The following is a 57671-nucleotide window of genomic DNA, read 5'->3' as shown; positions in this document are numbered from 1 at the left end:
AAAACGATTGAAAATATGATTCATGAAATGTTTACAGGAAAGAAGGCCAAATTAGTGCCTCTGAATATGGATGCACTGCAGCGCGGCATTGCCTGCGTTGAAAGGTAGCCTATACAGCGTCAGAATCTATATGGTTGCGCAACTCCTTTTGCTGAACCTCTGGTGAAAACAGACCGCCGTGTTGACAGTACGACACGGCGGTCTGTTTTTTGTATCTCACGTATTATTTTTTGCTTTCGGATCAAGTACGGGACAGCATATTTTGGTAGATAACGTGCAGGTCATGGGACCGCAGGGCAACGGGATTATTAGACAGGCGCTGCAGATTGACGAATGCGCAAAGGAGCTCCAGCTCGTCTGCAGATTGCAGCTGTGGAACGGTCATATCCAGTTTTTTCAGCAGCGTCCTCAAAAAGAGAATCGCGGCCTCTGGAGACGGCTGACCTAAATGCCTGGCGATTTTTTGAAAGCCGGTAATCGTATAGTCTGCGCCGCGGGGATCTGTGACCTGATCCATGTGGGTCAGCATATATTTCCATAATGCAGGCAAGCACAGTCCTACGGCGTGCCCATGCGCGATACCGTATAAACTGGTCATTTTATAGCTCATGGCATGTGCTGCTGTTGTTGTTGTCATATCGATAGCCTTGCCAGCCAAATGTGCTGCTTTTAGCATTGCCGCGTTGCCGCCGGCAGTATTTTTCAGATATGCCGGATAGGCGGCAAACCATTTTTGGAGGGCAGCAGCAGCAAAGTTACGGCTTTCTTCTGTTGCGTGAACAGACCAAAAGGATTCGATGGCATGCCCCAGGGCATCCAGCATAGTTGCCTTGCGCTGGTATGCCGGCAGCCCTGTAAGCAATTCCGGATCCATCACGACATAGTCCGGTGTCAAACTGGTGTCGGCTATGGAATATTTTTTTCCCTGATAATAAATGACCGCAAAATGTGTTGCTTCACTGCCGGTACCGGCAGTCGTTGGAATCGCCAAATGGGGAATAGCATTAGGAATGATGCTTTGCTTGATATACGGAAGGTCTGTTTTCATGTTATAAAAGGCCTTAATGCTTTTGGCCACATCTATAGGACTGCCGCCGCCGATGGAAATCAACATGTCACAGTGCCGGTCTTGGAAAAGCTGCAGACCGTTGAGCACAGATTCGTATCGGGGATTTGGCTCATAGTCGTGAAACGGGACAGCAGACAGGGCGCTGGTGTGCAGCAGCTGGTCGTAGGCCGGATTTTTCATAAAAGAATGACCGCATATGACCAAAGGCTGCCGGCATCCCGCGTGTGCCGCTGTCTGCAGAATTGCACTGCAGATATCTGTTGTAGCTGTCACGATACATACTCCTTTCCGAAAAACGCAGTAGATTATGTATTGTATTGGATCGGAATGGTCATTTTCATTTCCGACAGGATTTCCTTCATTGCCTGCCAGAATGCTTTAATATCTTCCGGATAAATGGCACCCAGCGAGCAGAGACGGAAGGTATGAAAGTCGGATACCTTGCCGGGATAAATCGTAAAGCCCTTAGCGTACAGCGAGTCATGCATTGTTTCAAAGGTGAAGTTTGGATCGTCCGGGTAGAGAAGCGCCAGTACCAGATGAGATTGAAATTCCTTGTTGATCAGCGGCTTAAAGCCGAATTTTTCCGCTCCCTGCACCAGTTCTTTCCATATTGCCTGATGGCGTTTCCACTTTGCCTGTTCTCCCTCGGCGAAATATTCTTTGATGCCCTGCAATGCGGCGTAAATAGTTTGCACTGGCGGGGTGAAATGCATTTCTCCCTTATCTCGGATAAAGCTGTACTGCATGTACAGATTCGTGTAATAGGAACGAGTGGGATAATTTTTGGATTCCTCCAGCATCTTTGTATTACCGATTACAAAAGAAAGGCCGGTCATTGCCATGATGCCTTTTTGGGCAGAGGCCATGATAAAGTCCAAATTGTCTGTTTCCAAGTTAATAGGAACCATGGCGTAAGAAGATGTTGTATCGGCAATCATGGTGCAGCCGTGGTCGTGCGCGGCCTTGCCTATTTCACGAATAGGATTGAGCACGCCGGTGCCTGTTTCGTGATGGCAGCAGTATACGACGGCAATTTCGTGGTCTGTGTCCTGGTGCAGTACTTCGGCGACCGTATCCGCATCAATTGGTTTAGTGTATGAAGATTTTAAGTCGATGTGATTGATGTGGTAATACCGGCATACATCGACGGCACGGCTGGAATATGAGCCATTATTCAGTATGAGTATTTTCTTTCCTTCCGGAACCAGGGAGTTGACGCAGGCATCTATATTCAATGTGCCGGAACCGCAGAATAAGACGGCTGTATACGTGTCCGTGCTGCCATGCGCGATTTTGACGAGGGATTCTCCCAATTCCTTCATGACAGCACCGAATTCTTTTTCACGGGGGCATATATCGGGAACAACCTGTGCGTATTTAACGGTGTCAGTCGTTGTAGCCGGACCGGGGTTCAATAATACGTTTCTTTTGATTTTTGGTAATACAGTACAATCCAACATGAAAATTCCTCCTTAAATAATGACCGGGTTATATAATTGTGGATGCCTTTTGGCCTTGATCTATGCCGGCCGGTGCGGCATCTTTTGTATTTCCAGCTGCGGCGACCGATAAGACCGCCATGGCAGCGCAGACTATAGTAATGGCGGCAAACAGCATGGACCAGCTGCCGCTGCCGAGGAATAAACCGAAAACAATGGCTTGTATGGCAGCGCCTAAATAGGCTGTAAAATCCAGAATACCACTGGCTGTACCAGCCAGCTGACGTCCGCCGATATCAATGGCAAAAGGCCATACAAGACCGTTAATGGCATATAAGAAAAAACCTGCCGTAAATAAGAGAATATCGATGATCCACATCGTTTGAGAAAACATGAACAGCAGTACTGCCAAACCGCCGGCGACAGAACATGTTAATACGGCGGGCAGACGGTCATTTCGACAGAGCTTATCGCTCAGTGCTGGAATAACCAACGTTCCGCAGCCCATGCCTACGGATAACAGCAAATTTTCCATGAGACCGTCTTTTATATCCATCCCCATTGTGTTCGTAAAATATAAGGGAATCCAGTTCAGAAGGCCATAGCGGGCAATGCTGCTCAAGGCAATAATCAGCAGCCATACGTCAAATTTCCATTCCTTTATAAGGTAGATATACGGATATAATTTGCTTTTTCCCCGCAGCGAGGCGTTTATTTTCAGCTCAGAAGCGGTGCTGGTCACATTGTCTGTGTATTCGGGCAGCCCGGCAGCGTGGGGTGTTTCTTTGATACCATAAGCGTATAGGACCGAGAGGATGACGGCAATCAGGGCGGGATAAAAAAAGGCGGCCCGCCAGCCAGCCTGGGGGATGACAGCAAATATGATTATGACGACACCCATGCAGACTGCTTGACCGAAGCCGGCAAAGCCGTTGGCAAAGCCGGCAGCAAAGCCCCGACGGTTGCTGGGCCACCATTTGGAGAGCAGGGACATGCCCGGAGCCCATGCCATAGATTGGAAATAACCGTTCAGGCCCCATAACAAGGCAATAACCAGCAAAGAGCTTTGAAACCCTATCAGCAGATTGGCCGCCGCGGATAAGATGACGGCACTGATAATAAATCGATTGATACCGATGATTTCTCCCAGTCGCCCGTTGATCAGATGACCGATACCGTAGGTCCAGAAAAAAACGGAGGATAATATACCGAGCTGAGTGGTGTTCCAGCCTTCTTCTGCCGCCATGAGCGGAAGCGCTGAACTCAAATTCAGCCGTCCGCAGTATAAGAAACAATATAAAATGGAAAATCCGAGCAGGACTTTCCAGGCGTATTTTTGAAACACAGTATATTGCCTTTCTGTATATCCGTACCTGTTATTTTTCATATCTCTCACCTTTCGTGTGTGGTATTTACAAAATGTTATATAAATAAAAGAATCCCTGAAAAACAAAGCAGCGCCGTTGCTGTGTCTTTTTAGGGATTCTTTTTATTATTTTACTGCATATTATTGCAATAAAAAGCTGAATATGATTTACATAATTTTTACAATTTGAATTGTATCATTCGTAAGAAAAATTGTCAATAATAAAATAAAAAAGTTTTTTTCTAAATTATAATGAAAAAAAGCAATGAAAAGTAAATAAAAATAAATTAGTGATATATATAAATATGGACATATCAAAAAAAATATTGCAATATATTGCAATATTGGATATAAGAAAGAGTAAGAAAAATATTATTTATAAGGCGCCAGTGAGGTACTGAGTTTGTTCATAAATAACAAGGCTTCTCGAGGCAGCACTATGTTTTTTAATTTGATCCAACCTACGGTCATCATGTCAACGGGAGATTTAAGTGGGATAGAACAGATATGTTGTCCGGAAATAGAAGGATGCAGCTGTCCTGTGCCGATGGTATAGGCATCGGTTGCGCTGATGATGCTGAACAACGCGGAACGGTCTGTTACATAAATGGATTGTTCTGATTTGATATCCGGGATCATAATCTCTTCTGAAAATTGACGGCTGTCCTGTCCCTGCTCGAATCGGATGTACGGATAGGTTTTGAGCTGCGCAATTGATAATTCGCCGCATTCGGCTAAAGGATGATTCTTATTGATATATACGCTGGGCGTGAAGCGGCAGAGTTCTATAAATTCAAGATCATTTTTGGTAAAGAGAGTATGCAGAAATTGTTTGGTCATGTAGGAGGTAAATAAGATGCCGATTTGGCTTTGCAGGGTAATAACATCTTGAATGACTTGGGAGGTTCGTCCTTCACGCAGTGAAATACTATATTTTTTTTCTGCCGGGATAGATTGAATATACCGTGTTAAAGCGTCAATGGTAAACATATAATGCTGCCCGGACAGGGATAATTGCAATTTGCAATGAGGGGCCACTCCTAAATTAAAATGATCACACAGCTGTCCCGTCTGACTGATAATACGGTTGGCAAAATGAAGAAATTCTAATCCGGCTGGGGTAAAGGAAATGCCGTGACGGTTTCGCTCCAACAGTGTAATATGAAATTCTTTTTCCAAATCCTTGATGGCGGTGCTCAGACTAGGCTGTGAAATTTCCAGTGTCTGTGCGGCTGCGGATATGGAATTGTGTCTCGATAATTCTACGATATATCTAAGTTGATGTAATGTCATACGAACTCTCCTCTGAATATATGCACACTCTATAGAGAATAGAGAAAATAAAGAGAAATAGTATTGAAATACATGCAGGCCGGTAAAAAAATATAAAAATAAACTTAATAATTCATGCGAAAAAATAATATTAAAATTAATAAAATATCATAATAATAAAATTTATATTTGTTATGAAATAGAAGATGTTACGGAAAGATAATAAGAAAATATTCAAATATGACTTTTTACAATGGACATATAATATAAAAAATGGGTTACTGTTTAGTACTTGTATGAGCAGGCGTACCAAAAATAAGATTGGAAAAATGCATATATTTTTATTAAAAGCACATAAAATATATAGTTAAAAACTATGGATGGAAGATGAGAAATGAATATTTTACAGTAAATAATTTCCATGATATACTCAAAACATAAAATAAAACGTTTAAGTTAATGGTTCTACCTTTATTATATCTTTAAATTGGATGATCATCAATGTACTTGTTATTTAGGTATGTATAGTAAAAATATATAATTATATATCATATATTAAGAAAAACAAGTGTTTGCATGTAAGAGAACACTTTTTTGAAAAGCATAAAATAATCCATTTATAAAAGACAAATTAACACAAAAATATTAATTTTAGCTGTGGAAGATGCTGCGGCTTACATGAAGGAGGTACAGGTTGGACATATTATAATCCAATAGTTGCAGCAGGACGGTGTGTGATGGGGAATGCAGATTTGTTCGTGAGGGGATCGTATTGCTGTAATACAGAATCATCTTGAGTAGTTTTTATGAATTTGTATTTCAATGTATTTATGATTTCAGGAGGTTAGTGAAATGAGTTCATCGGCAACGCTTGCACAGCAGGCAGGAATGACGGCGGTGGAATGGAAAACCGCTGTTCAGTTTGATAGTACGGATTGGGGCTGGATCATTATGAGTATCGGCATGGCTATCGGGGCGGGGATTGTATTCCTTCCTGTACAAGTCGGTCTGGTCGGCATTTGGGTATATTTGTTTTCTGCCATCATCGCATATCCGGCTATTTATTTTCTGCAGCGGCTATTCATTAATACACTGGCGGATGCACCGCGCTGTGACGATTATCCCAGCGTTATCAGCGGCTATCTTGGAAAAAACTGGGGTTTTTTACTGGGAATTTTGTACTTTCTCAGCATTCTTATTTGTGTCTTTATGTATTCGACGGCACTTACGAATGACAGTGCGTCCTTTTTGTATTCCTTTGGTGTGACGGATACGCTTGTTTCCGATAGTCCGTTCTATGGATTAGCTATTATATGTGTCATGGTACTGCTGGCTTCTCAAGGTGAAAAGCTGTTGTTTCGTATGTCTACGCTCATGGTTCTTACGAAACTTCTCGTCGTCATCTGTCTTGGCGGGATTATGGTACAGCATTGGAATGTTGCCAATATCGGTTTGTTTCCTGATTTGGGATTCTTGATCAAAAATACGATTGCCATGCTGCCGGTCACGTTGACATCTATTTTGTTTATTCCCAGCATTAGTCCTATGGTCATTTCTTATCGGGCGCATAATAAATCTATTTACGTGGCCCGTTATAAAGCTATGCGGGCTATGAAAATAGCCTTTGCCGTCCTTTTTATTACAATTTTCTCCTATGCCATGTCATTTAATCTGGCCATGGGACATGACCAGGCCGTAATGGCATATACGCAGAATATTTCTGCGCTGGCTATAGTGGCTCGCGGATTTGAAGGCAATGCTGTCAAAATATTCAGTCTTATTCTGAATATTTTTGCTGTCATGACTGCATTTTTCAGCGTATTTCTTGGTTTTCGGGAAGCCTGCCGGGGAATTGCTATGAATATGCTGCGCCGATTTATACCGGAAGAAAAAATTAATAAAAAGGCCGTACAGATCGGCATTCTCATTTTCGCTATTGCCGTATCCTGGGGAGCCATTATCCTCAATGCTCCCGTACTGAAATTACTGACACTTCTAGGACCTATTTTTGGTTTAATTGCCTGCCTGATTCCGGCGTATCTGGTATATAAAGTGAAGGCGCTAAATAAATACAAGGGAATTACCCTGATCCTCATTGTAGTTGCTGGTATATTGCTTATTATTTCTCCGTTTTTGGTATTTTTCTAAAAAATACAGGTACGTTAAACGATTGTCTTTGAAAATAAATCATTTCTGTCTTGACAAGATACTTGTTTCGGGGTATGATACAAAACAACAAATGAACACTGTCCATGAAAACCTTTGAAGCGGAAGTAAAAACAATGACGTGCACGTACAGAGAGCCGGGGTGATGAGAGCCGGCCGACGCAGCTTGTTAAATGGACCGCTGAGGGCGCAGCCAAAGGCTCAGGCCGAGTATTCTGCGACGTGAAGGCATACGTCAGTTGCCGGGAATATGTTGGTATTCCGTCGAGCGTAGGCGTATTGGCCTGAAACAAGGTGGCACCGCGGAGATTTGAATCCGTCCTTGACAAACTATTTGTCATGGACGGATTTTTTTTGCGGGAGGAAACTTATGAATACGATGTCCCTTGAACAAGTGAAGGCATATGCCAAAGAGTATAAAATTGTTCCGATCTGCCGCAGTATTTATGCGGATATACGGACCCCTGTCGAGGTTCTGCGGATTTTGAAACACATTAGTCCGCGCTGTTATCTTCTGGAAAGCATGGAGGATGCCAAGCGGTGGGGCCGGTATACTTTTTTAGGATATGATCCGCAGATGGAAGTGACCTGCAAGAATCATACAGTGCACTTGAAGGCCGGGACGGATGTGGCAGTCCAGACAGCCGAACCGGAGGAATTTATCCGTCAGATACTGGCAGATAATATATCTCCCAAGATTGAAAATCTGCCGCCTTTTACGGGTGGATTGGTCGGATATTTTTCGTATGATTATATCAAATATGCCGAACCGTCTTTGCGGATTGAGGCAGCTGATGACGAAAATATTCCTGATTTTGATTTGTTCCTTTTTGAAAATGTGATCGTGTTCGATAATTTGAAACAGCGAATTATGCTGATCTGCAATGTCCGTCTGGATGCGCCGGAGGAAAATTACAATAGGGCCATATTGGAAATGGATCGTATGGAACAGTTGCTCCGCGAAGGAAAAAAGACATCACCGGAACCGCTGCAACTGGAAGGCCCCTTCCACCCTTTGTTCACCAAAGAAGAATATTGTCGGATGGTGGAAAAGGGCAAGGAGTACATCCGAGAGGGCGATATTTTTCAGGTCGTTCTTTCTAACAGGATGGAGGCCACTGCCAGCGGCAGTTTATTTGATACATATCGCGTTCTGAGGACGGTAAATCCATCTCCGTACATGTTTTATTTCTCCGGTGACGATATAGAGATCGTCGGTTCGTCACCAGAAACATTGACGCGGCTGCAGGATGACACGCTGTTTACATTTCCGCTGGCAGGGACGCGCCCCCGGGGGGCCACGCCGGAAATGGATGAAACGCTGGAGCAGGAACTGCTTCATAATCCCAAGGAACTGGCAGAGCATAATATGCTGGTTGATCTGGGCCGTAACGATTTGGGACGAATCAGTGAATTTGGTTCTGTTCATGTAGAAAAATATTTGGAAGTTCTCCGATTTTCGCATGTCATGCATCTTGGTTCCACTGTAAAGAGTACCATACGATCCGGCAAAACGGCTGTCGATGCGATCGGTTCGGTTCTGCCGGCAGGGACGCTGTCCGGAGCTCCTAAGATCAGGGCCTGCCAGATCATAGACGAGCTTGAAGGTTGTAAACGGGGGATTTATGGCGGCGCTATCGGATATATTGATTTCACGGGGAATATGGATACGTGCATCGGCATACGACTAGTCTATAAAAAGGGAAAACGGATATTTGTCCGGGCCGGCGCCGGTATTGTTGCCGACAGCGTGCCTGAAAATGAATATGCAGAATGCCTGAATAAGGCTGGTGCTGTCATGACAGCAATCGCGCAGGCGGAGGGGGGAATAGATAAATGATCGTGTTGATTGATAATTATGATAGTTTTTCATATAATCTCTATCAGCTGCTGGGACAGTTTGATACACGGATTGCGGTAGTGCGAAATGATGAAAAGACTGTTGCGGAAATTGAAGCGATGGAGCCGGATCATTTGGTCATTTCACCAGGACCGGGCCGGCCGGCTGATGCGGGAATCTGTGAACAGGCGATACGCTGTTTTGCCGGAAAAATTCCTATCATGGGAGTCTGCCTCGGTCATCAGGCGATTTGCGAGGTCTATGGCTGTACGATTACGTATGCCAAACAGCTTATGCATGGTAAGCAGTCTGTGGCGGAGTTCCGTACAGACAGCCCTTTATTCAACGGTTTGCCTGAGAAAATAGATGTAGGGCGATATCATTCGCTGGCAGCGGATCCGGATACACTATCTGATGAACTGATTGTGTTGGCGGCAACGGCAGATAATGAAATCATGGCAGTCGGGCATAGGCGATATGCTGTATACGGCTTGCAGTTTCATCCGGAATCCATTTTGACTCCGGAAGGACCGATTATTATTCGGAATTTTTTGGATATGAAACAGGGTTGCTTATAGGGGGAGTAGATGATGATACAGGAAGCGACAGTAAAATTGATCCGGCATGAAAATTTAACGATGGAAGACACCATGCAGGTCATTGATGAGATTATGGGCGGGCAGACGACACCTGTGCAGACCGCAGCATTCCTGACGGCGTTGCAGGCCAAAGGTGCGACTATTACGGAAATTACGGCATGTGCCAAATCTATGCGGGACCATGCGACACCTGTTTCTGGTACGAAGGGGTTGCTGGAAATCGTCGGCACTGGCGGCGATCAATCGCAGTCTTTTAATATATCCACGACATCGAGCTTTGTCTGCGCTGCCGGCGGCTGCAAGGTTGCTAAGCACGGCAACCGGGCCGCGACGTCTAAAAGCGGCGCGGCAGATGTATTGGAAGCGTTGGGAGCTAATATCAGCCTGGATCCGGATAAATGCACGGCCCTTCTTCAAAAGGTAGGCTTTTGTTTCCTATTCGCGCAGCATTATCATAAGGCGATGAAGTATGTCGGGCCGGTACGAAAAGAACTGGGTGTACCTACGGTATTTAATTTGCTGGGACCGCTGACCAACCCTGCCCATGCGGATCATCAGGTTTTGGGAGTGTATGATGAAAGCCTGGTAGAACCGCTGGCTCATGTGCTGAGCGGCTTGGGTGTAAAACGGGGAATGGCTGTATACGGCATGGATAAAATGGATGAAATATCGGCGTCGGCGCCGACTAAGATTTGTGAGTTTGACGGTGATACATTTACAACCTATGAAATTGAGCCGGAACAGTTTCAGTTGATACGGGGATCAAAATCAGAAGTTGTCGGCGGGACACCGGCGGAAAATGCCGATATTACGCGGCAGATACTGAGCGGTAAGCCTGGTACCAAGCGGGTGGCAGTGGTATTGAATGCCGGAGCTGGCCTGTACATCGCAGGAAAAGCACCAACACTGGAGGCGGGAGTTCGCATGGCGGAACGGCTGATTGACAGCGGCGAAGCCTTGAACGTGTTAAATGCCTTTGTGGTCCAGAGCCATATCGCATAAAGGACGGTGATAGAATGATTTTGGATGATATTACAGCGGCTGTGGCCAAACGGATAGAACAAGATAAGCAGCGTATACCGCCGGAAGAAATGAAGCGAAGGGCCGCTGATGTAAAAGAAAAAAAAGACTTTCCTTTTGAACGGGCGTTGTCTCATCCGGGAATTTCCTTTATTTGTGAGGTTAAAAGAGCATCGCCGTCCAAGGGGCTGATTGCAGCGCAATTTCCGTATATGGATATTGCCCGGGAATATGAGGCGGCGGGTGCGGCAGCTATTTCTGTTTTAACGGAGCGTGATTATTTTCAAGGCAGCGGCCAATATCTGCAGCATATTGCGGCAGCGGTTGCGACACCGGTTATACGCAAGGATTTTATTCTGGATGCCTATCAAATTTATGAAGCGCGAGTCTGGGGCGCTTCGGCTATTCTTCTTATTTGCGCAATACTGGAGGACGAACGGCTGGTATCATTTTTTCATATTGCGGACTCTCTGGGGTTGTCTGTACTGGTAGAGGCGCATGATGCCGGGGAGATACAACGTGCTGTCCGATGCGGCGCCCGGGTGATCGGGGTCAATAACCGTAATCTCAAAAATTTTACCGTATCGCTGGATACAAGCTGCCGGCTGCGCCCGTTGGTTCCGAAAGAATGCCTTTTTGTCGCGGAAAGCGGCATCTGCACGGCAGCGGATGTTTCCTGCCTGCAGGATAATGGTGTCGACGCTGTACTTATTGGAGAAACGCTCATGCGCAGTCCTGACAAAAAAGCGATGCTGCATACGCTGGCTGGCGGCCGGCATGGTTAAGGTCAAGCTGTGCGGCATGAAACGAGCCTGTGATATCACATGGGCTAATGAATATATGCCGGATTATGTGGGGTTTGTATTTGCCGGGCAGAGGCGGCGTATTACGGATGAACAAGCAGTCTTCTTACGATCACGGCTGGATGCGCGGATACAGGCCGTCGGCGTGTTTGTTGATGCATCTCAGGAACGTATTGCGGCCTTGGTTCAAAACGGCGTCATACAGCTGGTACAGCTTCATGGTCATGAGGATGAAACGTATATTAAAAAGCTGCGCCGCCGCATTGCTGTTCCTATTATTCAGGCTTTTTCCGTAGCGTCCAGGCGGGACGCGGAGCGGGCGCAGCAAAGCGCCGCCGATTACATTTTGCTGGATCACGGCGCGGGCGGTACCGGCAGTTCCTTTAACTGGTCCGTACTGCGGGGCTTGCAGCGAGACTACTTTCTTGCCGGCGGTCTCAGTCCGGAAAATTCAGCGCAGGCTTTGCGATTGCGTCCGTACGCGCTGGATGTGAGCAGCGGGATTGAGAGTGAAGGCGTAAAGGACAGAGAAAAAATAAAACAATTTATGGCACAGGTGCGGCAGACTGTGCATCAGGAGGAATAGAATGAAAACAGGAAGATTTGGGCCCTTTGGCGGTCAGTACATACCGGAAACATTAATGAATGAGATACAGCGTTTGGATAAGGCGTACGCATACTATAAGAAAGATCCGGAATTTCAGGCGCAGTTAAAGGATTTGCTTGATAATTATGCTAACAGGCCGTCATTGCTGTATTATGCCGGTAAAATGACAGAAAATCTGGGCGGCGCTAAAATTTATCTGAAGCGGGAAGATTTAAATCATACAGGGGCCCATAAGATTAATAACGCGCTGGGTCAGTGCCTGCTGGCAAAAAAAATGGGCAAGACCCGGGTCATTGCCGAAACAGGGGCCGGGCAGCATGGTGTGGCTACCGCTACGGCAGCCGCATTTATGGGACTGGAATGCGAAGTATTCATGGGAGAAGTGGATACAATCCGGCAGGCACTGAACGTATACCGGATGGAATTGCTGGGGGCAAAGGTTCATGCTGTTACGTCAGGCACCCGGGTCTTGAAGGATGCTGTCAATGAAGCGATGCGGGAATGGGTAGGCCGTGTCGAAGATACGCATTATGTCATCGGATCCACTATGGGGCCTCATCCGTTTCCTATGATGGTGCGTGATTTTCAGGCCGTCATCAGTAAAGAAGCGCGTCAGCAGATTTTGGAAAAGGAAGGGAAACTGCCTAGCGTGGTTATGGCTTGCGTCGGCGGCGGTAGCAATGCTATGGGCATGTTCTATCATTTCATTGAAGATGCGAATGTCCGTCTCATCGGCTGTGAAGCAGCCGGGCGCGGTATCGACACACCGCAGCATGCAGCGACGATCGCTAAAGGTACGGTAGGGATTTTCCACGGCATGAAGTCCATCTTCTGCCAGGATGATCAGGGGCAGATCGACGAAGTATATTCTATTTCAGCCGGGCTTGACTATCCGGGTATCGGTCCGGAACATGCCTATCTGCACGACATTGGCCGCGCGGAATATATTCCGGTTAAGGATAATGAAGCTGTTGAAGCCTTTGAATATCTGGCGCGGACAGAGGGAATTATCTGCGCTATTGAAAGCGCCCATGCGGTGTATCAGGCCATGCAGATCGCTCCAAGGCTGAGCAGAGAAGAAAGCATTATTATCTGCCTATCCGGCCGCGGTGATAAGGATGTGGCGGCTATTGCAAGATATAAGGGGAGGGATTTGCATGAGTAAAATCGGCAATGCATTTAACAACGGCAAGGCCTTTATTGGTTTTTTGACGGCAGGTGATCCGTCGATTGAAAAAAGTTATGAATTTATCATGTCAATGGTACAGGCAGGCGCGGATCTGGTAGAAATCGGAATTCCCTTTTCGGATCCCATTGCAGAAGGCGTCGTTATTCAGGAGGCAAATATACGGGCTTTATCCGTCCATACGCGACTGGAGGATGTATTTCGTCTGGTAACGATGGTCCGTAAAGAATCTCAGGTGCCTTTGGTATTTCTGACCTATGTCAATCCGATTTATAATTACGGGAAGGATACGTTTTTTGCGAAATGTAAAGAAACCGGCGTAGACGGCGTGATTATCCCGGATATGCCTTTTGAAGAACGAGATGAATGCGCAGCAGAAGCTAAGATGCAGGGTATTGATATTATTTCTATGATTGCGCCTACCTCTAAAGACCGCATTCGGGAAATTGCCAGAATGGGGGAAGGATTTCTTTATATCGTATCTTCTATGGGAGTTACCGGTACGCGCAGTGAGATCAAGACGAATTTGAAGGATATAATTGATGTGGCACGGACGGAAACGCAGGTGCCTTGTGCTGTCGGGTTTGGCATCAACACGCCGGAGCAGGCTGAAAAAATAGCGGCAGTTTCAGATGGTGTCATTGTCGGCAGTGCGATTGTCAAAATCATTGCTAAATACGGAAATGATGCGGCGGCACCGATTTATGAGTATGTCTCGGCTATGAAAGGGGCAGCCATAAAGGGCGGCGCCTGATAAAAATAAGCAGCCCGGTTCAGCTGTGAGTCTGAACCGGGCTGGCACATAGAGAAAGACCGGCATGCACACGACATATGTATACCGGTCTTTTATGTTATAGGATTCATATTTATCTCGTTTTTGGTTCTGGTATCTTTAACCTCACTAAAAAAACATATACATTTGTTTTCTGCAATGGACTAATCTATCCCGAAAAACTAAAAACTATTCGAAAAGTTCGAAGTACTTGAAAATATTGATACGTTAATTCGTTATACATGTCAACGAACCTGATTGGTACGCATCCTCCTACCTTTTGTATTTAGTTGTAAATGACCAATGCGATAAAAACGAGGTTTTCGCTGCCCTTGTTTTCCAAGCTGTGGCCTTTTCCGTCCGGGGTATACGTGACATCTCCTGCCTTGACGGTTCGGATTACACCGTTATCGTCATATTCGCCCTCACCGGAAAGGATATAGTACGCTTCCGCATCGCCATGATGTACATGATAGCCCAAGGAACAGTCAGGTTCTAACGTCATTTCTGCAAAAATACGATTCTTGCTGTTCATTTGATCTTCCGTAAGAAGCGTATTCTTTACTATGTGTCCCTTACCGCCCATCATGTGTGGTACCACTTCTGTGTTCATTGGACTCACCTACTTTCTTATTTGTATTATAGCATGAAACAGTATATTTGTCATGCTTTTATATTAAATTATTATGATTTATATGCATAAAATATAAAAAAATTAATCGAATATGATCAGCGCCATAAATATCAGATTATCGTTTCCTACATTGTCGATAGAATGACCGTTGTTATGTATATAAATAGTGTCGCCCTTCATGAGCATGCGCATGACGCCGCTATCGTTATATGCGCCTGTTCCGGCCAGCACATAATAGGTTTCACTTTCCCCATAATGTTCATGATAACCCAGGGAACAGCCGGGCGGCAGCGTTACTTCGGCAAAAAGCGCAATCTTCCCGTTCATTTGTTTTTCATTGAGACATTCCTTGATCAGGGCATAGCCTTTGCCGCCCCAGGCATTATCCATTCTGGTAACCTTCATGCGTCTCGCTCCTTTTATGCAGAACAATTTGGACAATACATACTATTTTTTATAGTATAGCATAGATGAAATAATAAAAAACAATCGTAGTTGCACAATAATGGTAAAATTCTGTCCAAATAAAAAATCCTGCCCGAATATACCGTTTGAATTGCCTTGACAGTATACTCGAACAGGATTCACCTGTATATCGTATTAGGAATGGTCTTGGAGAATAGGCACAATTTTTGTGCAGTGCGGCATAATATTGATCGTATACTCCGTTTTTTCCTGTTCCTTTAATTTTTGCTGCGCCAGGTCCCAAGCTTCCTGAACCGTTGCTACGGGAATTTGACCGGTACGGCGGATATCGGCAAAGTTTTCCGGACGGGTGACGAGGATGACGGTGCAGCGATGACAGAAGCAAAATAATTTATAAGCAACAAAAAAAGGAATCGTAAATTTTGCGCGCAAGGCTTTTTCCATCTCTTCCGTGGAAGAATAGGTAAAACTTCCCATATAGGCCGGCGGTTCTTTTATATCGCGCGCTTCCATGATCGCAATGACGATGCCGCCGTCTTTGACGGCCATTTCTGCCGGGTCATAGCATTTACTGCCTTGGTAGAGACTGACGTCGTTGGGATATCCGCCGGCGCAGGCAAAGACCACGTCGGTTTTTTGTTTCATCGGGACTTCCTGGATCGTGAAAACCTCCCGGGTTCCTTCGAGCCATGCATCGTGCCAGTCCCCGCCTATCATGCGGCAGATCTCCCCATCGGCGTTGATTACGGAATGGACGAGGAAGCAGGGATTGATCATGCGGCAGGCCTCGATCATATCGTCATGGAGCGGATTGTGGTCTAAAACGGTCGCGCGGGTATGGGGATTGACACCGCCGCCGATCGTTTCAGCCAGGGCATGACAATGGTTGCGCTGAATTGTTTCATAACCGGATACGCCGGGCAGAATCAATTTTCGGCCGCCGCCGTAACCGGCAAAAAGATGGATAGTAATGCCATCTATAAGGATTACTTTATCCGCATCCACGACATGTTTATTAATTTTTAAAGGCGTGCCGAGTTTTGTTTTGCCAAGGTTGACAAGTGTCGGGTCTTGGCAGTTATGCTGATACGTTTTGATGCGTTGTAATACTTCCGCACCGCAGACGCGTTCGTCTTCTTCTGGTGTCTGTGCGCGATGTGAGCCTTGCGCAAAAACAATGCAGATATCAGAATCAGGAATGCCGGCATCGTTTAATTCGTTAATTATGTAGATGAGAAATTGGCTGGATTTATTCCACGTGCGGGTGACATCGGCTACGACCAGGCAGACCGAATCCCCCTTCTGCACCTTTTGCCGTAGCGGCTTACTGCCAATAGGATGGCGCATGCAGGTCAGCGTTGCTTGTTTTACATCTGCGGCGGGAATGTGTTTTCCCTCCATTATGTCAGAAATGTGTTCTTCCGGAAGGGAGACGCGCTGAAAAGTATCGCCAATACCAAAAGTAAATTCTTTTAAAGACATATATATCACCACTTCTTTTTTATTTGTATGAATATAAATTATAACACGCTGAACCGGTGCGGCAAGATAGCGTGAAAAACGATAATCGTTTAACGTCAGTATCGATTTTGAATAGTATATAATAGATTATGGTAATAAAAAAGCAGAAGGATTTGTTTTATATCCTCCTGCCTATATATTGCCAATGTATACGTAGCGCAGATGCCGTCGCGCTGCTGCTGCCAGTGTCTGCAGCAGGGTGACAGAGGTCGGCGGTGCTGTCATATGATATTGCGGAAAATACCGCGTAATGTGCAGCGGTATATCAGGCCGGACAGCGGCGAGCCAGGCTGACAGAGCATTCATTTCTGCCGGGGTGTCGTTGGCGCCGGGGATGATCAAAACCGTCACCTCTACATGACTTACTGCTGCCGCTAAGGTGATCGTGCGTTTTACAGGGTCTGCCGTGCCATGGCAATACTTTTGATAGAATGTATTGTAAAAAGATTTCAAATCAATATTCCAAGCGTCTATATAGTGCAGCAGCTTCTGCAGCGGTGCTTCTTCCAGATATCCGTTCGTTACCATGACGTTGTAAAGACCGGCGCAATGAATGAGCGGTGCTGTCTGGCAGATAAATTCATACCACATAGTAGGTTCATTGTAGGTATAGGCTAGGCCGAGATTGCCATTTGACTTTTGCTGAATGGCGATCTCAACGGTTTGTGCTGGCGTTATTTTCGTATAGTCCGGCCGTTTTTGAGATATTTGCCAATTTTGACAAAAAGAGCAAGATAGATTGCAGCCCCAGGAACCCAGCGACATGATCGCACGGCCTGGGTAAAATCTGCGAAGCGGCTTCTTTTCAACTGGATCCAGTGCAGCGGAAGTACATTCTCCGTAATTCAAAGCAAGGAGCGTACCATTATCGTTAAAACGGCTGTGACAAAGGCCGCTGGTTCGGTTAGCGAGTCGGCAGTGATGAGGACAAAGCCTGCAAATGACCTCATTGCCGCCGACTTTCTTGTAATATACAGCTTCCATCGCGCCGCCTATAGATAACGGGTTACTGTAAAACGGTATATATCAGGTCGCACCTGTGGTGGAATCCCCGCTTTTTCCTTAGCAATATCCAACTGCTGTTGTACGGTGTCAACACCATCCAGTGCAGGCAGCAGCAGTCCCGTACGAGCATGACTCATAACGATGACACCATATTTTTCGGGATCCAGTTGATCTGCCGAAGTCACCGATTCCGGGGCGCCAAGAATATCGACAGAAATTGACAAATCATCCAATTCGCCCAGCCTGACAGGCTGAAAACGAGGATCTCGGGTAGCCGCTGATACGGCATTATGAATAATTTCCCCGGCTATGGTTAGGTGCATTGGCAGAAAGGTGCCTATGCAGCCGCGCAGGTTCGTGCCCTGATGAATGGAAACAAAAGCTCCGGCCTGGCCGGCCAGTTCCGCTGGCAATGAATCGGGAAGAGGCATGTAGGTATGATGGTGCAGGTAATAGGAAATACTTTGCCGGGCCAGACGAACACGTATATCTGTGGTCACACTGTTTTCGGCAAGCCGTTTTTCTCCTTCGTTCAGGTACAATGCAACCCCATATCCGACACCGAAAGGACCTTCATATGAATAGACCGGCATGACAGGACGCAGATGGCGGAGAACGCCAAAGAGAAAATAAATAGATGGAAGGCCGCACATGCCTGCATCTTCAATAAGGGAGGCAGGCATCGTTTGCAGCAGATGGAGGTCCTGCTTTTTTAAAGCGGTCATGACGGTTTTATCAAAAACTTCTCCGGTAGGCGTATATCCGTTTGGAGAGTTCGGCAGAAGGCGGTGAGATAAATCGCCGGAAGCAATGACGGCAATGCGGCGATTTATTTTTAAGGCAGCCCTGATCGTAATATCACCGAGGACAGTCATACTATTGTAATCGTCAAAGCGGGGCGCCATCATAACGATGGCGCCGGTGAAGCCGGCCTGACGCAAATAATATAAAGGAATGAAAGAACCTTGATCAATTTGGACAGGATGACCGTATTTTATGCCCCAGGCTTGATCGAGGGCATGCAGCGGCACGATGTTGGCTGCCTGTGCCATTATTTCTCCAGCCAGCTCCATATCTGTATTTACCTGCATGGTTAACTCTGGATAGCCGCAATTTCCCAAGTTGCCATATAGTTTGGGCTCCGGGAAAATAGCGGCACCGTCAGGAAACACATAATTATGTGGTGATATAATAACGATTGTTTCTGGCTTTTGGTCAGTCAGCATGCGAGAAGCTGTAGTGACGGCAGTCACAGTTTTTTTTATTTTGTTCAATTCGCTGCCGCCGATTTCCGGCAGCATAATCGGCGGATGAGGAAATAATGCTACGCCGGTACACAGAGTTGCCATATGAGAGACCTCCTTTTATAATCGGATGGTAAAAAGAAACGGATAGCGAGAAAAAGAATTTATTTTATTATACCATGGCGGCTGGGGATTGAAAATGCGGAGCCGCCTGCTGCAGGCCGCTCCGCATTTTATATAACACATAATTATGAAATAAGATAGGATTTTATCAATATTCCGTATCTTCCATGAGACTGGTCTGACCAAAACGAGTTACTAAATCCTTTCGTTCCAGCTTCCATTTGGGAGACGCAAGGCTGTATGACGGATCATAGTTGGGAGATTGCATATTAAGAATCCCACAAATGAATTCATACTCCAAATCATTTGTGAAGTACTTGTCTTTATGTGCTTTGATCGTTTTATAAATCATGGGATTGCGACGCTGATACGCTTCTGATAAATAACAGAACATGGGGATACGCAGTACTTTGAAGCTGGCACTGTCCGGCTGGCGGGCAACTTCAGGGTCGCTGCCGTGGTCGGAAAAATATATCATAGCGTCCAGATTCAAATTTTCCCTGGCATAGTTATATACCTGGGACAGGAACCAGTCCGTATACAGTACTGTATTATCAAAATCAGCTTCTTGGTTGAGTTTACCGTCGTTGAATTTTTGAAATTCTGCAGGATATCGGTTGCGATATTCAATATGACTGCCCATGACGTGGAGGACTATAAAATTTTTTTCTTTTGGGTTTACTTTTTTTAAAAACTGCAGTAGAACCCCATCTAATGTGGATTCCTTCAAATCGCGGTCAACCCATTCTGAAACATCGGCTGTTTTGGCGACAAGGGTGATCGGCGTATCGGCAACGCCAACGGAACCTTGATTACTGAACCAATAGGTTTTATAGCCCGCTTTTTTTGCCATATCAATAATAGAAATAGATTGATTAAATTCCTTATTATTATAAAAATTAGCTTCTGTCAGTGCATGTTCGAGAACCGGCACGGTATACCAGACACAGGCATAGGCATTAGTAAACAACGTAAAATCAGGATTGGATTTCATAGACGTAAGCCAAGGAGTATTCGCTACGTGGTCAGGATTATAGGCGTTCATCAAAGTGCGTGTTTCTGATTCACCGATAACTACGATGACTGTATTAGGGTAATCTGCTGGATTTAATTGCACTGCCTGAAGATTAGCAAATTTGCTGTCGTGATTTTCTGCATATAGATCGGATCGTTTCATGTAGTCGTGCGTATCTAAAAATGTACGGATAGGAAAAGCTTCCGGGAAAATTTCTTCTCCCAGTGCGCCGACAGACGGAAAAATAATCAGCAGAGATAAAAGCGGCAGCATTTTTTGATATACCGCCGTTTTAGGGAGCGTGTTCTGCCTGTAATTGGCCGTATACAGCCCGATGATGATAGCTGCTAATAATAAGACGATAAAGGTGATTTTCATGAGTCCCAAGGAATGGAAATATTCCAGAGTTTCAGCCGGACCGGTTTGGAAAATAAGCAAGGCGCCGGAAGTTGTGATACTTGAATGATACAGGGCAAAATATACCCACTGGAGGGCAATAATAAAAAAAGAGCAAAATTGCAGAATCAACATGATAACAGCACTCATTCTGCGGCCTAAATATTGTTTGAGAAACATATTGATGCAAAATAATATGGCAAAAAGATACAGGCCCACATATATATCATATATATTATTTAAATACAATGTATTTTGATTCAGCAAAGAAATATAACTGAGATACGGGCCGGTAATAATCCAGCCGATACCGATCATCGCGGTCGGCAGAATCGCGGCAAGGGATAAATGACGCCAATAAATGGCCAAAGACAGAACTACGGCGCCCACGGCCGGAATCAGGCCCAGCGTCATATCTTCAATATTATCGGGCCCCATACCGAGAGACACTAGAAACTGCCACTGGATACACAGAGCGTAGATGACGGCAAAAATACACAACAGGTAAAATATAGTGTGGCCTGTTTTTTTTAAGGCAGGGGATGCAGGGGTATTCGCAGATGTAAATTGTTTCGACATTTTGGTGTCTGGAGGAAACATGGCACGGTAACCTTTCTGTAAAACGTGTAAACGTTATGTAAAGTATTTTTATATCGAGATTATTATACATCAAATACAAAAGATTACATAGAGCTAACGGATAAGTTCCTATTAAAAATGCGCATACTTAAAAATAAAAATAAAAAAAGACTTGCAAAACATGTATGGACATGGTAAAATGTTTTTTGTTCGGGGCGTTAAGCGCTTCGGCAATATGAAACGGCCTCGTGGTGTAGCGGTTTAACATGTCGCCCTGTCACGGCGAAGATCGTCGGTTCAAATCCGATCGAGGTCGCCATTTTTTTGCTCAGGTAGCTCAGTCGGTAGAGCAGGGGACTGAAAATCCCCGTGTCGGCGGTTCAATTCCGTCCCTGAGCACCAAAAAAAAATCACATGCGGTTGTGGCGGAATGGCAGACGCGCTACTTTGAGGGGGTAGTGGGTGAAAACTCGTGGGGGTTCAAGTCCCCCCGACCGCACCAAATAAAGATATATATGGTCATTCAGTATGATTGAGGAAATTATAAATCAGGTTCATCCCAAAGGATGAGCTTTTTTTTGTTGCCGGGTACGCAGGGTATTCATATTGACGGATAGGGTATTTGATGGTATCGTATATTTGATATGCTGTGTGTGTAGACATACTGTATTGGCAGAAAAAGATAAACCGCACAGTTTTTGCTGGAGCGGTTGTTTTTATGTGGGGACGGAAAAAGGTGAAGCTATTGGCAAATTTGCATTATGTCATTTTTATGAAGCATTTAATCTCTGGAGAATGTATAGATGAAACGAGTTTTTGCTTTTTAGATGATCCGGAAGAACGGGAACACATTATAGGATATGCGCCTGAAGTGAATGAGAAGAAACCCTACTGGGTCGGATTGTGTGATATTCCCGGAGGTTGTGACTTTGCCTCGGCGGACGAATTGGTTTCTGCAGAGATTTTTGACGGGCAGTCTATACGGGAGCGGTGGAAGAAAATCTTGTTTTTGAATGTCGGTGGTGTCGGTATTGATTGCTGGAAACGATGTTTTGCGTATGACAGGGAGTAAATAGTGCTGCCGGGTATTGTCCGTATCGGAATTAGAAATGCAGAGAAGGTGTTGGTGGATAGAATGGATAAAGAACATGTGTTTTTTGAGAATTATGCCGATACATGGGATCGGGACCGAAAAGAGAATCGGGAAATATTGGCGTATATGATGCGGCTGTCAGAACTTCCGCCTGGAGCACATGTATTAGATGCCGGCTGTGGGACAGGAACACTTATTCCTTATCTTCATGAGGCGGTAGGTGAGCAGGGGATGGTTGAAGCTTTTGATTATTCGCGGCAAATGCTGGACAAGGCGAGAGAAAAATTCAGTCATTTACGCGAGGTTGTTTTTACGGAAGGTAATATTTTAAAATACGATTTTCCTGATCAGTGCTATGATGCCGTTATATGTTTAAACGTATATCCGCATATGGCGGGCAGGGCAAGAGATTTTATACGAAAAATGTACGGCACGCTTAAACGGCAAGGCAGCCTGATCATTATGCATGATATGCCACGACAATGTGTGAACCGCCTCCGGGGAGACAGCGCAGAGGAACCGCCGTGTCTGCTGCCGCCGGTGGATATCTTGGAATCACAGCTTATTGGCTGCGGCTTTTCCGTTGCGATTGCAATGGATACGGCACAATTTTATTTTATAAAGGTAATTAAAGATCAAGAACTGCCATATGCGCAATATGTGGATGAAGATACGGAGCTGCCGGCAGTGTCTCAGATACATACCGGCGGGCATGTACCTCACCGGCACAATCATACACAGACGAAAATGGTGATGAACCGGCTGGCTCGCATCAGCGGCCATCTGGAGGCAATTAAGCGAATGGTTGACGAAGGCCGGGATTGCAGCGAGGTGCTTATGCAGCTGGCTGCCGTCGATTCAGCTATTGTCAGTGTCAGTAAGGTCGTTTTAAAGGATCATATAGATCATTGTATTGTGGATGCGGTACGGGAGAATAATGTGGAAGCTATTGAAAATCTGAAAAAATCCATTAGTACTTTTATAAAATAAACATATTCAATACGTGCATCACATGCGGTGAATATGATATAATCAAACTATTAAAGTCTATGTACTTGAAGGGGGTGATACTATGCAGTTTCGCGTTTTAGTAGGAGATATAACAAAATGGAAAGCGGATGCTATTGTAAATTCGGCGAGTTCCACGCTGCTTGGTGTAAGCGGGATGGATAATAAAATTCATCGGGCCGGCGGCATTTCGTTGACGGCAGCCTGCCGGGCGCTGAAGGGGTGTGCTGAAGGCGAGTCCAAGATGACCTTCGGCTATAAACTGCCGGCAAAATATGTAATTCATACAGTGGGACCGTATTGGATTGGCGGTAAGCGGGGTGAAGAGGACACCTTGATCTCATGCTATAGGAAAAGTATTTATATGGCAGAAGAAAAGAAGCTGCGGCATATTGCATTTACATCCATTAGTACGGAAGATAAGCGGTATCCTCTGCAGCGGGCGGCAGCAGCTGTTGTGCCTGTGATTTTGACGGAAGGGGAAGGCCTGAACCGTATTGATCTGGTTTGCATTGATGAAGATATGCAGGCGATTTATACAAAAGCGGCTGTTTTCTTTTGGCTGCAGCACTTAAATGATGCGGATAAGAACGAAATAGGGCCTATGGTAGAGGAAGCAATGATATCCCTGGTTATGCTGCGTGTTTGCGAAACGGATCCGGATCCGATCATTATGGCTGAAAAAATACGCAGCATGAAACGGGCACTGCGCCCGTTTTTGGATATGAGCCAGCCGCGCAGCATTATTGATATTGAAAAAGCGGCGGATATTGTTATGAAATCATATGATGAAGGGATTGCGGAATATGAGCTTTGATGGAGAGGGCGCAGGTTCTCATGCCGCGGTATTCACGCTGACATGTCCGGCTTGCAAGGGAACGGGAACCTTTCATACATGGGATTGTATTGACGGTACGAGGGATCCGGCATTGCGTCTGCGTATTTTGACGGACGAAACCTTGTTTTTTTACGAATGCCCTCATTGCAAGGCTCAGATTCATATGGAAAGTCCCTGCCTGTACATTGACCGAAATCAAAAATACATGGTTTGGCATATACCGGATCTGACGGTACCCGTGACCTCGCAGGAAGTATGTGATTTTCTGGGACAGCCGTCTTTTGATGATTATACCTGCCGCGTTGCCCTTACTTGGGGAGAGTGGAGGGAAAAGATCATTGAAATGGAAAGCGCATATGACGATCGGATATATGAAATTATTAAGTTCGGCGCCTATCAGCTTATAAAGGAAGAAGATAGGCAACGGCTTCTGTTGGAAGCCTATCATCTTGATTATGCGGATGAAAGTCGGCGGTCAGATCAGCTGGCACTCGTTTTCATGCAGGAACATCAAAAGGGAATGGGATATACCTATGAAATTACTTCGAAAGTGCTGGAAGTGACACGGGATATCTTTATGCCCTTATTGGAACGTCTTTCTGCTGTAAGTGAAAAGGCGGCATTTGAACGACGGGGATATGCCTGGGCACAGCACTTTATGACATATGCTATGAAGGCAGCTTCCGCCGGTAACGGCCGGGAAGCATATGGACAGCTTATTGGGTTTTGGATACAAACGCTGGGGCAGGAACTGTTTCATGCAGATATTAAAATGCCGGAATCACAGCAGAACAAAATATGATAAATACAGGGCCGGTTTTCCTTGCAGGGGAGACCGGTTTGGCACATTTTGCACATTCAGAGATAGGCTCTTTAAAGAGGCATCTGATGAGATACTGGTGATTGTTTACGATCTGCTGGCTTAGTGGGACAAATACGCAACCGCAATAAAATTTTTGGTTGAATGTATATACTATACTGATCCTGTATTGTATAATGAGGGTACAGTATCATTGTTTTGACAGGCGACATTTTGCAATGCAGAAAGTCGCATATACTGGCTGTCAATGTCAGATACAAGGAGGATAGCATATATGAAAGATGTCAGAATAGAACAAATTACAGGAAGAGAAATAATTGATTCCCGCGGTAATCCTACCGTTGAAGCGGATGTTCTTCTTACCGACGGAACTGTCGGCAGAGGCTCTGCGCCTAGCGGAGCGTCGACAGGACGGTTTGAAGCACTTGAGCTTCGAGACGGGGATTCACGGCGGTATGGCGGCAAAGGCGTGTCTCAAGCTGTCGCACATATACAGAAGGACATACAAAATGTATTAAAAGGAGTAAGTCCGTTTGATATCTATCATATTGATCAGGTGATGATCCGGACAGATGGAACGACTGATAAGTCTGGATTGGGAGCCAATGCGATGCTGGCCGTGTCGATTGCCTGCGCAGCAGCGGCTGCGCAGTCGCTGCAGATCCCTTTATACAGATTTTTGGGTGGTATTAATGGCAACCGGCTGCCGGTTCCTATGATGAATATATTAAATGGCGGGGCCCATGCGGCGAATACTGTCGATGTGCAGGAATTTATGATTATGCCGGCAGGTGCGCCTTCATTTCGGGAAGGGCTGCGCTGGTGCACGGAAGTATTTCATGCCTTATCTGGTATTTTAAAAGCCAAGGGCCTGGCAACCTCTGTAGGTGATGAAGGCGGTTTTGCGCCGGATTTGGCCAGTGATGAAGAGGCGCTTCAATATATTTTGGACGCAGTTGAAAAAGCAGGCTATACGCCGGGAACAGATTTTGTCTTGGCCATTGATGCTGCGGCCAGCGAATGGAAGGGAGCTAAGCCCGGTGAATATGTATTGCCGAAAAACGGGCAGGCCTTTACCTCTCAGGAGCTGACTGCGCATTGGCGGCACTTGGTGGATGCGTATCCCATTTATTCAATTGAAGATGGGTTAGATGAAGAGGATTGGGATGGCTGGCAGATTTTGACAAAAGAGCTGGGGCAGCGTGTTCAGCTTGTAGGCGACGACTTGTTTGTTACGAATACGGAACGTTTAGCCAAGGGGATTTCTCTTGACTGCAGTAATGCTATTTTGATAAAGCTGAATCAGATAGGAACCGTGTCGGAAACGATGGAAGCTGTTAAGTTGGCGCAGCAGTCGGGGTACCGTGCAATTGTATCTCATCGATCCGGGGAAACCGAGGATACGACGATTGCCGATTTAGCTGTTGCGTTGAATACGTGCCAGATCAAATCTGGTGCTCCTAATCGAAGTGAACGGGTAGCTAAATATAACCGTCTTTTACGAATTGAAGAAGAATTGGGCGATGGTGCCATGTACCCTGGATTTCAGGCTTTTGGGAAAATATAGATATGGAAACAGTCTCTGCCGGGCAGAGACTGTTTTTTTTATTTACGAACTTGTTAGAATTAATTGACATTACGACTAATTTGACAGATAATTAATAATTAAAAGAAAAAAATATAAGTAAGGAGTGTCAGATATGTTTTCTTATATAAGACACATGGTTTCAGCAGCCGTATTTATGGCGGCATTCATGATATGCACGGCGGCGTTCGCCTCTGTGCAGGCGGCAGTGCCGTCTACCATTGCGGAATCGGCATGTATGATTGATGTTGATTCTGGTAAAATTTTATATCAGGTGAATCCTACAAAGTGGATTCACCCGGCGAGCACCACTAAAATTGTGACGCTGATTACTGCTTTGGATCAGGGGAAAGATAAACTGGATCAGCCGCTTAATATTTCTCAAGAAGCGGCTGATACTGAACCGTCTGTATTGGGGATTGCTCCCGGTGACCGTCTTACAGTGCGTGAAGCATTGCGGGGAATGATGGTCGTATCGGGAAATGATGCCGCTGTTGCGGTGGCAGAAACTCTGGGCGGGTCCGTAGCTGGCTATGCCGGGATGATGAATAACGAGGCGGTAAAAATGGGGGCCGCTCATTCGCATTTTGTCAATCCTAACGGGCTGACGGCTGCACGGCATTATACGACAGCCGTGGATATGGCTAAAATGGCTGCGTATGGAATGAAAAACTTTCCTGAATTTCGCTATATTGTAAGCTTACCAGCTTATGATGTAAAATATTTGGATGGACGGCCTTCTAAACATGTCACGACAACAAACCGTTTTTTAATAAGCGGCTATGCAGGGGCCGATGGAGTCAAAACGGGGTTTACGAATGCTGCCGGAGATTGTTTGGTAGCAGCAGCAACTCGGAATGGGCATACATTGGTTTTGGCGTTGTTCAATGATGATGATCGTTGGGAGGATGCACCGGCTATTCTTGATTATGGATTCCGAAGATTACAAACGGGGAAATAGTATTTTCGGAAATATTGCAACGAGGGGGAATTTATATGGCGCACATTTTGACAATTGAAGATGACAGCATGATTGCCGCATTGGAGCGAGATTTTTTGGAAGCAAGCGGTTTTGAAGTTACCGTTGCCATGAGTGGCAAAGAAGGTTTGAAGGTATTTGACGGGGGAGCGATTGATGCTGTGCTGCTTGATGTGGGGCTGCCAGATACCGATGGATTTTCCGTTTGCAGGAAGATTCGCGACATCAGTAACGTTCCGATTATTTTTATCACAGCAAGGGGGAGTGATGAGGATAAAATAAAGGGATTGGGATTAGGTGCCGACGATTATATTGTCAAACCGTTCAACCCGTCGGAAATGACGGCGCGGCTGAAAGCGCATTTGGATATACATCAACGGCTGTTGGGGGCACGGCCGCAGGCGTTGGATGAAAATAAGCCGGATATTCAGGTTGAAGATCTGCGTATATATATCAAACGGCATCAAGTCTTCCGTGGTAAAAAGGAAATTATGCTGACAGGAAAAGAATTTAACCTGCTGTTATTTTTAGCCCGGCATCCCAATCAAGTATTTTCTAAGAAATATCTTTTTGAAATGATTTGGCATCTTGACGCATTGGGAGAATTGGCAACCGTTACCGTTCATGTAAATCGCCTGCGGGATAAGCTTAATGAAATAAAACCGGAATTTACGGCTATCGAAACCGTTTGGGGAAACGGGTATCGGTTTAGAGTCGAAGAATAAGTAACAGTAAATAAAAGAAGCTGCCTCCATATAGAGACAGCTTCTTTTATTTACTGTTACGGTATTTACGATACGTAGTTTTTAAAAATTATCGTTTTTCAATTCAAAGAAAGCCTGCGGATGCGCACAAACTGGACATACCTTAGGAGCGACATCACCTTCATAAATGAAGCCGCAGTTACGACAGATCCAAGTTTTCTTTTCTGGTTTTTTGAAAGCCGTGCCGTTTTCAATATTTGCCAAAAGGGCAAGGTACCGTTCTTCATGATGCTTTTCGATTTCAGCTACTTTTTCAAAAAGGTACGCAATATTGTTGAAGCCTTCTTCCTTAGCTTCTTTGGCAAATGTTGGATACATTTCAGTCCATTCATAATGTTCGCCGGCAGCTGCGTCCTTCAGTGCGTTGATATCGTCAGGCATACCATCGTGGAGCAATTTGAACCAAAGCTTAGCATGTTCTTTTTCATTATTAGCCGTTTCTTCAAAGAAGCCCTTTATTTGTTCATACCCTGCTTTTTTTGCAACACTGGCATAATACGTGTATTTGTTTCTGGCCATCGATTCACCGGCAAATGCTGCTTCTAAATTCTTTTCTGTTTTGCTTCCTTTTAATTCCATAATACATACCTCCTCAAAAAAATAGTTACAATGATTAAATGCAATAGTATTGTCTGAAGAATTTCTCCAAACCTTGCTGACAAGTTCATTATAATACATCATCAATATAAAATCAACAGATAATAATTATTTTTTGATAATAAAATCTAAGAAAAAAACAACCATGTCATATAACAAAATGTTAACGGCTGGATTTATTGTTTTGGACGGTATCCGCATTTTTATCTGTTGCACGACTGGAAGAAGAACGGGATGAAGATGAAGCCTGGGGTTGAGACGAGCGCGTTTCCTGACGTGAGCTGCCCGTGTGAGCAGGTTCCGTACGGGATGAAGATACGGTGTCGCTGAATTTTGATTCAATAGTATCTTGAGTATCTGCTGCACTGTCCTTCACATCTCCGTATTTTTCCTTAAATTTGTTTTCCAGTTCCTGTGCCCGTTCAGGATACATTTTTTTTAATTTAGCCAATAGCTCATCCTTGCTGGTATTTCCCTTGTTTAAAGCGCCTTGGAGAGCTTTATATTCCTGATAATAGGTAAGCCATTCTTTTAATGGCCCGTAGTCCTTGGTCATAAAAGACTGTAAGCCTAAAAATGAAAATACACATGTCAGAATAAAGCAGATGAGTACTTTTGCCATTATGAATTCCTCCCTGATGAACGTGTGCCTGTACCGCGGGAAGCATCATGGCAGGCTTGACCGGCATAGGAAGTGGTCAAGGCGGCGAACAGGATAGCCAGAACGGTGAATACCATGGTTGTTAGTGAAAGGGTAGGCAAGGGAAGCAGATCTGTGTACAAGAACGCCGGCAGATTGGCAATAGCAATGCAGGCAATAACAGCTGCGGCGACACCGAGATACAGGAAACCGCTCAAGATACCGAAAAGCGTCCCTAAAATATCCAAAAAAGGACTAGCCACTGCTTTTGCTGCCTTGGGGACAGAAGAATCAGTATCCCATTTGAAATCTCTTCCCGTTTCCGCATCTTCTCTATAGGGGTGAGAAGATGCCTGGGGCTGTTGGTAGCGATAGTCGTCTGGTTGATGATAGTACGATTCGCTTTGTTCACGGCGGCGCCGCCGCTCCGGATCCTTTTCCCAGTCATACGGAGCGGCATTCTGCGGTTTATACGATGGCTGGCAATCCGCGGCAGCCGCCAAGCTGGCATTGTCCTCTGGGACAATGGGCTTGCCAATATAATAGCGGTAAATATTTTTTGGATGTCCCAGCTTGCGGCAGACATCTTCTTCTGTTCGCCCCTCCTTTGCACCAAGGCGAAACTGTTCTTCACAGTCTTCCAAAATGCCCTTCAGATCTTCTTTGTCGCTCTTGCGAAAATAATATTTCAAGAGGTCCATAAACTCAATTTTTCTCATATAGTCCTCCTTCCTGCCGCTGCTTTTTTTGCAGCAGCTCATATTGCTGATGATATTTTGCGCCGGTCTGCCACGCAGTAATGCTGATAACCAGTATTGCGATCAATATGATAAATATAAAAAACGATGGCATGGCAGGTAAAAATGCAATGGCAGCCAATGGTTCTTTCTCGACGGCGATACAGAATGCGATCCATACTAAAAGAGCGACGGTTATGAGAGAACAGCATCCGCCGACCGTGTATAATGCGACATATATGTGACGCAGCTTTTGCAGATCTGTTGATGAAGCCAAAACAGATTCCTCCTCGTGTCGTAATGTAGTGAGAACGGCCTTATGATGCCGTTCGCTATCCATTATAGTAACACACAGGGCCAGCCCTTACAAGAGCACCCGTCCCGCGGCGCCCCTATCTTTTACGGCAGTTAGGCTATATAATGAAACATATATAATAAAGGAGTGGTAATACTATGGCTAATTTTGTCCGTTATCATATTGGAGATGTCGTACAGATGAAAAAGGCCCATCCCTGCGGCTCAAATGAATGGGAAGTACTGCGTATCGGTGTGGATTTTGTGGTTCGCTGCTGTGGTTGTGGGCATCGTGTTATGATCCCGCGTCCCAAATTTGAAAAGGCTGTTAAAAAGATTTTGAAATCAGCAGGATCTGATTTATGAAAATTATACGTAAAAATGTAAAAAAATTTGCAAAAGGTATTTTTATTTTTCCAACTTTGTGTTACAATTTACTTCGACAATTTATTACTTTACCGAGATAAAGTAATAAAGAAAATATGCTTTTAATTTAGAGATACAGGAGGTCATAGAATGAACAATAATACATTAGATGGGGTGAAAATGCTTCATCATGATGAAATGCGCAATTATGACCGAATTCAAGGAAAAATTATTTCTGTCATTATGAATCACGGCTGCAAGATTATTGAGACGCCGAGCTTTGAAGATTATGATGTATATCAGCATTTCTTTCCTCATTTACGGCAGCAGATGGTTAAAACCATTGATACGGACGGACGAGTTTTAGTTTTACGACCTGATGTGACGCTGCCGCTCGTGGAAACCGCGGCCCGAGAATTTCCGCGACAGGATCAGCTGCTTAAATTTGGCTATGTCAGCACGGTTTTTCGTGAATATTTTGGACGCAGTACGTATGGAAAGGATTTTCTCCAGGGAGGGATCGAGATATTAGGGGATTCAAGTCCGGAATGTGATGGAGAAGTCATCGTTATGGCCGCAGAAATACTAAAGGCGGTTGGTGTGGAAACTATTCGCATTGATATGGGAACTGCGGCGTATACGCAGGCTTTGTTTGACGGACTGCCCTTGGAAGAAGAACAAAAAGACACGCTGCGAATGTATATGGCCGATAGAAATCTGGTGGCGTGCCGGAAATATATTGCCACCTTGCCCTTGACCGGAGATGCCCGCAGAGCACTTGAAGTGCTGCCCGTATTATTTGGCCCCTATGCGCAGACGCTCAGCAAGGCGCGTGATTACAGTATCAACAGCGGCATGTTAAATGCGCTTTCACGGCTGGAACGAGTCTATGATTATATTTTGTATGCCGGTTTTGCCGGTAAGATACAACTGGATTTCGGATTTGCCAACCGTCTTGATTATTATACGGATATGGTGTTCAAAGTGTACGTAGACGGCGCCTTGTATGATGTGATTGACGGAGGACGGTATGATACGTTGTCGGCACGTTTCGGCGTGGATAGGCCTGCTTGCGGATTTGGCATGAATATTAACTTGCTGTATGAATTTATGAGTGACGCCGGCCTTTTGGCTGATGCTGAACCATCTTTCCAGCTTGCCGTATCGTATACGGCAAGTGACCAGACTGTTATTCGTGATCTTATGAATTGGCGGGCACGGGGATTTCGTGTTGCCGCATATCCTGATTCTTCTTTTATAGATAGTCGTGATTATAGTATTCATGCTATATATCGGAACGGAACGTATTACAAGGACGGGAAGGCTATGACGGCAGAGGAACTGGAAGAATTAATGAGGAGGCTTTAAGATGGCTATTCATATTGCCCTGGCCAAGGGACGTATCCATAAAGCTGTCATGAAATATTTACAGGAAAGCGGCTATGAGTTCCCAACCTATTCAGAAGACAGCCGCAAACTTATTTTTGAAGACAGCAAAAGCATGCTGAAGGTCACACTGGTCAAGTCGCCTGATGTGGCTGTTTATGTCGAACGGGGTGCGGCAGATGTTGGCATTGTTGGCGAAGATGTTCTGGTTGAAGAGGCTTCCGGCGCAGCAGTATATGAAGTTCTTGATCTGGGGATTGGCCGCTGCCGGATGGCGGTTGCCGGTATTGCCGGGAAAAAGGTGGATATGACACGGCGCATTACTATCGGTACGAAATATCCGCGTATTGCCCGGCAGTATTTTGAACAAAATCATCACAGTGTGGATATTATCAAGTTGAATGGCTCTGTTGAATTGGCGCCTCTGGTGGGGTTGTCCGATGTGATCGTCGATATTGTCGAAACAGGAAATACCTTGAAGGCTAATGGACTTGAGGTCCTGCAATATTTTATGGATTTCAGTGCCCGTATGATCTGCAATCCCGTATCGTTTAAAATCAAATATAGTGAAATACAGCAGCTGATGAAGGTTATTCAGCAGAAAGAATTGGAAGTATAATAGGGGGCGTATAACGTGGAATGGATAGATGTACCCAATAACGGATTGTCTCTGCGGGAAATTCGTTGTATTACGAAACGGGATCAGGCTGAAAATGCCGATATTCGTGAAAGCGTGGAACATATTTTGCAGGACGTACAGCTGCGGGGGGATGACGCGGTACGAGAGCTTACGGAAAAGTTTGACGGGATCAGACTGGAAACCTTTCTGGTCTCTGATCGTGAAATTGAAGAAGCGACAAAAAAAATTGGTCCTGAAATGATTGCGGTGCTGCAGGAAGCAGGAGACAACATTCGGGCATATCATCAGCGTCAGACGCAGCAGAGCTGGCTGGAAACCTTTCGTCCCGGCGTCCGCCTCGGTGCTAAATTCACACCGATTCAGCGTGTGGGCGTCTACGTGCCGGGCGGAACGGCCGCATACCCGTCGACAGTCCTGATGGATATTATTCCCGCGCATGTGGCCGGAGTACCTTCGATTGCGGTGTTTACGCCGCCTGCTAAGGACGGTACTGTCAATCCCTATGTACTGGCGGCAGCGCATATTGCCGGAGCTACAGAAATTTATAAGGTTGGCGGGGCTCAGGGGATTGCTGCCGCGGCCTTTGGCACGGAAAGTATTCCGCCCGTATTTAAAATTGTCGGACCGGGTAATGCATATGTAGCAATGGCGAAACGGCTCGTTTTCGGTACGGTGGGCATTGATATGATTGCCGGTCCCAGTGAAGTTGGAATATTGGCTGATCACACTGCCAATCCTGTGTGGGTCGCCGCTGATTTGCTGGCACAGGCGGAACATGATCGCCGGGCCGCGGTGTTTCTCGTCACGCCGAGCGCATCTTTTGCCGGTGAAGTGGAGCTGGAGGTGCAGCGGCAGCTGGAAGAACTTCCGCGAAAGGAAATTGCTGCGGCTTCCATTGAAAATCACGCTAAAATTTTTATTACAAAAGACAGAATGCAGGCTGTAGAGATTATGAATCTTATTGCTCCGGAACATCTGGAAATTGATTTTCCGGATGCGGAAACCTATATCGATCAAATCGTCAATGCCGGGGCGATTTTTATTGGTGCATATACGCCGGAACCGATCGGAGATTATTTTGCTGGGCCCAATCATACACTTCCGACGATGGGAACCGCTGCCTTTTCGTCGCCTCTTGGCGTATATGATTTTATTAAACGCAGCAGTCTTCTCCAATATGATAAAAAAGCCTTTATGGCTGTGGCAGATCAGGTTATGCGTTTTGCCGACGTAGAAGGATTACAAGCACATGGATTGGCAGTAAGGAGGAGAATTGATGAATAATGCATGGCTTCGTGATACGATTCGTGATTTTGAACCGTATAAAGTGCCGGAAATAAAAGAAAATACTGTTATTAATGCCAATGAAAGTCCTTACAATATTTTTGATTTTCCTAATGTTAAGGTTGACTTTTTATCTCGCTTGGAAAAGAGACCGCTCTATCACTATCCGAATCCCTTTGCGGAGGAGCTGCGGACGGCGCTGGGAGAATATGTGTCGCGCCGGGCAGATGAAATTCTGGTAGGCAATGGCGGTGATGAAATTATCAGTCTTATTTTGAACACCTTTATGAATGCCGGAGATACGCTGCTCATCCATACCCCAACCTTTGATGTATATGAAATAGACGGCCAGGTGCTGGGAGCCAATGTTGTCAAGGTTCCCGATCTGGAAGGATTTAAACGGGATAGAAATACGTTTTTGCGCAGGGTAACGGAATTGCGGCCGAAGATAACGATGTTGTGCAATCCCAATAACCCGACGGGAGAATTGCTGCCGCTGTCGTTTTTGGAGGAGGTATTAAAGGCTTCGTCCAATCCCGTGGTTATTGACGAAGCTTATTTGGAATTTTCCGGTCAGGAAAGCATTATTTCACAGCTGGATCAATATGATAATCTGATCGTTATCAGGACCCTGTCCAAGGCTTTTGGCCTTGCCGGCATGCGTATTGGCTATGCGGTCGCGCAGCAGGATGTTATTGCGGCCCTGTCTCTGACCAAGCTGGTGTACAATATGAATAATATGTCACAGCTTCTGGGACTTTCCGCTATGGCATACCGTGATGAAATTTTGCAGCACAATATACCGCCGACAATACAAGGGCGGGAATATCTTATGGCGGCTCTTCGCAAGCTGGACGGTGTGACCGTATATCCCAGTGTCACTAATTTTGTCCTGGTTCATGTTCCAGACGGGCCGGCCATGGTTAGAGCGCTCAGTCAGGCTGATATCTGTGTCCGGTTTTATAAAGCGCCGGAGCTCGAAAACTGCTTGCGCATTACGGTGACCACTATGGACGTCATACGCCGTGTTATTTCTGTTTTCCAAAGGGAGGTAGTACCATGCGCAGCGCTCAAATAGAACGGGAGACAGCAGAAACGCAGATTGCTGTTTCCCTTAATCTGGACGGAACAGGGCTTTTTGCCGGAACGACGGGCGTCGGCTTTTTTGATCATATGATGAATCTGCTGGCCTGCCACAGCGGCATTGATATTTCTCTTCACGTCGACGGAGATCTGGATGTGGACACGCATCATACGCTGGAGGATTTGGCCATCGTATTTGGCGATGCCCTGACAGAGGCGTTGGGAGATAAAAAGGGAATCAACCGCTACGGTATGTTTTACTGCCCTATGGATGAAGCGCTGACGCGGATTGTTATTGATTTGAGCGGCCGTCCGTATCTGGTATATGATGTCAGGCTCGGCGTCGAACGTATTGGTACTTTTGAAACAGAAATGCTGCGGGAATTTTTGTATGCAGTATCTGTTCACGGACGCATGAATCTCCATGTGACAAATTTGTACGGGGAAAATGCCCATCATATTGTGGAATCCGTTTTCAAAGGGTTAGGTCATGCTTTAAAAGAGGCAATCCGCATTGAAGGCGATGAAAACAGCGTTCTCTCGACAAAAGGGGTGTTGTAATAATGAAAATAGCGGTTATTGATTATGAAGTCGGCAATTTGGCGAATGTGTATAACGCATGGCTGCGTCTTGGCGTGGAGGCACAGATCACACGCGACCCTGCTGTTATCCGCAGTGCGGATATGATAGAACTTCCCGGTGTCGGTGCTATCCGTGACGCCATAGGTAATCTGGAAAAATTTGATCTGGTGCCGTTACTGCAGGAACAGGTTCATGCCGGTAAATTCTTTATGGGCATCTGCTTGGGGATGCAGGCATTGTTTGAAACGGATTACGAAGGAGGAACCTATAAAGGGCTGGGCTTTTTGCCTGGTGAAATTGTCCCTTTTCATACGCGGCTGAAGGTACCTCATATGGGTTGGAATGAACTGGAATTTAAGCAGTCTCATTGGCTGCAGAAGAATCTTCCGGCTCACCCGTACGTATATTTTGTCCATTCCTATCATAAATCGCCGGTAGATACGCCCGATGTCATTGCTGTCGCTGATTATGGACAGCCTGTACCGGCTATCTGCGGTAAAGATAATGTGCTGGGGATGCAGTTTCATCCTGAAAAAAGCGGCCGTGTAGGTGCTCAGCTTCTGCAGAATATTCTTGACTACGTACAGAAGAAAGGATGAGATCATGATCGTATTTCCGGCAATAGATATACAAAATGGGCATGCCGTCCGACTTCGTCAGGGTATTAAGGATGACAGTACGACGTATTTTGATGATCCAGTAGAAGCTGCTGTGAAATGGTGCAGCGAAGGAGCTGTTTTTCTGCATGTCGTTGATTTAGACGGAGCTTTTTCCGGTAGCCGGTGTAATACCGGTGTCATTGGCCGTATTTGTGAAGCTGTGAATATTCCGGTACAGGTAGGCGGCGGTATCCGCAGTGAGGAAGCTATTAAAACATATTTGGAAAAGGGTGTTAATCGTGTGATTATCGGTTCCAAGGCGGTGGAGGATGAAGCGTTTATTACCGCGATGGCACAAACCTACGGATCATCGCTGGCCGTATCTATTGATGCGAAGGGCGATACGGTAGCCACGCGGGGCTGGGTCAGTGGCAGTAATAAAAAAGTGCTTCCCTTTGCTCAATTTCTTTTATCTATTGGCGTCAGGACAATCGTATATACTGATATCAGTCGGGATGGCATGCTGACTGGCCCGAATATGAATATGCTTTCGCAGCTGCAGCAGCTGCCTTTTATCCGGCTGATTGCTTCGGGAGGCATGAGCAGTATTGATGATTTAAAGGCACTGGAGGCTCTTCATATGTATGGGGCGATTACAGGCAAGGCCTTGTATGAGGGCAGGATTACGATGGAACAAATTCGTGCGTTGGGGGGAATATAGAATGCTGGCAAAACGTATTGTGCCCTGCCTGGATGTACGCGACGGACGCGTCGTCAAGGGCAAGCAGTTTAAACATATACAGGATGTGGATGATCCTGTCAAATTGGGAAAATATTATTCGGATCAGATGGCTGATGAACTGGTTTTTTATGATATTACGGCGACCCATGAACAGCGTCATATTTTTATTGATGTCGTCCGTGCCGTAGCGGAGACGATCAATATCCCGTTTACCATCGGCGGCGGTATCAGCAGCATTGACGATTTTCATCAGGTTCTGCGGGCCGGTGCTGATAAGGTGTCGGTCAATTCCTCGGCAGTCCTGCGCCCTGAGCTTATTCGGGAAGCAGCACAGCGGTTTGGCAGCCAGTGTGTTGTGCTTTCCATAGATGCCAAGCGGGATGGCAAGGGCAGCTGGCAGGTTTATGTGGAAGGCGGACGTAAAAACACGGGTATTGATGCCATCGCCTGGGCCAAGCAAGGTGTTGCCCTCGGCGCTGGTGAAATTTGCATGAATTCCATGGATTCAGACGGTGAAAAAGCCGGGTTCGATCTGGAATTGAACCGCCGCATGGCAACAGAGCTGCCGGTGCCGATTATTGCTTCCGGCGGTGCCGGTACCATGGAGGACTTTAAAAATGTTTTTGATGTCGGTGTAGACGCCGCACTGGCAGCGTCCGTTTTCCATTTCGGTCAGATCGATATCCCCGATTTGAAACAATACTTGAAAGGGCAGGGAATTGCCATGAGAGGGGCAGAAAAATAATGGATACAGTGGAACTTACAGAGATACGGTTTAATGCGCACGGCCTCGTTCCGGCAGTCATTCAGGAAGCCTGCAGCGGTGAAATACTGATGGTTGCCTATATGAGCGTTGAATCGCTGCAAAAAACCATCGAAAGCGGCAACACTTGGTTTTACAGCCGCAGCCGGCAGTGCCTGTGGCATAAGGGAGAAACGTCGGGGCATTTTCAAACCGTTCGGGCTATATTTGTTGACTGCGATGCTGATACACTTTTGATACAGGTAGATCAGACTGGCGCCGCCTGCCATACGGGCCACAAGTCATGCTTTTTCCGCCGTCTGGCCGGATGGGACGGAGACTATACGGGAAATTTATCTGTTTTAGCGGAATTAAAAAACGAAATCAAAGAAAAAAGCATCCATCCGACAGAGAAGTCTTATACGGCCTATCTGCTGCAAACGGGGATTGATAAGATCTGCAAGAAAATCGGTGAAGAGTCGTCGGAGGTTATCATTGCCGCCAAAAATGCCGCTGCCGTTACGGAAGAGGCATCACCGGAAGCTGAAAATCTGCGGCTTGAAGTGTGCAAGGAATCTGCTGATTTGCTGTATCACCTGTCTGTCGTATGGGAAGCGACGGGCGTGGATATCAACGACGTAATGAAAATATTGGAGGAGAGGTCTCACGTCAAGGACAATAAAAAGACCGTGGGCCATTTAGATAAGACGTTTTGAGGAGAGCCATGAAAAAGGTTATTTTTGATGTAGACGGTGTACTTCTTAGTGAAAAACGCTATTTTGACGTATCAGCCCTTGTGGTTTGGGAATGGTACTACAGTAGGAATTTTATGCATTTAGGGCGGGAAATCGTAGAAGCGGAGTTGACAGATGGGGAAATCAATGCGCTGCGGGCCCGTTTCTGGAAAAATGATGAAATCCTGACCTGGCTTAAAGGGCATGGTGTCAACAGCAATTGGGATATGGTACATGCCCATATTGTGGTCACCCTGTGGCTGCTGCTGGAGCAGTATGTCCGGGATAACGGCGGGCCGGTACAGGCTTCGCTGAACACCATGGCCGATGTGCAGGCATGGGGAGATGTGCTGCAGGGATATGCCGTTCCCGAGGCCGCTCAGGTATTGGAACAACTAGTGGCGACGGTCCCGGAAGCTGCCGGAAAGAATGAAGTCTTTGCATGCATCACTGGGGCTGCAGCGGCATCACTGGGGCCGGATACGGCACAGTGGACACCGCTGGGATCGCCTCTGTGGAATATGCATTTTGAAGCTTTTCAAGAATGGTATTTCGGCGATGCATTATACACGCAGACCTATGGGAAAAAACCATATGCTCCGGGAAAACTGGGCTTTTTGCGCCGTGAAGAACCGTTGGGAACGGCGGCAGGGATTTGCCATATGTTTCAGGAATTGAAACGCCGTGGGTATGAGATTGCCATTGCCACGGGGCGTTCGCGTATGGAATTGCAGGTTCCTTTTGAAACCTATGGCTGGCTTGCGGAATTTGATCCCCGCTATGTCGTCACGGAGACCGATGTGGAGGAAGCATCGAAGATGCTGCATATGTCTCTGGGCAAGCCTAATCCATTTGGCTACTATGCCGGTGCTTTCGGCAAATATCCCGAGCGGTATGCCGATTACGTCAGTCATCCTGACGATTACAAAGAAGGAACCTATTGCATCGTCGGCGATTCCCTGGCGGATGTGTGGTGTGCCAAGGCGATGGGGGCCGTCATGATCGGTACCCTGACGGGCCTGGATGGTCCGGCGGCACGGGCTATGTTTGAAAAAGAAAAAGCCGACTATATCGTCGGCTCGGTAGAACAGATCTTGGATATTTTGCAGTAACGCATTCTTCAATGCCTAAATCGATAGAAAAAGACACATCGCACGATGTGTCTTTTTTTGTGTGGTGCGCCCGGCATGGGCAGTGATCAGATAATGCAAGTACTGCGCATTAACGCATGGGATAGGATTCGATTGCCTAAGAAATGCTGTTCCTGCAGGTGGGTTGAGCTTATTGATTTTTAGTGTAATAAATCAACATGCTCAGGTATGCCGTCGCCGAATCAATGTTTTGGTACGAGTGCGGAGCGTCGGCAAAAAAACGCAGAGAATCGCCCTCGCCAAGTTGAAACGTCTTTTCTGCCGTAATGATTTCGACTCGACCTGAGAAAACCGTTATGTATTCTTCCGTGCCGGCCATGTGGGGGCGGGCAGACAAGAAACCATGCGGCTCGATTTGAATGCGGTAGGTCTCGAAAAGCTTGTCTTCCTGAAATGGAAATGCTGGATAGTTGATGTATTTGCCATCGTCTTCTACTAAGGGAGCAACGTCTTCTGCCCGAATGATGAGCGGCTCTTGATTGTGATTTTCTACAAGAGATGTAAAGGATACCTTGTAGCCGTTGGCAATTTTCCAGAGTACGGAAATTGTCGGATTGACCTCGCCTTTTTCAATTTGCGCAAGCATGCTGCGGGATACTTCTGTCTGCTTAGCGGCTGCGTCTAAGGTAAGTTTTTTATTTTCCCGGATAGTTTTAACATTCTTGGCAATACGGTTTTGTAATTGCATAACTCCTCCCATTGACAATAAAATAGACTAATAATACAATATATTGTATTATTAGTCTATTTTATCATTGCTAGATAGGGAGGTCAATATGATGTTTAATTGGTGGCTTTTTTTATCCTACGCTATTGTCACAGCCGTCACGCCGGGGCCGAATAATCTGATGTCTTTGTCTAATGCAGCCCGCTTTGGGTTTCGCAATTCTTTTCCCTTTAATTTGGGGATTTGGGCAGGCTTTTCACTCGTTATGATTGTATGCACGTTTTTCTGCAATACCCTCTCGTCACTGCTTCCGGCAGTGGAACTGCCAATGTTGATTGCCGGTGCGGCGTATTTATTGTGGCTGTCATGGAAAACTTTTCAATGTTCTTCTCTCACAGAAGCGGATAGTTCGGGTCATGGTTTTGGGTCAGGTCTGGTACTGCAGTTTATCAATCCCAAAATCTATATTTATGGTATCGTTTCGATGGAAGCATATATCTTACCCTATTATCAAGGTCAATGGGAGTCGCTTTTTTTCTTTGCCATGCTGTTGGCCTTTATTGGTTTCGTATTTACATTAGGCTGGGCTCTGTTCGGTTCCATGTTTACCTTTTTGTTCAGCCGGCACGCCAGGATGACCAATACGATCATGTCTATGCTGTTGGGGTACTGTGCCATTTCCTTATTTCTGTAAAAAAAGACCGTATAGGCCATGGCGTGCTGTCTCCAGAGAAAATTATTTTAAAGGATTTCCTGCCATCCTTTTACGTCGGTGATGCCAAGCCCCGGCGCATTGGGGAGGATGAGAGTATCTTTTTCATAACAAATACCGCCGGAAATGGGATCGCCGGTCATGAGGTCGGCAGCGTCCAGGTCGTTTTTCGTGATGACAGATACTCCCGCTGACAGGCTGGCGGCAGCGGTGATGCCAATTTTACTTTCCAGCATGCAGCCCATCATGCATTCGATGCCGGACGCGGCAGCCAGTGCGGCGATTTGTGCAGCTGGGCCGAGGCCGCCGGCTTTCATGAGCTTGATGTTGATGAGATCGCAGGCCCGCATGGATACCAGTCGGAAGACATCGTGCGGGCTAAATGCCGATTCGTCGGCCATGATCGCTGTCGTAACATGATCGGTTACCCATTTTAAGCCATCCAGGTCATAAGCCGATACAGGTTGTTCGATGAGTTCAATATCAAGGCCTGCGTCTTCTAATGTCCGAATCGTGCGCACGGCCTCTTTGGCAGACCAACCCTGGTTGGCATCGAGACGCAGGGCAACACGAGGACCCACGGCTTGACGGACGGCCCGGATGCGGGTCAGGTCCCGGGTGGCGTCTATGCCGACTTTAAGTTTGAGACAATGGTACCCTGCGTCGATGGCACAGCGGGCATCTGCGGCCATTTCATTTGGCTCGTTGATGCTGATAGTCAGATCAGAAGGAATGCACTGACTCTTACCTCCGAAAAAACGGTATAATGGCAAGCCGTAGTGCTTGCCGAACAAGTCGTGGACAGCTATATCCACTGCGGCTTTGGCTGATGTATTGTGTACCATTGACATTTGGATGCGTTGGAGGATCGTTTCGCGATGATCGATGTCCATGCCGATAATGGCCGGAAGGATAGTGTTTTGGATAGCTTCGGCTGCGGACTTATGGCTGTCGCCGGTAATGACTACTGTTGCCGGTGCACTGCCCAAGCCGGTGATTCCTTCGTCAGTATGAACTTTTATGACGATATCTTCTGCCGTGGTTACCTGACGCAGCGCTGTCTTGAAAGGACGCTTTAAAGGAATGATAAGCTTGCCGATTGAAATGCCGGTTATTTTCATCTGTATCACCTGTGCTTTCATTAAATAGTAATATATAGTATTGTAGGCGATTTTTTATGAATTTTCAAATCCGGAGTACATTGACACGTTCCCGCATATTTTCTATAATAATACAAGTGTCACAGGCTGATTTCGCAGGGAATCAGCTTATTTTTTAGAAGGCAGAAGGAGGTACACCATGCGGTTACGGAGAAAACCTTGGATTGACGAGGCGATTAGAGAATACGATTCTTTCGTCCATTTGACGGGCTGCGAGGCCTGTAAAGGAAAATGGCACAGTCTTTTTGCCAATCCCAACGCTCCCTTGTGGGTGGAATTGGGCACCGGTAAGGGGAATTTTATTTCCCAGATGGCGGAAATCCATGGCGGCGTCAATTTTATCGGCATAGAGATTCAGATCGGCGTCCTGTATTATGCGGGTAAGAAATGTGCCGAACGGAGTTTAAACAATGTTCATCTCCTGCGCTTTGACGTGGGACGGCTGGAGGATATTTTCGCGCCTGCTGAGGTGAACCGGTTTTTTATCAATTTCTGCGATCCCTGGCCTAAAAAACGCCATGCCAAACGGCGCCTGACGTACCGGAATTTTCTGGACCGATACGCCGTGCTTCTGGCTGAAGGCGGCCGCATTGATTTCAAATCCGATAACGCCGGCTTGTTTGACTTTACCCTGGAAGAACTGGAGGAGCGTCAGTGGGATATTTCCGATGTGACCTATGACCTCCACCACAGTGATGTTGCCAATGAAGCTATGACAGAGTATGAGGCTAAATTCAGTGCCAAGGGACAGCCTATTTTTCACTGTGCGGCAGCCCGTCCTGCAGGGGGAATGGCTCATGAACGACAAGACTAAAGAAATGCGCAAGACCTACTGGGCGCTGTTGACAGCGTTTGCCTTTCTCATTGCCATTGGAACGGCCAATGTATTCAGCTCTACCTTCGTGGCTGATGGAGCGACGGGCAATGCGTACAGCCATTTAATACGGCAGGCAGGCTTGTTTCTCGTCGGCCTGATTCCCGGTATGCTAATCTATAAATGCGAGTACACCTTTTGGAAAAAGCATGTTATGAAGCTGGTGATTTTTACAGTCATTTTGCTTATTGCCGTTTTGGCTGCCGGAGTCGTCGTCAATGGGGCCAGACGATGGGTCGGTGTGGCCGGCTTTACCTTTCAGCCCTCGGAACTGGCTAAATTAACCGGGATACTATATACGGCGGCGTATTTAGCGCCGTGTCTGGAACGCCATAAAAAAATTGAATTTTTTCATCGGCTGAGCCGGGATAAAAATGCATCTTGGCTGAAGCAACTGCCCTTTTTGCCGCATGTGACGCTGTGGGCACCGGGACTGATGGCCTTACTGGTAGGAATTCAGCCGGATGCCGGCACGGCGATTGTCATTTTTATTATTCCTGTTGTTATGCTTATTGTCAGCGGTGCCCATGTTTCTAAAGTAAAAATACCTATTTTGCTGATGGCAGTTGTCGCAGTTCTCAGTGTTATGTCCGCACCCTACCGGCGGGATCGCATTATTGCCTGGCTGGATCCATGGTCGTATGAAAAGACACTGGGATATCAGACCATACAAAGTTTGATCGCAATCGGTTCCGGCGGTATTATGGGACAGGGAGTAGGCGAAGGGATCAGTAAATTCAGTTACCTGCCTGAAGCACATACGGACTTTGCTTTTGCGATTTTAGCTCAGGAATGGGGCTTGCGGGGAACTGTGCTTATGCTGGTATTGTTTTGCGTTATTATTTATTTTGGCGCAGTGACGGCCTGGAACTGCCGTAATAAATTCGGCATGTTTACTGCGTTAGGGATTACCCTGTATTTTGGCGGACAGGGATTTATCAATATCGGAATGGTCAGCGGCCTGCTTCCGGTTGTCGGGGTGCCACTTCCTTTTATCAGCTATGGCGGTACATCCTTGATTGTCAATATGATGGCCGCGGCGTTGCTTCTGAATATTTGCAGGTGCAATTATAAAGAAATGCTGCATCAATCTATCATGGGCCCGCCGCCGCAGGTGCGATCCATGAAGGAAGAAACACGAAGCCGGTTCCCCTTATCGTAAATTTGATCTATCGGAGGTTTGCAATGGAACAGAGAAGAATTATCCATGTAGAAGAACGACTGCCTTTATTACCCACTATACCCTTGAGCCTGCAGCATCTATTTGCCATGTTTGGTTCGACGGTTCTCGTTCCGTTTTTGCTTCATGTCGATCCGGCGACGGCTTTATTTATGAATGGTGTCGGAACGCTGCTGTATCTGACTATTTGTAAATGGCGACTGCCAGCTTATTTGGGCTCGAGCTTTGCTTTTATTTCTCCGGTTCTGGCCGTATGTGCCACCCCGGGTATGTCGTACGGCGATGCCCAGGGAGGATTTATTGTTTTTGGGATTTCTTTCATGATTTTGGCAGTTATTGTCGATAAATTGGGCACCCAATGGATTGATGTTTTGTTTCCGCCGGCGGCTATGGGATCTATCGTCGCGATTATTGGTTTGGAATTAGCTCCGCTGGCGATGAGTATGTCCGGCTATATCGGTGATGCGCAGGGAATGCCAAATGAAACGGCTGTCATTATATCTACTTTTACGTTGGTTGTGACCATTTTGGCGACCATTCTGGGGCGCGGTTTTATTGGAATTATCCCGATTTTGATCGGTGTCGTATCAGGATATATTCTATCCTATATCATGGGAGTCGTAGATTTGACGCATGTACAGGAAACTCCGTGGCTTGCAGTTCCCACCTTTTACAAACCAGAGTTTAATATCAGTGCGATTATGATGATCATGCCGGCTCTGTTTGTTGTTTTTGCAGAACATCTGGGCCATTTGTTTGTTACCAGTGATATTGTGGGACGTAATTTGATTAAGGATCCGGGTTTGCATCGCTCGCTGTTTGCTGACGGGTTGTCCAACGTTATTTCTGGCTTTGTCGGTTCTACCCCTAATACGACGTACGGTGAAAATATGGGCGTTATGGCTATTACTGGCGTATACAGCACCTGGGTTATTGGCGGTGCCGCTGTTTTTGCCATTATATTTTCCTTTGTCGGTAAAATTGCTGCGTTAATTCATGGGATTCCAACGCCTGTCATGGGAGGTGTCTGCATTCTCTTATTTGGCTTTATTGCGGCTTCAGGGTTTCGCATGCTGGTCGAAAAGAAAGTGGACTATACACGTTCTAAAAACCTTATCCTCACGGCTGTGACAATGATTTCCGGCCTGAGCGGAGCTACCATTGTGCTGGGACCGGTACAGCTCAAGGGAATGGGGCTGGCTACCGTGGTTGCCATGGTATTGAGCCTGGTTTTTCTGGTGTTTCAAAAAATTCATTGGGCAAATGAAAACTAAACAATATATAATGATCCGGGTCGTATCCGAAATGTGTTTTTCAGAGGATACGGCCTCTTTTCTTGCAAAAAAAGCCAAATCATATTATGATCAATATATATTGAGTATAAAAGAAAGGACAGACCGCGATGGTGTTGGCAGATATATTACATAAAAAAGAACTGGATAGAAATGACTTGATCGCGCTGCTTTGTATTACCGATCCCGACGAGCTGCAGGCACTTTACGATGCGGCCTATGCTGTAAAAGCAGCAAATGTGGGCCGTGTCGTGTATTACCGCGGTCTCATCGAGTTTTCCAACCGGTGCATCAAAAACTGCCGGTATTGCGGTATTCGCAGAGATAATGAAGAAGTGGAACGCTTCGACACCGCCCGGGACGATATTCTGGCAATGGCAAGGTGGTCCTATGATAACCATTACGGGTCGCTGACGCTGCAGTCGGGAGAACGGCAGGATAGGGAATTTATTGAGTATATAGAAGCGTTGGTGCGGGATATCAAACAGCTGAGCGGCGGGAAGCTGGGGATCACGCTCTGCGTAGGCGAACAGACAGAGGACACATACCGACGCTGGTTTGCCGCCGGAGCACATCGTTATTTACTGCGCATTGAAACGAGTAATCCCAGCCTGTATGCCACGCTGCACCCGCAGGATGGGCATCACCGCTGGGCTGTTCGCAAGCAATGCCTGGATGCATTGCGGGCGGTTGGCTATCAGGTAGGAACCGGAGATATGATAGGGCTGCCGGGGCAAACTGCCGCTGATCTAGCCGATGATATTTTGTTTTACCGGGATATGGATATCGACATGATTGGAATGGGTCCTTATGTTGTGCATCATCATACACCGGTTGGTGTAGATGTCATGCTCCGGGGGCTGGATTCGGATCAAGAGAAGCTGCGCCGTCTGCAGCTGGGGCTGAAAATGATTGCGGTGACCCGGATTTTTCTGCCGGATGTCAATATCGCGTCGACAACGGCCCTCCAGGCGCTCCATCCTTTGGGACGAGAACTGGGACTAAAGGCAGGTGCTAACGTTCTCATGCCTATTGTTACAGTACCCAAATTTCGCTCTCAGTATTTGTTATATGATAATAAGCCCTGTGTGGATGAACGGCCGGAACAATGCAAAGACTGTCTTAGTGCCCGCGTAGCCTCCGTTGGTGATACGGTGGGATTGGGGCAGTGGGGAGATTCACCGCATTTTTCTCATAAGCGGGAGCGGCAGGGGTAGACGTTTTCAGCAGAAAAACCGTGCTGGGTACACTTCGTTCTAAGCGATATATGATTGTACGCTGGGCAGTATTTTAAAAATGCAGATTCCTTTTCTTGACGAAAACAAGGTCCGTCTGCTATAATAGCAATGTTGTGGAAAGGTGTCCGAGTGGTTTAAGGAGCTAGTCTTGAAAACTAGTGATACCGCAAGGTACCGTGGGTTCGAATCCCACCCTTTCCGCCAAAAAAAATAATCGAAAAAGAAGGAAGGTTCTATACTTTTTTCCGGAGATCTGATTCATAATGGATCAGATCTTTGGAAAGGAAGATGAGGGCATCCTTCTTTTTTTATTGTCACCACAAGGTTTTTTTAAAGTTTAAGAGACTTCCTTTTTTTAGGAAAAAGGATAAAACACAATAAAATATAACGAAATAAAATATTGAAAAAAGAAGTATATACTTTGTTTATAAAAGGTGATATAATGACGTGAATGAGAATTTGATTATCAGAAACGACATTAAAATACGGAGAATGTAAACGCACGGCACACCAAAGGAGGATCTAGCTCTCTATTAATAAAACAAAATGTTGTTACGATGCAAATTGGGGGACTCTGAAAAGAAATGGGGCAGATAAGCTGTCTGACTATTTCTGTACGGACTCTGGGGAGGTGTCTGTACATAGTTACTGATTAATAAAGTCAGTGTGCGTCAGTATGTAAAGGAGTTGTATTATGAGCATATTTCGGAGAAAACCCATTAGTGATTATTTAAAAAACATGGAAAAAAGCAAGCTGAAAAAGACGTTGACCGCGCTGGATATTACTGTCATGGGACTGGGAGTGACGATAGGTACGGGGATTTTTGTATTGACGGGCGTGGTTGCCGCACGATATGCCGGCCCCGGAGTCATGCTCTCCTTTGTCCTGGCTGGGATTACGTGTGTATTTGTCGCATTAGCCTATTCTGAACTGGCATCGGAGCTGCCGGTTGCCGGCAGCGGATATACCTATACCTATGGGTCGCTGGGAGAAATTTTTGCATGGATTGTCGGCTGGGGTCTGGTCATGGAATATACGATAGGGAGTGCGGCTGTTTCTGTCGGATGGGGAGCGTATTTTGCCGGGCTTCTGAAATCGGGAGGGATTCTGATTCCAGAAATATTTCTGCACTCGCCGGTGGAAGGCGGTATTGTCAATCTGCCATCCATGGTCATTGTATGGGTTATTACGGGCTGTCTGCTTTTAGGCATGCGGGAGAGTGCGCGTGTCAACCGGGTGCTTGTGCTGATTAAGATTGTGGTTATTTTTACGTTTTTGTTTCTGGCAGGACCTAAAATCGACACGATGAATTATACCCCTTTTCTGCCGTTTGGATGGAATGGTGTCTCCGCTGGGGCAGCTATTATTTTCTTTGCTTATATAGGTTTTGACTGTGTGGCAACAGCAGCGGAAGAAACAAAAAATCCGGCACGGGATATGCCGATCGGCATTGTTTTATCGCTGCTCTTATGTACTGTATTATATGTGGCGGTCTGTGCGGTGCTTACCGGAGTTGTGCCTTATTATACGCTTAATAACGCGGAACCGGTTACCTTTGTACTGCGGGCCATCGGGTATAATTTTGGATCCGCTCTTGTGGGAACGGGCGCGTTATGCGGTCTGACTACGGTTGTCATGGTGCTTATGTATTCTCAAACACGGGCATTTTATGCCATGAGCCGCGATGGGTTGCTGCCAGCAGTATTTTCGGACATTGATGAAAAATCCGGTGTACCTGTGAAGGTCACCTATATCGTAGGGTTTGTGGTATCCTTGCTGGCCGGCTTTACGCCTATTGATATTATTGCTGAAATGACCAGCGCCGGGACGTTGTTTGCATTTTTCTGCGCCGTCAGCGGTGTGTTGGTTCTTCGGAAAACTTACCCGGATCTGCACCGTCCTTTCCGGTGTCCGGCGCTTCCGGTGCTGGCACCGCTGGGTATTCTGTTTTGTGCATATTTGTTCTATAATCTTTCGATTTATACGCATATGCTCTTTTTCTCATGGCTCTTTATCGGCCTGTTTATTTATGGTTTTTACGGATATAAACACAGCCACTTACATAATCGTGAAAGCGTCACGGAGACCGTGGGTTTTGACAATGAAATGCATTAATCACTAAGGCTGTTTTTATCAAAGTCTCCTTTTGAACGGCATATAATACTGTCGGCCGAAAGGAGACTTTTTCCTTTTGAGCAGCAGTGCGGTACGTTGTGGACGGCACCCAAATCCGATTTATTTTGGCGGCAGGCATGCCGGATTTATTTTCATATACAGGATAAAAAAATAATGAGGAACATGACAACCTGCGGGCATTCTCTTGCTAATTGCGGAAATATGTGTTATATAATTAATTGTATGCCTATGTCTGAGAGAAGAAAATTTTTAGCAAAGAAAAGGGGCTGTGATATGTACCACATAAGTGTTTTAACAGGTCGGCAGGACGAGGATGATTTTGGAGAGCGGCTGCGTGATATGGCACGCGTTGAATATTGTTCGTCAATGAACGAAGACATTATGGCCGACCGCATGAAAGATACAGACGTTATTATCTGTAAATCTGAGAAATTAACAAGTTCGCTTATCGACCGGCTGGATGATTTGAAGCTTATTGTTATTTTATCGACGCGTTCGGAAAACGTGGACTTGGAAGCTGCCAGTAAAAAAGGTATTCTGGTTGTCAACAACACATCCTATTGTGTCGATGATATTGCTGATCATACGTGTGCCATGATTCTGGCACTTATCCGTCAGCTGCCGGAATATCAGAGCGATATCCGCAGTAACAGCCGCTGGGAATACGGAACTATTTCCTGGCCGATTCACCGCGTGAGTGATAACCTCATCGGTCTTGTCGGCTTTGGACATGTAGGACGTGCCGTAGCGTTCCGACTGCAGGCTTTCGGATGTAAAATCCAGGCGTACGATCCGTTTGTGAGCGAAAAAGTCATGATGGAACATCGTGTCAGACCCGTTGATTTCGATAAACTTCTCCAAACAAGTGACGTCGTATCTCTGCACATGCCGCTTGATGAAACAACAAAGTACATATTTCAGGATGAACAGTTCGAACAAATGAAAAAAGGAGCAATCTTTGTCAATTGCTGCCGCGGCGGCCTGGTAGACGAAGCTTCCCTGTATCATGCAGTTGATGATGGACATATCCGCAGTGCCGCGCTGGACGTATTGTCCATGGAGCATCCTAGTCCGATGCTTCTTAAAATGATTGCCCGGCCGGAATTTCTGCTGACGCCGAATGTCAGCTTTCATTCTGTAGAAGCTGACCAACAGGTACATAATGATGCGGAACACTATATAAGGCTATTTTTGTCTGGCCAATATCAGGACCTGCCAGTTGTTCCTGTTCGGGAAGGGACGGGGAAATTTTGACCGGTATTTGCATATATGGTCAAAATCCTGTAAAATAGATAAAATGATAAGAAAATCCAATAAAGGGGGCTTTTTTATTTTGCGTATCTGGAAACTGGCCTGTATGGTCCTGTTTTGCTGCGTCTTTTTAGCAGGCTGCGGGACGAGCGAAAAAGAAACGGCTGCGGAGAAAGCACCTGCTGCTGAACCGCAGGCGCAAGTGGAAATGGCTGTGCCGAAAAAAGGAATACCGGTGCTTATGTATCATATGGTCGGTGATGTCCCGGATAACGATGCTGTTTTGCTTGAATCTCATTTTCGGGAACAGATGAAGTTCTTAAAAGACAAGGGGTTTCATCCGATTTCGTTGCAGCAATTATATGAGTATATGGCGCATGGGAAGCCTGTGCCGGTGCGGCCGGTAGTATTAACTTTTGATGACGGCTATCCGGATACGTATTCGATTGTCATGCCGGTCATGAAGGAATATGGATTTAAATGCACCGTGTTTATTCCTGCGTATGATGCGGATCAAGGGACTCGGCTTACCTGGGCTCAGATCAAAGAAATGCAGGCTTCCGGCATGGATATTGCCTCACATGGATATCATCACGAACGGCTTACCGAGATGACCGGCACGACTTTGCAGGATGAGCTGCAGAAGAGTCAGGACGAATTGAAGCAGCAGCTGGGAATTACAAATGAATTTTTCTGTTATCCGTACGGCGGCGACAATGCGGCAGCCGAAGCGGCTATGAAAAAATTTGGTATTAAAATGGCTTTTACCATGAATCCGGGCTGGGCTAAACAGGGTGATAATCCATATGCTGTCAAACGTATCTGGATTGGCAATGCTGTCGATATTGGAAACTTCGAACAACGCGTCACGACAGAACAGTACGCACAACGATAACGTGGTGTAAATACTCTTTTTCCCGAGGTAATGTATGAGGAAACATTTCAAAGATATTGGAAAATTTTTAATCGTATTGCTCTTGTTTTTTGGATTGACATCGCCGTTTATCGTATTGTTCGGCCCTTTTGATAATATCAAGCGTACCGTGGTGGGAGCAATTCTGAAAAGCAGGCATCCCCAGTTTATTACGTGGCTTTTCAGTCAGGAAGAAATGGATAAGATACTGGGGGGCATCAGTACGGCACCTAAGCAGGAATTATTCAAATTTACCGTTCGTACGGATTCGTCCTTGAATTTGAAGCATATTGAATCAAGCCGTTTCAAAGGCTTTTTGCTGGAAATTCCGGATCCCAAGCGTGTACAAGTAGCGACGGCGGCGAATATGGACGAAAAAGGAGATACGACAAGCGGTATTGCACAGCGGAATAAGGCTGTCGCGGCAATTAATGCCGGAGGTTTTTATGATGCCAATGGAACGGGGACAGGACGAAGTCCATATGGATTTATCATTCACGATGGCAAGTTCCTTTTAGGGAAGGACTCATCTGATGAAGAGGTCAATGAATTTATCGGTTTCAATAAAGAAGGAAATTTGATTGCCGGTAATTACAGCAAGGGCGAGCTCATATCCATGGGGATACAGGAAGGCATTACTTTTGGTCCGGCGCTTATCGTTAATGGAGAAAAAATGATTACCAACGGTGACGGCGGTTGGGGCGTAGGCCCTCGTACGGCCATTGGGCAGCGCAAGGATGGAACGGTTTTGTTTTTGGTTATTGACGGGCGGCAGCCCGGATATTCTGTAGGGGCGACACTGCGTGATCTTCAAAATATCATGTATGAAGAAGGAGCTAATATTGCCGCTAATTTGGATGGAGGCTCCAGTTCAACGCTGTATCTCAATGGAGAAGTCGTCAATAAACCGGCAGATCTGCTGGGGGAACGAATGATTCCGACGGCATTCATCGTCAAATAGGAGGAATGTATGAAGGCTCGAAAAGTTCTCTTGACATTTATTATCGGTATAGGCATTCAGGCGGCTGTATATATCTATTTAGATAATGTTCTCTTTGCGCCGGCGTCAGATTTTCAAATCGGCGGTACCAATCAGCAGGAAGCCATGGGCTTTGGCGTTGAACCTAATGGACAGACGTATTATTCATTTGATAAACGGTTTATGGCAATGATCGTAGATGACAATGTGTCTATTTATGAAGCTGGAAAAAAAGGCGAGCCCCAGCGAATTCATCTGCAGGGCCAAAAAGTATCTTTTTTTGAATGGCTGCCGGATAGAGATCTGGCTATTTTGGCGACGTATGGTAAAAATGAAAAAACAGGTAAATACCAGGTGCATATTGCCCAATACAATCCCCTCAATCCAGATCACGAATTGGATACGCCGATTGAAGATGCTCCGCGTGATAGTAAAATTGTCGACGTTGCGTATTCGACAGCAACTAATGTTGTTTATATGAAGCTAGAGGTTGATGATAATAAATACCGTATTTACCGCACGGATGCCAATTATGATACGCGGCGTATTCACGTGCAGGCTGAAAATATCGGGCGGATTGCCGTATTTTACGATCAAGACGTATTTTTCTATGACAACCTGCGTACAGGCGTAGTCTATATGGTGGATGGGGCGTCCGGCACCTGGCGGGAAATTTCGCCGGGCGGCAAATTCCGGCTGGTAGGGATTGACGGACAGGAAATATTCATCGCCGAAGTCAACGGAGACGGTAAGGTCATCGCGGCATATCGCGGCCGCCTGAAAAAAGGGTTCCGGAAAATAGCCACCTATCAGACACCCGAGGATTTCTCGAAAATCACGTTAAACAGTATGCGTGAAGCATCAGATAAAATGGATGATACGAGTAAATAAAGCGCCGGTATAAATGCGGCGCAGCTGTTTTGGCGGGAATCAAAAAGGGGGATATCATGGCAAAAAATAAAATTCCAAAAAATAGATCGCTGGAGGATATGTTTAAGGGTGTAAAGGAAGAAGTTACATTTGAAACGGCAGATTGGTCGGATGAAGAAGTCCGCCCTCGGCCGGCTGCATCCAAGACAGCTAAAAAACAGACAGCTTCCGATTTTCGCAGGCAATTTTTTACAGACGACCTGCAAGAAAAGGTTGGCTCCGTATTACTTGATATCAAAATGGCGTATTATAAAGACGGCGTGGGAGACCTTTCCTTGGAAGTTGTCAAAGACGGCCGGAACGTCGTCATCAGGACCGCGCCCAAAACAAGTAAAAAGGATCGTTGATCGGTAAGCGGGCGGGGGACTCGGAGGAGTTCCCGCTTTTTCTTTTTGTATTATGTCAGGCAGAACAAAACAGCAGAAAGGATATGCTATGACGAACGAAGAACTGAAGATGCGATTTTCCTGCGGCGAAATAGAAGCGGAATATGAAAATTCAAAATGGGTTTCACTGTTTATGCAGCTTGTGTTTATGTTCGTTGGCATGTATTTTTTCTGGACGATGCTGAGCGAGAGCACCTTTGCCGGACGTCTTGATAATATTGCCGTGCTATTTTTTTGCCTGTGGCGGATTCATCGGCAGAGGGATATTATTTGCTACGCTGCAGCTAAGGGAATTATCGTAAGGCGGCAGTTTATGTCTCTTTCCGAATTTTATAATGATCAGTTTCATGAAGACCGGAATCTTGTTTTTTTGCCGTATAAGGAGATATTTCTCATTTCTGATACCTGGCAAGAAATAGAACTGGGGCATGCGGAAGACGGAGGTATCGCTATTCTTCCCGTTCATTTGCAGTTTTTATCAAAGAAAAATAAACAGCGTATTATTGACAGAATCAAATCGGAACAGGAAAAAAATGATGAGGATGAATACGCTGGCTGATATAAAAAGAAATGAAAAAAGAAGAATATAAAAGATAATGAGAGAAATAATGCGAATTTATACGCTTATATGACAGTTCTTTGATCTCAAAACACTTTATTATTTTAATTAAATAAAGTAAAATAATGTCTGTACTAGGTTATATACGGGATATGAATATAAGGGGAGATGCGTCATGGAATGGAAAAAATATGCGGCGGCCGGACTGGCAGCGGCGATGGTGGTCAGCTTTGCTGCGGGCTGCGGCGGAGAAAAGAAAACAGCTGACGGTGCAGGGGCTGAACAGGATAAGATTGTCATTGGGCTGGATGATAACTTCCCGCCTTTTGGATTCCATGATGAAAGTGGTGCGCTCGTCGGTTTTGATATTGATATGGCAAAGGAAGCGGCTAAACGGCTGGGAATAGAAGTAGAATTTAAACCAATCGACTGGGACAGCAAGGAAACGGAGCTGCAGAGCAAAAAAATCGACGCTATCTGGAATGGCTTATCGATTACCCCGGAACGTGAAAAAAATATTCTCTTTTCACGGCCCTATGAAAATGGACCGCAGATATTGCTGGTTCGCGCTGATTCTCCAATTCAGGGCAAAGCGGATCTGGCAGGAAAAATCGTAGGGACACAGCAGGGAAGTACTGGGCTGGAAGCGATCAATGCCGAACCAGAACTGCGGGATTCCATGAAGGAGCTCAAACAATATTCGGATAATGTGACCTCCTTCATGGATTTGGAGGTCGGGCGGATTGATGCCGTGGTCGTAGCAAAAACGACAGCAGCGTATTTTATGAAAAAGAATAATGCGAAATTCCGCATTATTGATGTAGGATATCCAGATATTCCCAGCGGGGTGGGGATGCGCAAAGAGGATACAGCACTGAAGGCAAAACTGGATAAAGTCTTGGAAGACATGCATAATGACGGTACCTCCAAGAACATTTCAGAAAAATGGTTTGGGATGGATATTTCCATGTAGGAGGAATACACTATGAAAATAAAAAAAGCAATGCTTGCCGGAGCGGCGGTAATGACGGCTGTGGCAGTACTGATGGCTGGCTGCGGCAGCCAGGAAAAAACAGCGGAGCAAAAGCTGCCGGAGAAAATCGTAATCGGGCTGGACGATAACTTTCCGCCAATGGGGTTTCGGGACGACAGCGGTGAACTTGTTGGTTTTGATATCGATTTGGCAAAGGAAGCCTCGCAGCGTCTGGGAATCCCTGTCGAATTCAAGCCGATTGATTGGGATAGTAAAGAAGCGGCACTGAAGAGCAAGCAGGTCGATATGCTTTGGAATGGCCTTACGATTACGGAAGACCGGGAAAAACAAATTGCCTTTTCTAAGCCATATATGAACAATGCCCAAATACTTGTCGTTCGTGCAGATTCACCGATTACGGATAGGGCGGGGCTGGCAGGAAAAATCATCGGCACGCAGGAAGGCAGCAGTTCCATTGATGCACTGGAAAAAAATGCTGATTTTAAAAAGTCTCTTCAGGACGTAAAAAAATACGGTGATTTCGTAGCTGCCTTTATGGATCTGGAATTGGGCCGCACAGACGGGATACTGGTAGACAGCGTTGTGGGACGGTATTACATGAGTAAAAAGCCGGGAAAATTTAAAGTCATCGATGACAAGATGGGCGACGAAAAATTTGGTGTCGGTATGCGGAAGGAAGATACGCTGCTTCAGCAGAAGCTGAATGAAGTCCTGAAACAAATGAGTCAGGATGGCACTATGAGCAAGCTATCTCAAAAATGGTTTGGTGAAGATATTACCGTTAAGGTAGACTGATCAATACGAAAAATGAGGGCGGAGGCCCTCATTTTTTGAAGTATTGGCGGTTGCTCTTAACGTATATACAGGAGCGATTATGGAGTATTTATTGAATATTGTGCCGGCAGTGGCTGCCGGTTTGCAGGTTACACTGAAAATTTTTATTGTTACTATCATATTGAGCCTGCCGCTGGGGATTTTGATGGCACTGGGACGGATATCGAAAATTATGCCGCTGCGCAAGTTTATGGGAGCATACATCTATGTTATGCGCGGAACGCCCCTGATGCTTCAAATTTTATTTATCTATTACGGACTGCCCTTTATTATTCAGGGTCTGCGGCTTCCTGATTTTCCTGCGGCTCTGATTGCATTTGTATTTAACTATGCGGCTTATTTTGCCGAAATTTTCCGCGGCGGGATCCAATCGATAGACCGCGGGCAATATGAAGGGGCTAAAGTACTGGGAATGACGTATATCCAGACGATGCGGCGGATTGTATTGCCTCAGGTCGTCAAGCGTGTGCTGCCGCCTGTTGCTAACGAAACGATCAATCTGCTCAAGGACACCTCATTGGTCTATATTCTGGCGATGAATGACATCCTCCGCATTACGCGGTCTATTGTACAGCGTGATTTTGACACGACGGCCTTTATCGTTGCAGCCGTATTCTATCTGTTCTTCACATTTATACTGACCAAAATATTCAGTTATCTTGAAAAACGGTATGCTGTGTATGATGAGTAAGGAGGACGCATAGTGATGAGCTTTGTTGAAATGGATCATATCAGAAAAAACTTTGGCAGTCTGGAAGTATTGAAGGATGTTTCCCTGCATATGGATGCAGGTGAAGTCGTCTCTATCATCGGGCCGTCCGGCAGCGGCAAGAGTACCTTTCTGCGCTGTTTATGCCAACTGGAAACAATCGATAAAGGGTCCATCACCGTAGATGGAGACGCTATGGTCAGTCAGCCGGCGGGCGACGGGCGATCCGTATATGCGTCGCCGTCTCACGTGCGCGCTATTTGCCGGCGTATGGGAATGTGTTTTCAGCATTTTAATTTGTTTCCGCACATGACGGTTCTGGATAATATCCTGGAAGCGCCGCGTATTGTCAAAGGAATGAAAACAAACGAAATCATGCCGACAGCCGAGGCTTTACTGAAAAAAGTAGGCCTGTGGGATAAACGGGATGAATATCCATCCCGTCTTTCCGGCGGTCAGCAGCAACGGGTAGCGATTGCCCGTGCTCTGGCCATGAACCCCGATATTATGCTTTTTGATGAACCGACGTCGGCACTGGACCCGGAACTGACAGGAGAGGTGCTGCGGACGATTAAACAGCTGGCCGATGAAGATATGACCATGATTATTGTAACGCATGAAATGGCTTTTGCCAGAGAAGTAGCAGATCGGATCCTTTTTATGGCCGATGGTATCGTTCAGGAGGAAGGTACACCGGACCAGATATTTGAACATCCGCAAAATGAGAGGACGCAGAATTTTCTGAAATCCATGCTGCGGTTTTAGGAAATATGACAGCTGTACTGTAACTTTCATAGATATTGAATAAGTAGAAGGGGTTGTGATAAAATGATTGCTCATTTTGTCACAGCCCCTTTTTTAAAAATAAATGTCTGAATGGATTATTTTATGTCCGAATGGAGTAGAAGGATTGGGCTGTATTTGATATAATGGCAAACAGAAAATGATTACTGGTATCGAAAATGGATACTATGTGGAAATGGAGAAACCTTATGAACTATACAGCAGCAAGAATGCCTCGCCGTGCCTGGTATGCCGGCCTGTCCTGGGCTGTCGCACTGTGGCTGACGACTCCTGTCCTGGCGGCAGAAAGTCCAGTGGGGGGGG

The 57671-nt window shown here is 46.0% G+C and carries 59 protein-coding genes and 4 tRNA genes (1 of these 63 running past the window's edge); 47 read left to right on the top strand and 16 right to left on the bottom strand.

Annotated elements, in window-relative coordinates:
- On the top strand, positions 1 to 108 hold the 3' portion of the coding sequence (locus AB840_RS03550) for a 2-oxoacid:acceptor oxidoreductase family protein (RefSeq protein ID WP_048513450.1). The gene continues 432 nt to the left of window position 1, outside the view; 108 of the gene's 540 nt are visible here — the last part of the coding sequence; the start codon falls outside the window, past its left edge; it ends in the stop codon at positions 106 to 108.
- A 133-nt stretch (positions 109 to 241) separates the two neighbouring features.
- On the opposite strand, the gene AB840_RS03545 is transcribed toward AB840_RS03550, so the two are convergent.
- The 4 genes from AB840_RS03545 to AB840_RS03530 all read right to left on the bottom strand — a co-directional run bounded on the left by AB840_RS03545 (position 242) and on the right by AB840_RS03530 (position 5170).
- Positions 242 to 1342 carry a phosphonoacetaldehyde reductase gene (locus tag AB840_RS03545; RefSeq protein ID WP_048513449.1) on the bottom strand — a complete coding sequence of 367 codons (1101 nt, stop codon included), beginning with the start codon at positions 1340 to 1342 and terminating at the stop codon, positions 242 to 244.
- A gap of 32 nt (positions 1343 to 1374) precedes the next feature.
- On the bottom strand, positions 1375 to 2532 hold the full coding sequence (locus tag AB840_RS03540) for a 2-aminoethylphosphonate aminotransferase (RefSeq protein ID WP_048513448.1): 1158 nt from the start codon (positions 2530 to 2532) through the stop codon (positions 1375 to 1377).
- Between the two features lie 28 nt (positions 2533 to 2560).
- Positions 2561 to 3898 carry an MFS transporter gene (locus tag AB840_RS03535; protein WP_048513447.1) on the bottom strand — a complete coding sequence of 446 codons (1338 nt, stop codon included), beginning with the start codon at positions 3896 to 3898 and terminating at the stop codon, positions 2561 to 2563.
- A gap of 351 nt (positions 3899 to 4249) precedes the next feature.
- Positions 4250 to 5170 (bottom strand): LysR family transcriptional regulator, encoded by a 921-nt coding sequence (locus AB840_RS03530; protein ID WP_072061745.1) that lies wholly within the window; start codon positions 5168 to 5170, stop codon positions 4250 to 4252.
- A gap of 831 nt (positions 5171 to 6001) precedes the next feature.
- On the opposite strand from AB840_RS03530, the gene AB840_RS03525 reads away from it, so the two are divergent.
- The 8 genes from AB840_RS03525 (at position 6002) to trpA (ending at position 14124) form a co-directional block, all read left to right on the top strand.
- Positions 6002 to 7297 carry an SLC5/6 family protein gene (locus AB840_RS03525; protein WP_171969691.1) on the top strand — a complete coding sequence of 432 codons (1296 nt, stop codon included), beginning with the start codon at positions 6002 to 6004 and terminating at the stop codon, positions 7295 to 7297.
- Between the two features lie 388 nt (positions 7298 to 7685).
- A complete protein-coding gene (trpE, locus tag AB840_RS03520) occupies positions 7686 to 9155 on the top strand; it encodes an anthranilate synthase component I (RefSeq protein WP_048513446.1) in 1470 nt (489 codons plus the stop codon).
- Entirely contained in the window at positions 9152 to 9733 is a 582-nt protein-coding gene (locus tag AB840_RS03515; RefSeq protein ID WP_048513445.1) for an anthranilate synthase component II, read from the top strand. The genes trpE and AB840_RS03515 overlap by 4 nt, the downstream gene beginning before the upstream one ends.
- Before the next feature lie 12 nt (positions 9734 to 9745).
- Positions 9746 to 10756, top strand: a complete 1011-nt coding sequence (trpD, locus tag AB840_RS03510) for an anthranilate phosphoribosyltransferase (RefSeq protein ID WP_048513444.1) — start codon at positions 9746 to 9748, stop codon at positions 10754 to 10756.
- A 14-nt stretch (positions 10757 to 10770) separates the two neighbouring features.
- Positions 10771 to 11559, top strand: a complete 789-nt coding sequence (trpC, locus tag AB840_RS17735; RefSeq protein WP_048513443.1) for an indole-3-glycerol phosphate synthase TrpC — start codon at positions 10771 to 10773, stop codon at positions 11557 to 11559.
- Entirely contained in the window at positions 11552 to 12163 is a 612-nt protein-coding gene (locus tag AB840_RS17730; RefSeq protein ID WP_048513442.1) for a phosphoribosylanthranilate isomerase, read from the top strand. Before trpC ends, AB840_RS17730 begins: the two co-directional genes overlap by 8 nt.
- Before the next feature lies 1 nt (position 12164).
- Entirely contained in the window at positions 12165 to 13349 is a 1185-nt protein-coding gene (gene trpB / locus AB840_RS03495; RefSeq protein WP_048513441.1) for a tryptophan synthase subunit beta, read from the top strand.
- Positions 13342 to 14124, top strand: a complete 783-nt coding sequence (gene trpA / locus AB840_RS03490) for a tryptophan synthase subunit alpha (RefSeq protein WP_048513440.1) — start codon at positions 13342 to 13344, stop codon at positions 14122 to 14124. The genes trpB and trpA overlap by 8 nt, the downstream gene beginning before the upstream one ends.
- 304 nt (positions 14125 to 14428) lie before the next feature.
- On the opposite strand, the gene AB840_RS03485 is transcribed toward trpA, so the two are convergent.
- From AB840_RS03485 to AB840_RS03460, 6 genes are all read right to left on the bottom strand, one after another.
- Positions 14429 to 14755, bottom strand: a complete 327-nt coding sequence (locus AB840_RS03485; protein ID WP_048513439.1) for a cupin domain-containing protein — start codon at positions 14753 to 14755, stop codon at positions 14429 to 14431.
- A gap of 102 nt (positions 14756 to 14857) precedes the next feature.
- Positions 14858 to 15181 (bottom strand): cupin domain-containing protein, encoded by a 324-nt coding sequence (locus tag AB840_RS03480; RefSeq protein ID WP_048513438.1) that lies wholly within the window; start codon positions 15179 to 15181, stop codon positions 14858 to 14860.
- 195 nt (positions 15182 to 15376) lie between these two features.
- Positions 15377 to 16684 (bottom strand): NPN-dependent 2-hydroxyacid racemase, LarAH10 family, encoded by a 1308-nt coding sequence (gene larAH10 / locus AB840_RS03475; RefSeq protein WP_048513437.1) that lies wholly within the window; start codon positions 16682 to 16684, stop codon positions 15377 to 15379.
- Positions 16685 to 16855: 171 nt separating this feature from the next.
- Positions 16856 to 17707, bottom strand: a complete 852-nt coding sequence (gene amrS / locus AB840_RS03470) for an AmmeMemoRadiSam system radical SAM enzyme (RefSeq protein ID WP_048513436.1) — start codon at positions 17705 to 17707, stop codon at positions 16856 to 16858.
- Positions 17708 to 17715: 8 nt separating this feature from the next.
- Positions 17716 to 19077 carry an AmmeMemoRadiSam system protein A gene (gene amrA, locus AB840_RS03465; protein ID WP_048513435.1) on the bottom strand — a complete coding sequence of 454 codons (1362 nt, stop codon included), beginning with the start codon at positions 19075 to 19077 and terminating at the stop codon, positions 17716 to 17718.
- Positions 19078 to 19243: 166 nt separating this feature from the next.
- Entirely contained in the window at positions 19244 to 20944 is a 1701-nt protein-coding gene (locus tag AB840_RS03460; RefSeq protein WP_234984835.1) for a phosphoethanolamine transferase, read from the bottom strand.
- Between the two features lie 383 nt (positions 20945 to 21327).
- Here AB840_RS03460 and AB840_RS03455 point away from each other — a divergent pair.
- From AB840_RS03455 to AB840_RS03410, 10 genes are all read left to right on the top strand, one after another.
- A tRNA-Asp gene (locus AB840_RS03455) sits at positions 21328 to 21404 on the top strand.
- Between the two features lie 7 nt (positions 21405 to 21411).
- A tRNA-Phe gene (locus AB840_RS03450) sits at positions 21412 to 21487 on the top strand.
- Positions 21488 to 21501: 14 nt separating this feature from the next.
- A tRNA-Leu gene (locus AB840_RS03445) sits at positions 21502 to 21587 on the top strand.
- A 216-nt stretch (positions 21588 to 21803) separates the two neighbouring features.
- A complete protein-coding gene (locus AB840_RS03440) occupies positions 21804 to 22157 on the top strand; it encodes a hypothetical protein (RefSeq protein WP_048513434.1) in 354 nt (117 codons plus the stop codon).
- Positions 22158 to 22220: 63 nt separating this feature from the next.
- Complete coding sequence (locus AB840_RS03435) at positions 22221 to 23168, top strand: metal-sensing transcriptional repressor (RefSeq protein WP_048513485.1); 948 nt, start codon at positions 22221 to 22223, stop codon at positions 23166 to 23168.
- 82 nt (positions 23169 to 23250) lie between these two features.
- On the top strand, positions 23251 to 24003 hold the full coding sequence (locus AB840_RS03430; RefSeq protein WP_048513433.1) for a macro domain-containing protein: 753 nt from the start codon (positions 23251 to 23253) through the stop codon (positions 24001 to 24003).
- Positions 23993 to 24826: a CpXC domain-containing protein gene (locus AB840_RS03425; protein ID WP_048513432.1), complete on the top strand. Its 834-nt coding sequence runs from the start codon at positions 23993 to 23995 to the stop codon at positions 24824 to 24826. Before AB840_RS03430 ends, AB840_RS03425 begins: the two co-directional genes overlap by 11 nt.
- A 292-nt stretch (positions 24827 to 25118) precedes the next feature.
- The gene (eno, locus tag AB840_RS03420) at positions 25119 to 26411 is read left to right on the top strand and encodes a phosphopyruvate hydratase (RefSeq protein ID WP_048513431.1); all 1293 of its coding nucleotides are present in this window, start codon (positions 25119 to 25121) and stop codon (positions 26409 to 26411) included.
- A gap of 133 nt (positions 26412 to 26544) precedes the next feature.
- Positions 26545 to 27390, top strand: coding sequence for a D-alanyl-D-alanine carboxypeptidase family protein (locus AB840_RS03415; protein WP_048513430.1), 846 nt, complete (start codon positions 26545 to 26547; stop codon positions 27388 to 27390).
- A gap of 35 nt (positions 27391 to 27425) precedes the next feature.
- Positions 27426 to 28133 (top strand): response regulator transcription factor, encoded by a 708-nt coding sequence (locus AB840_RS03410; protein ID WP_048513429.1) that lies wholly within the window; start codon positions 27426 to 27428, stop codon positions 28131 to 28133.
- Between the two features lie 81 nt (positions 28134 to 28214).
- Here AB840_RS03410 and rbr read toward each other — a convergent pair whose 3' ends face one another.
- From rbr to AB840_RS03390, 4 genes are all read right to left on the bottom strand, one after another.
- On the bottom strand, positions 28215 to 28751 hold the full coding sequence (gene rbr / locus AB840_RS03405) for a rubrerythrin (RefSeq protein WP_048513428.1): 537 nt from the start codon (positions 28749 to 28751) through the stop codon (positions 28215 to 28217).
- 181 nt (positions 28752 to 28932) lie between these two features.
- Positions 28933 to 29391, bottom strand: a complete 459-nt coding sequence (locus AB840_RS03400; protein WP_048513427.1) for a hypothetical protein — start codon at positions 29389 to 29391, stop codon at positions 28933 to 28935.
- Positions 29391 to 30128: a DUF1700 domain-containing protein gene (locus tag AB840_RS03395; RefSeq protein WP_072061744.1), complete on the bottom strand. Its 738-nt coding sequence runs from the start codon at positions 30126 to 30128 to the stop codon at positions 29391 to 29393. Before AB840_RS03395 ends, AB840_RS03400 begins: the two co-directional genes overlap by 1 nt.
- A complete protein-coding gene (locus tag AB840_RS03390) occupies positions 30115 to 30423 on the bottom strand; it encodes a hypothetical protein (protein ID WP_078791665.1) in 309 nt (102 codons plus the stop codon). Before AB840_RS03390 ends, AB840_RS03395 begins: the two co-directional genes overlap by 14 nt.
- A gap of 176 nt (positions 30424 to 30599) precedes the next feature.
- Between AB840_RS03390 and AB840_RS03385 the strand changes: the two genes are divergently transcribed.
- From AB840_RS03385 to AB840_RS03335, 11 genes are all read left to right on the top strand, one after another.
- Positions 30600 to 30806 (top strand): DUF951 domain-containing protein, encoded by a 207-nt coding sequence (locus AB840_RS03385; RefSeq protein WP_048513426.1) that lies wholly within the window; start codon positions 30600 to 30602, stop codon positions 30804 to 30806.
- A gap of 150 nt (positions 30807 to 30956) precedes the next feature.
- On the top strand, positions 30957 to 32174 hold the full coding sequence (locus tag AB840_RS03380) for an ATP phosphoribosyltransferase regulatory subunit (protein WP_048513425.1): 1218 nt from the start codon (positions 30957 to 30959) through the stop codon (positions 32172 to 32174).
- 1 nt (position 32175) lies between these two features.
- On the top strand, positions 32176 to 32811 hold the full coding sequence (gene hisG, locus AB840_RS03375) for an ATP phosphoribosyltransferase (protein ID WP_048513424.1): 636 nt from the start codon (positions 32176 to 32178) through the stop codon (positions 32809 to 32811).
- Positions 32812 to 32826: 15 nt separating this feature from the next.
- Positions 32827 to 34116 (top strand): histidinol dehydrogenase, encoded by a 1290-nt coding sequence (hisD, locus tag AB840_RS03370; protein WP_048513423.1) that lies wholly within the window; start codon positions 32827 to 32829, stop codon positions 34114 to 34116.
- Positions 34109 to 35194, top strand: coding sequence for a histidinol-phosphate transaminase (gene hisC / locus AB840_RS03365; protein ID WP_048513422.1), 1086 nt, complete (start codon positions 34109 to 34111; stop codon positions 35192 to 35194). The genes hisD and hisC overlap by 8 nt, the downstream gene beginning before the upstream one ends.
- On the top strand, positions 35176 to 35760 hold the full coding sequence (gene hisB / locus AB840_RS03360) for an imidazoleglycerol-phosphate dehydratase HisB (protein WP_048513421.1): 585 nt from the start codon (positions 35176 to 35178) through the stop codon (positions 35758 to 35760). Before hisC ends, hisB begins: the two co-directional genes overlap by 19 nt.
- A gap of 2 nt (positions 35761 to 35762) precedes the next feature.
- Positions 35763 to 36380, top strand: a complete 618-nt coding sequence (gene hisH, locus AB840_RS03355) for an imidazole glycerol phosphate synthase subunit HisH (protein ID WP_048513420.1) — start codon at positions 35763 to 35765, stop codon at positions 36378 to 36380.
- Positions 36381 to 36384: 4 nt separating this feature from the next.
- Positions 36385 to 37101 carry a 1-(5-phosphoribosyl)-5-[(5-phosphoribosylamino)methylideneamino]imidazole-4-carboxamide isomerase gene (gene hisA / locus AB840_RS03350; protein ID WP_048513419.1) on the top strand — a complete coding sequence of 239 codons (717 nt, stop codon included), beginning with the start codon at positions 36385 to 36387 and terminating at the stop codon, positions 37099 to 37101.
- A 1-nt stretch (position 37102) separates the two neighbouring features.
- Positions 37103 to 37867 (top strand): imidazole glycerol phosphate synthase subunit HisF, encoded by a 765-nt coding sequence (hisF, locus tag AB840_RS03345; protein ID WP_048513418.1) that lies wholly within the window; start codon positions 37103 to 37105, stop codon positions 37865 to 37867.
- Positions 37867 to 38580: a bifunctional phosphoribosyl-AMP cyclohydrolase/phosphoribosyl-ATP diphosphatase HisIE gene (gene hisIE, locus AB840_RS03340; protein ID WP_048513417.1), complete on the top strand. Its 714-nt coding sequence runs from the start codon at positions 37867 to 37869 to the stop codon at positions 38578 to 38580. Before hisF ends, hisIE begins: the two co-directional genes overlap by 1 nt.
- A gap of 8 nt (positions 38581 to 38588) precedes the next feature.
- Positions 38589 to 39710, top strand: coding sequence for an HAD family hydrolase (locus tag AB840_RS03335; protein WP_171969690.1), 1122 nt, complete (start codon positions 38589 to 38591; stop codon positions 39708 to 39710).
- 169 nt (positions 39711 to 39879) lie between these two features.
- Here the strand turns inward: AB840_RS03335 and AB840_RS03330 are convergent, their stop codons facing one another.
- A complete protein-coding gene (locus tag AB840_RS03330) occupies positions 39880 to 40437 on the bottom strand; it encodes a helix-turn-helix domain-containing protein (protein WP_048513416.1) in 558 nt (185 codons plus the stop codon).
- 88 nt (positions 40438 to 40525) lie between these two features.
- On the opposite strand from AB840_RS03330, the gene AB840_RS03325 reads away from it, so the two are divergent.
- Positions 40526 to 41110 (top strand): LysE family transporter, encoded by a 585-nt coding sequence (locus AB840_RS03325; protein WP_200809888.1) that lies wholly within the window; start codon positions 40526 to 40528, stop codon positions 41108 to 41110.
- Between the two features lie 47 nt (positions 41111 to 41157).
- Here AB840_RS03325 and AB840_RS03320 read toward each other — a convergent pair whose 3' ends face one another.
- Positions 41158 to 42249 (bottom strand): mandelate racemase/muconate lactonizing enzyme family protein, encoded by a 1092-nt coding sequence (locus tag AB840_RS03320; RefSeq protein ID WP_048513414.1) that lies wholly within the window; start codon positions 42247 to 42249, stop codon positions 41158 to 41160.
- A 178-nt stretch (positions 42250 to 42427) separates the two neighbouring features.
- Here AB840_RS03320 and trmB point away from each other — a divergent pair, with 178 nt between their 5' ends.
- The 16 genes from trmB to AB840_RS03240 all read left to right on the top strand — a co-directional run bounded on the left by trmB (position 42428) and on the right by AB840_RS03240 (position 57329).
- Entirely contained in the window at positions 42428 to 43102 is a 675-nt protein-coding gene (gene trmB / locus AB840_RS03315) for a tRNA (guanosine(46)-N7)-methyltransferase TrmB (RefSeq protein WP_048513413.1), read from the top strand.
- Positions 43086 to 44324: an FtsW/RodA/SpoVE family cell cycle protein gene (locus AB840_RS03310; protein WP_048513412.1), complete on the top strand. Its 1239-nt coding sequence runs from the start codon at positions 43086 to 43088 to the stop codon at positions 44322 to 44324. Before trmB ends, AB840_RS03310 begins: the two co-directional genes overlap by 17 nt.
- Before the next feature lie 23 nt (positions 44325 to 44347).
- Entirely contained in the window at positions 44348 to 45616 is a 1269-nt protein-coding gene (uraA, locus tag AB840_RS03305) for a uracil permease (RefSeq protein WP_048513411.1), read from the top strand.
- Between the two features lie 128 nt (positions 45617 to 45744).
- Positions 45745 to 46851 (top strand): [FeFe] hydrogenase H-cluster radical SAM maturase HydE, encoded by a 1107-nt coding sequence (gene hydE, locus AB840_RS03300; RefSeq protein WP_048513410.1) that lies wholly within the window; start codon positions 45745 to 45747, stop codon positions 46849 to 46851.
- 136 nt (positions 46852 to 46987) lie between these two features.
- A tRNA-Ser gene (locus AB840_RS03295) sits at positions 46988 to 47076 on the top strand.
- Positions 47077 to 47566: 490 nt separating this feature from the next.
- Positions 47567 to 48988 carry an amino acid permease gene (locus AB840_RS03290; protein ID WP_048513409.1) on the top strand — a complete coding sequence of 474 codons (1422 nt, stop codon included), beginning with the start codon at positions 47567 to 47569 and terminating at the stop codon, positions 48986 to 48988.
- 294 nt (positions 48989 to 49282) lie between these two features.
- Positions 49283 to 50263 carry a C-terminal binding protein gene (locus AB840_RS03285; RefSeq protein WP_048513481.1) on the top strand — a complete coding sequence of 327 codons (981 nt, stop codon included), beginning with the start codon at positions 49283 to 49285 and terminating at the stop codon, positions 50261 to 50263.
- Between the two features lie 79 nt (positions 50264 to 50342).
- On the top strand, positions 50343 to 51155 hold the full coding sequence (locus AB840_RS03280) for a polysaccharide deacetylase family protein (RefSeq protein ID WP_048513480.1): 813 nt from the start codon (positions 50343 to 50345) through the stop codon (positions 51153 to 51155).
- Between the two features lie 34 nt (positions 51156 to 51189).
- Positions 51190 to 52134, top strand: a complete 945-nt coding sequence (locus AB840_RS03275; RefSeq protein WP_048513408.1) for a phosphodiester glycosidase family protein — start codon at positions 51190 to 51192, stop codon at positions 52132 to 52134.
- A gap of 9 nt (positions 52135 to 52143) precedes the next feature.
- Complete coding sequence (locus AB840_RS03270; RefSeq protein WP_048513407.1) at positions 52144 to 53043, top strand: hypothetical protein; 900 nt, start codon at positions 52144 to 52146, stop codon at positions 53041 to 53043.
- A gap of 56 nt (positions 53044 to 53099) precedes the next feature.
- The gene (locus AB840_RS03265) at positions 53100 to 53429 is read left to right on the top strand and encodes a hypothetical protein (RefSeq protein WP_048513406.1); all 330 of its coding nucleotides are present in this window, start codon (positions 53100 to 53102) and stop codon (positions 53427 to 53429) included.
- Positions 53430 to 53517: 88 nt separating this feature from the next.
- Positions 53518 to 54027, top strand: a complete 510-nt coding sequence (locus AB840_RS03260; protein WP_048513479.1) for a hypothetical protein — start codon at positions 53518 to 53520, stop codon at positions 54025 to 54027.
- Between the two features lie 175 nt (positions 54028 to 54202).
- On the top strand, positions 54203 to 55000 hold the full coding sequence (locus AB840_RS03255; protein WP_048513405.1) for an amino acid ABC transporter substrate-binding protein: 798 nt from the start codon (positions 54203 to 54205) through the stop codon (positions 54998 to 55000).
- Between the two features lie 12 nt (positions 55001 to 55012).
- Positions 55013 to 55816, top strand: coding sequence for an amino acid ABC transporter substrate-binding protein (locus AB840_RS03250; protein WP_048513404.1), 804 nt, complete (start codon positions 55013 to 55015; stop codon positions 55814 to 55816).
- 79 nt (positions 55817 to 55895) lie between these two features.
- Complete coding sequence (locus AB840_RS03245; protein WP_048513403.1) at positions 55896 to 56546, top strand: amino acid ABC transporter permease; 651 nt, start codon at positions 55896 to 55898, stop codon at positions 56544 to 56546.
- 15 nt (positions 56547 to 56561) lie between these two features.
- Positions 56562 to 57329, top strand: a complete 768-nt coding sequence (locus tag AB840_RS03240; protein WP_048513402.1) for an amino acid ABC transporter ATP-binding protein — start codon at positions 56562 to 56564, stop codon at positions 57327 to 57329.
- Positions 57330 to 57671: the final 342 nt, after the last annotated feature.

The organism is Megasphaera cerevisiae DSM 20462, from assembly GCF_001045675.1.
GTDB classification, from domain to species: Bacteria; Bacillota; Negativicutes; order Veillonellales; family Megasphaeraceae; genus Megasphaera; species Megasphaera cerevisiae.
The sequence above is the reverse complement of the archived record's forward strand: the minus strand, read 5'-3'. Positions and strand labels throughout refer to the sequence as shown.

Coding starts and splice junctions, on each gene's coding strand:
- AB840_RS03540 (WP_048513448.1), bottom strand. CDS start 2,532: ATGTTGGATTGTACTGTATTACCAAAAATCAAAAGAAACGTATTATTG.
- AB840_RS03535 (WP_048513447.1), bottom strand. CDS start 3,898: ATGAAAAATAACAGGTACGGATATACAGAAAGGCAATATACTGTGTTT.
- AB840_RS03530 (WP_072061745.1), bottom strand. CDS start 5,170: ATGACATTACATCAACTTAGATATATCGTAGAATTATCGAGACACAAT.
- AB840_RS03525 (WP_171969691.1), top strand. CDS start 6,002: ATGAGTTCATCGGCAACGCTTGCACAGCAGGCAGGAATGACGGCGGTG.
- trpE (WP_048513446.1), top strand. CDS start 7,686: ATGAATACGATGTCCCTTGAACAAGTGAAGGCATATGCCAAAGAGTAT.
- AB840_RS03515 (WP_048513445.1), top strand. CDS start 9,152: ATGATCGTGTTGATTGATAATTATGATAGTTTTTCATATAATCTCTAT.
- trpD (WP_048513444.1), top strand. CDS start 9,746: ATGATACAGGAAGCGACAGTAAAATTGATCCGGCATGAAAATTTAACG.
- trpC (WP_048513443.1), top strand. CDS start 10,771: ATGATTTTGGATGATATTACAGCGGCTGTGGCCAAACGGATAGAACAA.
- AB840_RS17730 (WP_048513442.1), top strand. CDS start 11,552: ATGGTTAAGGTCAAGCTGTGCGGCATGAAACGAGCCTGTGATATCACA.
- trpB (WP_048513441.1), top strand. CDS start 12,165: ATGAAAACAGGAAGATTTGGGCCCTTTGGCGGTCAGTACATACCGGAA.
- trpA (WP_048513440.1), top strand. CDS start 13,342: ATGAGTAAAATCGGCAATGCATTTAACAACGGCAAGGCCTTTATTGGT.
- AB840_RS03485 (WP_048513439.1), bottom strand. CDS start 14,755: ATGAACACAGAAGTGGTACCACACATGATGGGCGGTAAGGGACACATA.
- AB840_RS03480 (WP_048513438.1), bottom strand. CDS start 15,181: ATGAAGGTTACCAGAATGGATAATGCCTGGGGCGGCAAAGGCTATGCC.
- larAH10 (WP_048513437.1), bottom strand. CDS start 16,684: ATGTCTTTAAAAGAATTTACTTTTGGTATTGGCGATACTTTTCAGCGC.
- amrS (WP_048513436.1), bottom strand. CDS start 17,707: ATGGAAGCTGTATATTACAAGAAAGTCGGCGGCAATGAGGTCATTTGC.
- amrA (WP_048513435.1), bottom strand. CDS start 19,077: ATGGCAACTCTGTGTACCGGCGTAGCATTATTTCCTCATCCGCCGATT.
- AB840_RS03460 (WP_234984835.1), bottom strand. CDS start 20,944: ATGGGGCCCGATAATATTGAAGATATGACGCTGGGCCTGATTCCGGCC.
- AB840_RS03440 (WP_048513434.1), top strand. CDS start 21,804: ATGTGGGGACGGAAAAAGGTGAAGCTATTGGCAAATTTGCATTATGTC.
- AB840_RS03435 (WP_048513485.1), top strand. CDS start 22,221: ATGGATAAAGAACATGTGTTTTTTGAGAATTATGCCGATACATGGGAT.
- AB840_RS03430 (WP_048513433.1), top strand. CDS start 23,251: ATGCAGTTTCGCGTTTTAGTAGGAGATATAACAAAATGGAAAGCGGAT.
- AB840_RS03425 (WP_048513432.1), top strand. CDS start 23,993: ATGAGCTTTGATGGAGAGGGCGCAGGTTCTCATGCCGCGGTATTCACG.
- eno (WP_048513431.1), top strand. CDS start 25,119: ATGAAAGATGTCAGAATAGAACAAATTACAGGAAGAGAAATAATTGAT.
- AB840_RS03415 (WP_048513430.1), top strand. CDS start 26,545: ATGTTTTCTTATATAAGACACATGGTTTCAGCAGCCGTATTTATGGCG.
- AB840_RS03410 (WP_048513429.1), top strand. CDS start 27,426: ATGGCGCACATTTTGACAATTGAAGATGACAGCATGATTGCCGCATTG.
- rbr (WP_048513428.1), bottom strand. CDS start 28,751: ATGGAATTAAAAGGAAGCAAAACAGAAAAGAATTTAGAAGCAGCATTT.
- AB840_RS03400 (WP_048513427.1), bottom strand. CDS start 29,391: ATGGCAAAAGTACTCATCTGCTTTATTCTGACATGTGTATTTTCATTT.
- AB840_RS03395 (WP_072061744.1), bottom strand. CDS start 30,128: ATGAGAAAAATTGAGTTTATGGACCTCTTGAAATATTATTTTCGCAAG.
- AB840_RS03385 (WP_048513426.1), top strand. CDS start 30,600: ATGGCTAATTTTGTCCGTTATCATATTGGAGATGTCGTACAGATGAAA.
- AB840_RS03380 (WP_048513425.1), top strand. CDS start 30,957: ATGAACAATAATACATTAGATGGGGTGAAAATGCTTCATCATGATGAA.
- hisG (WP_048513424.1), top strand. CDS start 32,176: ATGGCTATTCATATTGCCCTGGCCAAGGGACGTATCCATAAAGCTGTC.
- hisC (WP_048513422.1), top strand. CDS start 34,109: ATGAATAATGCATGGCTTCGTGATACGATTCGTGATTTTGAACCGTAT.
- hisB (WP_048513421.1), top strand. CDS start 35,176: ATGCGCAGCGCTCAAATAGAACGGGAGACAGCAGAAACGCAGATTGCT.
- hisH (WP_048513420.1), top strand. CDS start 35,763: ATGAAAATAGCGGTTATTGATTATGAAGTCGGCAATTTGGCGAATGTG.
- hisA (WP_048513419.1), top strand. CDS start 36,385: ATGATCGTATTTCCGGCAATAGATATACAAAATGGGCATGCCGTCCGA.
- hisF (WP_048513418.1), top strand. CDS start 37,103: ATGCTGGCAAAACGTATTGTGCCCTGCCTGGATGTACGCGACGGACGC.
- hisIE (WP_048513417.1), top strand. CDS start 37,867: ATGGATACAGTGGAACTTACAGAGATACGGTTTAATGCGCACGGCCTC.
- AB840_RS03335 (WP_171969690.1), top strand. CDS start 38,589: ATGAAAAAGGTTATTTTTGATGTAGACGGTGTACTTCTTAGTGAAAAA.
- AB840_RS03330 (WP_048513416.1), bottom strand. CDS start 40,437: ATGCAATTACAAAACCGTATTGCCAAGAATGTTAAAACTATCCGGGAA.
- AB840_RS03325 (WP_200809888.1), top strand. CDS start 40,526: ATGATGTTTAATTGGTGGCTTTTTTTATCCTACGCTATTGTCACAGCC.
- AB840_RS03320 (WP_048513414.1), bottom strand. CDS start 42,249: ATGAAAATAACCGGCATTTCAATCGGCAAGCTTATCATTCCTTTAAAG.
- trmB (WP_048513413.1), top strand. CDS start 42,428: ATGCGGTTACGGAGAAAACCTTGGATTGACGAGGCGATTAGAGAATAC.
- AB840_RS03310 (WP_048513412.1), top strand. CDS start 43,086: ATGAACGACAAGACTAAAGAAATGCGCAAGACCTACTGGGCGCTGTTG.
- uraA (WP_048513411.1), top strand. CDS start 44,348: ATGGAACAGAGAAGAATTATCCATGTAGAAGAACGACTGCCTTTATTA.
- hydE (WP_048513410.1), top strand. CDS start 45,745: ATGGTGTTGGCAGATATATTACATAAAAAAGAACTGGATAGAAATGAC.
- AB840_RS03290 (WP_048513409.1), top strand. CDS start 47,567: ATGAGCATATTTCGGAGAAAACCCATTAGTGATTATTTAAAAAACATG.
- AB840_RS03285 (WP_048513481.1), top strand. CDS start 49,283: ATGTACCACATAAGTGTTTTAACAGGTCGGCAGGACGAGGATGATTTT.
- AB840_RS03275 (WP_048513408.1), top strand. CDS start 51,190: ATGAGGAAACATTTCAAAGATATTGGAAAATTTTTAATCGTATTGCTC.
- AB840_RS03270 (WP_048513407.1), top strand. CDS start 52,144: ATGAAGGCTCGAAAAGTTCTCTTGACATTTATTATCGGTATAGGCATT.
- AB840_RS03265 (WP_048513406.1), top strand. CDS start 53,100: ATGGCAAAAAATAAAATTCCAAAAAATAGATCGCTGGAGGATATGTTT.
- AB840_RS03260 (WP_048513479.1), top strand. CDS start 53,518: ATGACGAACGAAGAACTGAAGATGCGATTTTCCTGCGGCGAAATAGAA.
- AB840_RS03255 (WP_048513405.1), top strand. CDS start 54,203: ATGGAATGGAAAAAATATGCGGCGGCCGGACTGGCAGCGGCGATGGTG.
- AB840_RS03250 (WP_048513404.1), top strand. CDS start 55,013: ATGAAAATAAAAAAAGCAATGCTTGCCGGAGCGGCGGTAATGACGGCT.
- AB840_RS03245 (WP_048513403.1), top strand. CDS start 55,896: ATGGAGTATTTATTGAATATTGTGCCGGCAGTGGCTGCCGGTTTGCAG.
- AB840_RS03240 (WP_048513402.1), top strand. CDS start 56,562: ATGAGCTTTGTTGAAATGGATCATATCAGAAAAAACTTTGGCAGTCTG.